The 57,671-nt window shown below is 37.4% G+C and carries 43 protein-coding genes, 1 tRNA gene and 1 pseudogene (1 of these 45 cut by a window edge); 13 read left to right on the plus strand and 32 right to left on the minus strand.

Translation table 11 applies throughout. The features are described 5' to 3' along the window. A partial coding sequence (locus DD829_RS24130; protein WP_262497962.1) for an MG2 domain-containing protein occupies positions 1–3,735 on the minus strand: 3,735 nt, incomplete at its 3' end. 18 nt (positions 3,736–3,753) lie between these two features. On the opposite strand from DD829_RS24130, the gene DD829_RS12330 reads away from it, so the two are divergent. From DD829_RS12330 to DD829_RS12345, 4 genes are read left to right on the plus strand one after another with little or no spacing between them, the layout of a single operon-like run. Beyond that, positions 3,754–4,509 (plus strand): hypothetical protein, encoded by a 756-nt coding sequence (locus DD829_RS12330; RefSeq protein WP_076394410.1) that lies wholly within the window; start codon positions 3,754–3,756, stop codon positions 4,507–4,509. 3 nt (positions 4,510–4,512) lie between these two features. Then, on the plus strand, positions 4,513–5,592 hold the full coding sequence (gene recF / locus DD829_RS12335; RefSeq protein WP_108409982.1) for a DNA replication/repair protein RecF: 1,080 nt from the start codon (positions 4,513–4,515) through the stop codon (positions 5,590–5,592). Between the two features lie 3 nt (positions 5,593–5,595). Continuing rightward, a complete protein-coding gene (locus tag DD829_RS12340) occupies positions 5,596–6,252 on the plus strand; it encodes a hypothetical protein (RefSeq protein WP_116547796.1) in 657 nt (218 codons plus the stop codon). Next, complete coding sequence (locus DD829_RS12345; RefSeq protein ID WP_108411556.1) at positions 6,253–6,546, plus strand: hypothetical protein; 294 nt, start codon at positions 6,253–6,255, stop codon at positions 6,544–6,546. 10 nt (positions 6,547–6,556) lie between these two features. Here the strand turns inward: DD829_RS12345 and DD829_RS12350 are convergent, their stop codons facing one another. The 3 genes from DD829_RS12350 to DD829_RS12360 are packed head-to-tail and all read right to left on the minus strand — an operon-like array spanning position 6,557 to position 10,334. Next, positions 6,557–8,587 (minus strand): recombinase, encoded by a 2,031-nt coding sequence (locus DD829_RS12350; RefSeq protein ID WP_108411557.1) that lies wholly within the window; start codon positions 8,585–8,587, stop codon positions 6,557–6,559. A gap of 13 nt (positions 8,588–8,600) precedes the next feature. Further along, the gene (gene mtgA / locus DD829_RS12355; protein ID WP_076394405.1) at positions 8,601–9,245 is read right to left on the minus strand and encodes a monofunctional biosynthetic peptidoglycan transglycosylase; all 645 of its coding nucleotides are present in this window, start codon (positions 9,243–9,245) and stop codon (positions 8,601–8,603) included. A gap of 42 nt (positions 9,246–9,287) precedes the next feature. Beyond that, entirely contained in the window at positions 9,288–10,334 is a 1,047-nt protein-coding gene (locus DD829_RS12360) for an ABC transporter substrate-binding protein (protein ID WP_108411558.1), read from the minus strand. 59 nt (positions 10,335–10,393) lie between these two features. Here DD829_RS12360 and DD829_RS12365 point away from each other — a divergent pair. Next, a tRNA-Arg gene (locus DD829_RS12365) sits at positions 10,394–10,467 on the plus strand. Between the two features lie 138 nt (positions 10,468–10,605). Here the strand turns inward: DD829_RS12365 and DD829_RS12370 are convergent. After that, the gene (locus tag DD829_RS12370) at positions 10,606–11,175 is read right to left on the minus strand and encodes a hypothetical protein (protein ID WP_123906854.1); all 570 of its coding nucleotides are present in this window, start codon (positions 11,173–11,175) and stop codon (positions 10,606–10,608) included. 131 nt (positions 11,176–11,306) lie between these two features. On the opposite strand from DD829_RS12370, the gene DD829_RS12375 reads away from it, so the two are divergent. The 4 genes from DD829_RS12375 (at position 11,307) to DD829_RS12390 (ending at position 14,010) form a co-directional block, all read left to right on the plus strand. After that, positions 11,307–11,570 (plus strand): helix-turn-helix transcriptional regulator, encoded by a 264-nt coding sequence (locus DD829_RS12375; RefSeq protein ID WP_116547798.1) that lies wholly within the window; start codon positions 11,307–11,309, stop codon positions 11,568–11,570. A 50-nt stretch (positions 11,571–11,620) separates the two neighbouring features. Continuing rightward, entirely contained in the window at positions 11,621–12,457 is an 837-nt protein-coding gene (locus tag DD829_RS12380; protein ID WP_116547799.1) for a hypothetical protein, read from the plus strand. 10 nt (positions 12,458–12,467) lie between these two features. Next, complete coding sequence (locus DD829_RS12385) at positions 12,468–12,782, plus strand: hypothetical protein (RefSeq protein WP_116547800.1); 315 nt, start codon at positions 12,468–12,470, stop codon at positions 12,780–12,782. 166 nt (positions 12,783–12,948) lie between these two features. After that, positions 12,949–14,010, plus strand: a complete 1,062-nt coding sequence (locus DD829_RS12390) for a reverse transcriptase family protein (protein WP_116547801.1) — start codon at positions 12,949–12,951, stop codon at positions 14,008–14,010. A 50-nt stretch (positions 14,011–14,060) separates the two neighbouring features. On the opposite strand, the gene DD829_RS12395 is transcribed toward DD829_RS12390, so the two are convergent. Both DD829_RS12395 and DD829_RS12400 read right to left on the minus strand, forming a co-directional pair. After that, a complete protein-coding gene (locus DD829_RS12395) occupies positions 14,061–14,450 on the minus strand; it encodes a DUF2911 domain-containing protein (protein ID WP_228408182.1) in 390 nt (129 codons plus the stop codon). Beyond that, the gene (locus DD829_RS12400) at positions 14,398–14,673 is read right to left on the minus strand and encodes a DUF6150 family protein (RefSeq protein WP_108409241.1); all 276 of its coding nucleotides are present in this window, start codon (positions 14,671–14,673) and stop codon (positions 14,398–14,400) included. The genes DD829_RS12395 and DD829_RS12400 overlap by 53 nt, the downstream gene beginning before the upstream one ends. A 227-nt stretch (positions 14,674–14,900) precedes the next feature. Between DD829_RS12400 and DD829_RS12405 the strand changes: the two genes are divergently transcribed. Both DD829_RS12405 and DD829_RS12410 read left to right on the plus strand, forming a co-directional pair. Continuing rightward, positions 14,901–16,055 carry a porin gene (locus tag DD829_RS12405; RefSeq protein WP_108409240.1) on the plus strand — a complete coding sequence of 385 codons (1,155 nt, stop codon included), beginning with the start codon at positions 14,901–14,903 and terminating at the stop codon, positions 16,053–16,055. Between the two features lie 22 nt (positions 16,056–16,077). Further along, complete coding sequence (locus DD829_RS12410) at positions 16,078–17,508, plus strand: anion permease (RefSeq protein WP_108409239.1); 1,431 nt, start codon at positions 16,078–16,080, stop codon at positions 17,506–17,508. Between the two features lie 100 nt (positions 17,509–17,608). On the opposite strand, the gene DD829_RS12415 is transcribed toward DD829_RS12410, so the two are convergent. After that, positions 17,609–17,944 carry a helix-turn-helix domain-containing protein gene (locus DD829_RS12415; protein ID WP_228408183.1) on the minus strand — a complete coding sequence of 112 codons (336 nt, stop codon included), beginning with the start codon at positions 17,942–17,944 and terminating at the stop codon, positions 17,609–17,611. Between the two features lie 75 nt (positions 17,945–18,019). On the opposite strand from DD829_RS12415, the gene DD829_RS12420 reads away from it, so the two are divergent. Beyond that, a complete protein-coding gene (locus DD829_RS12420) occupies positions 18,020–18,487 on the plus strand; it encodes a helix-turn-helix domain-containing protein (protein WP_228408184.1) in 468 nt (155 codons plus the stop codon). A gap of 16 nt (positions 18,488–18,503) precedes the next feature. Here the strand turns inward: DD829_RS12420 and DD829_RS12425 are convergent, their stop codons facing one another. The 11 genes from DD829_RS12425 to DD829_RS12475 form a co-directional block, all read right to left on the minus strand. After that, the gene (locus DD829_RS12425; protein ID WP_228408185.1) at positions 18,504–19,547 is read right to left on the minus strand and encodes a UDP-glucose--hexose-1-phosphate uridylyltransferase; all 1,044 of its coding nucleotides are present in this window, start codon (positions 19,545–19,547) and stop codon (positions 18,504–18,506) included. Beyond that, positions 19,516–20,700: a galactokinase gene (gene galK, locus DD829_RS12430; protein WP_108409236.1), complete on the minus strand. Its 1,185-nt coding sequence runs from the start codon at positions 20,698–20,700 to the stop codon at positions 19,516–19,518. Before galK ends, DD829_RS12425 begins: the two co-directional genes overlap by 32 nt. Before the next feature lie 113 nt (positions 20,701–20,813). Then, entirely contained in the window at positions 20,814–21,767 is a 954-nt protein-coding gene (locus tag DD829_RS12435; protein ID WP_108409235.1) for a transketolase family protein, read from the minus strand. Between the two features lie 598 nt (positions 21,768–22,365). Next, the gene (locus DD829_RS12440; RefSeq protein ID WP_108409234.1) at positions 22,366–23,211 is read right to left on the minus strand and encodes a transketolase; all 846 of its coding nucleotides are present in this window, start codon (positions 23,209–23,211) and stop codon (positions 22,366–22,368) included. A 4-nt stretch (positions 23,212–23,215) separates the two neighbouring features. Then, positions 23,216–23,869 (minus strand): fructose-6-phosphate aldolase, encoded by a 654-nt coding sequence (gene fsa, locus DD829_RS12445; RefSeq protein ID WP_108409233.1) that lies wholly within the window; start codon positions 23,867–23,869, stop codon positions 23,216–23,218. A gap of 298 nt (positions 23,870–24,167) precedes the next feature. Further along, a complete protein-coding gene (locus DD829_RS12450) occupies positions 24,168–26,198 on the minus strand; it encodes an alpha-glucuronidase (RefSeq protein WP_108409232.1) in 2,031 nt (676 codons plus the stop codon). Positions 26,199–26,385: 187 nt separating this feature from the next. Beyond that, a complete protein-coding gene (locus tag DD829_RS12455) occupies positions 26,386–27,360 on the minus strand; it encodes a glycoside hydrolase family 43 protein (protein ID WP_108409231.1) in 975 nt (324 codons plus the stop codon). Positions 27,361–27,542: 182 nt separating this feature from the next. Then, on the minus strand, positions 27,543–28,664 hold the full coding sequence (locus DD829_RS12460) for an endo-1,4-beta-xylanase (RefSeq protein WP_108409230.1): 1,122 nt from the start codon (positions 28,662–28,664) through the stop codon (positions 27,543–27,545). A gap of 286 nt (positions 28,665–28,950) precedes the next feature. Beyond that, positions 28,951–30,405, minus strand: a complete 1,455-nt coding sequence (locus DD829_RS12465) for an MFS transporter (protein ID WP_108409229.1) — start codon at positions 30,403–30,405, stop codon at positions 28,951–28,953. Between the two features lie 123 nt (positions 30,406–30,528). Then, positions 30,529–32,439 (minus strand): sialate O-acetylesterase, encoded by a 1,911-nt coding sequence (locus DD829_RS12470; RefSeq protein ID WP_108409228.1) that lies wholly within the window; start codon positions 32,437–32,439, stop codon positions 30,529–30,531. A 188-nt stretch (positions 32,440–32,627) separates the two neighbouring features. Further along, positions 32,628–35,018 carry a glycoside hydrolase family 127 protein gene (locus tag DD829_RS12475; protein ID WP_228408186.1) on the minus strand — a complete coding sequence of 797 codons (2,391 nt, stop codon included), beginning with the start codon at positions 35,016–35,018 and terminating at the stop codon, positions 32,628–32,630. A 520-nt stretch (positions 35,019–35,538) separates the two neighbouring features. Between DD829_RS12475 and DD829_RS12480 the strand changes: the two genes are divergently transcribed. After that, positions 35,539–36,225, plus strand: coding sequence for an NUDIX hydrolase (locus DD829_RS12480; RefSeq protein WP_076396142.1), 687 nt, complete (start codon positions 35,539–35,541; stop codon positions 36,223–36,225). A 27-nt stretch (positions 36,226–36,252) separates the two neighbouring features. Here DD829_RS12480 and DD829_RS12485 read toward each other — a convergent pair. The 13 genes and pseudogenes from DD829_RS12485 to DD829_RS12545 all read right to left on the minus strand — a co-directional run. Then, a pseudogene (locus tag DD829_RS12485) lies at positions 36,253–36,582 on the minus strand (DUF4260 domain-containing protein); the annotation flags it as partial. A 58-nt stretch (positions 36,583–36,640) separates the two neighbouring features. After that, on the minus strand, positions 36,641–37,222 hold the full coding sequence (locus tag DD829_RS12490) for a Crp/Fnr family transcriptional regulator (RefSeq protein WP_108411270.1): 582 nt from the start codon (positions 37,220–37,222) through the stop codon (positions 36,641–36,643). 86 nt (positions 37,223–37,308) lie between these two features. After that, complete coding sequence (locus DD829_RS12495) at positions 37,309–39,036, minus strand: sodium:solute symporter family transporter (RefSeq protein WP_108411271.1); 1,728 nt, start codon at positions 39,034–39,036, stop codon at positions 37,309–37,311. Positions 39,037–39,039: 3 nt separating this feature from the next. Continuing rightward, positions 39,040–40,200: an aldose epimerase family protein gene (locus DD829_RS12500; RefSeq protein ID WP_108409615.1), complete on the minus strand. Its 1,161-nt coding sequence runs from the start codon at positions 40,198–40,200 to the stop codon at positions 39,040–39,042. A 20-nt stretch (positions 40,201–40,220) separates the two neighbouring features. Continuing rightward, positions 40,221–41,717 carry an L-arabinose isomerase gene (gene araA / locus DD829_RS12505; protein ID WP_108409614.1) on the minus strand — a complete coding sequence of 499 codons (1,497 nt, stop codon included), beginning with the start codon at positions 41,715–41,717 and terminating at the stop codon, positions 40,221–40,223. Positions 41,718–41,914: 197 nt separating this feature from the next. Then, positions 41,915–42,613, minus strand: coding sequence for an L-ribulose-5-phosphate 4-epimerase (locus DD829_RS12510; protein WP_108409613.1), 699 nt, complete (start codon positions 42,611–42,613; stop codon positions 41,915–41,917). A 362-nt stretch (positions 42,614–42,975) separates the two neighbouring features. Continuing rightward, positions 42,976–44,673: a ribulokinase gene (locus tag DD829_RS12515; protein WP_108409612.1), complete on the minus strand. Its 1,698-nt coding sequence runs from the start codon at positions 44,671–44,673 to the stop codon at positions 42,976–42,978. A 219-nt stretch (positions 44,674–44,892) separates the two neighbouring features. Continuing rightward, entirely contained in the window at positions 44,893–46,875 is a 1,983-nt protein-coding gene (locus DD829_RS12520) for an alpha-L-arabinofuranosidase C-terminal domain-containing protein (RefSeq protein WP_108408853.1), read from the minus strand. Between the two features lie 64 nt (positions 46,876–46,939). After that, positions 46,940–49,567 carry a beta-glucosidase gene (locus DD829_RS12525; protein ID WP_108408852.1) on the minus strand — a complete coding sequence of 876 codons (2,628 nt, stop codon included), beginning with the start codon at positions 49,565–49,567 and terminating at the stop codon, positions 46,940–46,942. Between the two features lie 198 nt (positions 49,568–49,765). Then, positions 49,766–52,495, minus strand: a complete 2,730-nt coding sequence (locus DD829_RS12530) for a T9SS type A sorting domain-containing protein (RefSeq protein ID WP_116547803.1) — start codon at positions 52,493–52,495, stop codon at positions 49,766–49,768. A 262-nt stretch (positions 52,496–52,757) separates the two neighbouring features. Next, the gene (locus DD829_RS12535) at positions 52,758–55,280 is read right to left on the minus strand and encodes a glycosyl hydrolase 115 family protein (protein WP_108408706.1); all 2,523 of its coding nucleotides are present in this window, start codon (positions 55,278–55,280) and stop codon (positions 52,758–52,760) included. Between the two features lie 242 nt (positions 55,281–55,522). Then, complete coding sequence (locus DD829_RS12540; protein WP_108408707.1) at positions 55,523–57,463, minus strand: glycoside hydrolase family 97 protein; 1,941 nt, start codon at positions 57,461–57,463, stop codon at positions 55,523–55,525. A gap of 2 nt (positions 57,464–57,465) precedes the next feature. Continuing rightward, positions 57,466–57,671, minus strand: partial view of a glycoside hydrolase family 43 protein gene (locus tag DD829_RS12545; RefSeq protein ID WP_108408708.1) — the 3' portion only. It continues 1,162 nt past the right edge of the window; only the last 206 of its 1,368 coding nucleotides appear in the window; its start codon lies beyond the right edge, outside the window — the gene reads right to left on this strand; its stop codon occupies positions 57,466–57,468.

A 57,671-nucleotide genomic window follows, 5' to 3' on the forward strand; every position in this document is an offset into this window, starting at 1 on the left:
TTTCCATTTTGTCAGTGCTTCCGGAGAAGTAAATTCGAAGCTTACATTGCCTTCGGAATCGGTTCTTAGATCCGGGTAGAAAAACGCGGTTTCATTTAGGTTTTGGCGAACGGGAATATTTTCCAAAGGTTTATCATCTTTATCCAGTATACCATCTCCATCGGTTCCATCATAATATTCTTTCTTTTCCTGCTCTGTTAATTGTCTTCCTGAATTAAGAATATCAATTGCCGCATCATCCATTCTTACACTTGATAATTTCATTCGAGCTTTTGCTGACGGCGGTGTATATGCCGCTGCTTTTACGCCTTCTACATTAACCATTCCTGTTCTGGTTTCTAAAAGGTTACTTTTGTTATACATCCACAATATACTTCCGTCAAACCAGTTAAAAACAGGAACCTCAACCTGTTCTCCTGAAAAATAATCTAATCTTTTCTGGTAATTTTTTTGTCGCAGATAATCTCTCAGTTCGTATGATACTGTACTTATAAACGGAGCATATAAAGTGTACCAGTCATATTGATTAACAGCAAATTTATCCAAAGACATATCGTACATATTCGCTAAAACTTCTGCATTAATTTTCTCTTTCTCAGTTCCTGAAATTTTTACAGACCATTTTTCTTTTGAATTCGGCTGAATTTTATCTCTGAAAGTAAGGGTTTCAATCGTTAAGGATTGATCAGTATCATCTATATCCAGATTTACAGATTCTGTTTGGACATCATTAAAGGCAACTACCTGAAACTGTACATTCAAAATTCGTATATCTCTATCTTTTGGAATATCTGCAGTATATTCCAGCATTCCGTTTTTAAAAGGCAAAACTTCAGAAACCGTTTTTCCGGAACCATTCTGTACAAAAATATTCAGAAGAGCGTTCGGAACCGAAGAATAAACCGTAAATACTGCTTTTTCTCCTCTTTTCAGTTCTTTTTTGGACTGTACAACCGTCAGGAAAGTTTTTTGATCGGTTTTAAGTGTTTTTTTGTCCCAAATACTGAAATTCTGCAGCGTTTTTATCGTGTCTTTTCCTTCAATATTATACAGTTCCAACTGATAATCTCCGGCTTCCAGTTTTCCTAAGTCCAGATTGGTTATTGGTTGTTGGTTGTTAGTTGCTGGCTGTTGTATTTTCTCAAGAATTACGGTTGATTTCCAGTTTTTAGGTTCATCATTTTTATCGTAAAAATCATGCGGAAATCTGCTGATGAATTCTTCTTTTGAGAATTTTGGTAAATCCTGAACTTCCGATTTGAAATTCTGTCTGAAAATTCTGTCCGGAGACACCAGTTTTGATAATTTTACCTGATACGATTTTTTAAGAAACTGTTCGTTATAATTTTTTGTTTCAACATTCAGTTTTACATTTTCATCAGAAAAAACATTCTTTATTTCTTCAGCCTGAATATAGTGAGAAACGGAAGCTACTTTCAACTGGGTATCTGCAGTCTGTGTCTCGCCGTTGATATCTGTAACAGAGGCATTAATTTCATAATTATCAATCTGAATTCCTTCTACATTTTCATCTTTTTTAGGATCAATTTTAATGATAAATTCTCCTTTTTCATTGGTTTTTGCTTCTCCTAAAACTGAGTTTTCATTATCATCATCATTTTGCGGATACCATGAAAAATATCTCCCGCGGATATTTCGTTTTTTAATTTCATAATTAACGGTTGTATTGCTTAAAGCAACTCCGGAAAACATCATGGCTTTCCCTTTCAGTTCTATGGTTTGTCCGTATTTGTACTCATCTTTTACAGGATCGAACGTCACTTCAAATTTCGGTCTTTTATATTCCTCCACTCTGAAATTTTTATACCCGTCATTTCCATCTGTTCTCAGATAAAAAGTTCCGTTCAGTTTCCCTTTCGGAAGCACAAAACTTCCGTGATAAGAACCGAATTCATTGGTGGTAAATGTCTGCGAAGAAACTTCCTGTCCGTTGGTGTCGGTTAATGTAATTTTCTGTTTTAATCCGGCAACTACAGATTCTATATCTTTATCACGCTGTGTATTAATGACTTTAAAATAAACCGTCTGTCCCGGTCTGTAAATTGCCCGGTCTGTGAAAATCTGTACCTTGCTTTGTTTTGTTTCTATGTTCAGATCACTATTGTAACCCCTTTCTCCATAGACTTCCATGATCTGCACATCATTGGTTTTTGGCTGTCGGATCAGGAATGTTCTGTAATAATCATTGTTTTTTGTCGCAGGAAATTTGAAAATACCGTTATTATCTGTTTTACCGTTTATTTTGGTTAAATTATTATTGGAAACAAATTCATAAAACGTAAGATTTTCGTTAATTACGGGTTGTCCGTTTTCACTGTTCACTAATTTCAATTGATTGGATAACTGATCTCTGTCTGTTTTTGACTGATAAATAATTCTGTTATCCGAAACCAGAAAATAAAAGTCTTTTTCCGCTTCGGTTTCGTTGTCGCTGATTCCGGCAACGTTGTATTCGGCAAGATAAATTCCCGGCGGAAGAGATTGTATTTCTAAGGAAGTTTTATGGTTTTTTATATCTTTCGGATCATCCAGTTTATAAGCTTCTTTCCTAACCAGATTTTTTTTAATCTTATTAAATTCAGTAGAATACGAGTTTTTGGCGTACTGCAAAAAAGTAGTGATATCCTCTTTTACTTCGTAAATCGTAATAGAAAAGGCGGAAACATTTTTATATTCTGCCACAAAATGAATCGGCTTATTGCTTTGGGTCTGCTGTTCATATTTAATATTCAGAAACGGATTCAGGATCTGATTTTCTTTATTTTTAATATTATCAATAAAAGGAGATTTGGGATACTGCTTTTTTGCCTGATCCGCAACTGCAAGAGCTTCTTTTTCCTTTTTTTGGGAAAGCAACTGTTCTATGATATCTTCCATGATCAGAACTTTATAATCGCCTTCCGTTTCGGTTTTCAAAAGGTTTTGAAGCTGAGTCAGACGATCTTTACACAGTGTGAAATTACAGTTATCCTGCAATTTTTTATGCATGAAATACAATTTGGAATTTCCCGAATTCTGTGCTATCAGATCATCATAGATCGCATTAATCTTTATCTGATTTTCAGTAAGTTCATTTTTGGTAAAGAGACCATTATCAGAAAGAAATTCGATCTTTTTGGTTGAATACCAATCCCATAAAGTCGGGAAATAAGAAATATAATCGTTGTAAGAAAAAGCCTTCTCATATTTGATCAGGGAAATTTTTCTCATATTATCTTTTTGCAGATCAAGTTCCTGATATTTTTTATTCAGATAATTTTTAAAATCAAGCTTGCTCCATGTCTCGATCTGCGAGAGATCCTGAGAATTGATATTGGTACGCTGTTCGATCTCCCAGGAATGTTGGTTGTAATAATCGAGGAAAAAACCATTCAGCAGAACTTCAAATAATATCCTGTCATCGTCTTTCAGTTGTTTTTCTACATCACTCAGTTTTTTGAAAAGCCTGCTTACGGAATCGTTCTTTTCATCGTCCTGTGTTTGGTTTACGATACTGAATTCTGCCTTTAAAGACTGGATAAGCTGTAAAGTATTGTTATCTTTCATCGCCTGTTTCTGTATTTCTGAAATGATGGGAAGATTAGATTTATACGCTCCTTTCTGGGAATTTGCTGATATTTTTTTCCATTGCTCTTCATAATATTTCTGGGCGGAAATCCCCGAAAAATTCAGCAGGAGAAGCAAAAGCATAAAAATCTTGGAAAATCTTTTCATATATGTTATTTTTGATAAATGAATTTCTTAAAAGTACTGAAAAAATCCGTTATAGACAGTCAGTTTTACGTATCCTTAACGGGAACTCTTTTTGCAGTATTTTTCATGTTGGAGCAAAACACGTTCCGCTATCCGACGGTTTTCCTCCTTTTTATAACGTATTTCAGCGGTTATCTGTACACCAAATACCAGAAAACAAAGCATTTTTTTAAAATTCTGATTCTGAATGCTGTTGCAGGAGTTATCTGCTCGTTGTTAATTATTCATAACCACAACGAAATACGGTTGATGAAATGGTTTGTAATCGTTGTTTTAGGTTTATTATACAACAGTTTTTTTCTTGATGTTTATATCCGGAAAATTCCTTTGCTGAAGGTATTTTATGTAGGATTGGTTTGGGGACTGATGAATTGCTGGCTTACGTTGCCGGAATTCAGTATTCCGATCTTCCTGATCAGTTTTTTCTTCATTACGGCTTTGGTTTTACCTTTCGACATTCGGGATATGAATGTTGATACCGTGAAAACATTTCCGACGATGATCGGCATTCAGAACACAAAATATCTGGCTTATCTGCTTATTTTTATCAGCAATATTCTGTCTGTTTTTTATCTTGATTTCAATTATGCTCTTGCTTTTTTTCTTTCAAGCATCATTACGTATATTTTCATCTATTTCTCTGAAAATGAAAGAGATGATCTGTATTTTTCCTTCGGGGTAGAAACTTGTTCGGCACTTCCCTTTTTATTTTTAGGAATAATGAAGTATTTTTGACGAATGATTATCAAGAAGCTTTCCCTGTACAATTTTAAGAACCACACCGAGAAAAAATTCGAATTTTCTCCACAAATCAATTGTTTTGTAGGGAATAACGGCGTGGGAAAAACCAATATTCTGGATGCGCTTCATTATCTTTCCGTAGGCAAAAGTTTTTTGGGAAATACGGATCTCAACAATATTAAAAATGATGAAGATTTCTTCACGATAGATGCTGAAATTCAGAATGATGACAGTGAGGACAATATCAAAGTGCTTCAGCCTAAAGAAGCGAAAAAAGTCATTAAAAAAAATGATAAGAGCTACGACAGAATGGCGGATCACATCGGCTATTTACCCAGTGTGATGATTTCTCCGTATGATTCAAATTTAATTTCAGATTCGGGAGAAAGCAGGAGAAAATTTCTGGATTCGATGATCTCACAAACGGATTCTGAGTATCTTTTTGATTTAATTCAGTACCAGAAAACCATTCAGCAGAGAAATGCTTTGCTAAAATATTTTGCCAAAAACAGAGTCTGGGATAAAGATTCACTGGAAATCTATGATGATCCGATCATTAAATTCGGAACAAAAATCTTTACTAAAAGAAAAACATTCGTTGAAAAATTAAATCCGATTGTTCAGAATTTCTACAGGATTATTTCCGGAGGAAAAGAAACGGTTTCTGTGCTTTATGAGTCTCATCTGCTTGAAAATTCCTTTGAAAATCTGCTGAAAGAAAGTCTGGAAAGAGACAGAATGCTGACTTATACTTCGAAAGGAATTCATAAAGATGATCTGCTTTTTGAAATGGATGCTGTTTTAATTAAGAAAATAGGTTCTCAGGGACAGCAGAAATCCTTTTTAATTTCTTTGAAACTGGCGCAAATGAGCCTGATAAAAGAGTTAACAAAAAAAACGCCTATTCTTTTGCTGGATGATATTTTTGATAAACTGGACGACAGCCGTGTTTCTCAATTGATAGAATTGGTGAATCAGGAAAATTTCGGACAGATTTTTATTACGGATACACATCGTGAACGCACGGAAAGTGTGGTGAAGAAGATTAATGAGGAAAGTATCATTTTTGAGATTTAGACCATGAAAAATATACTGTTTTTATTTTTTGCTTTTTGTTCTTGTTTTCATTCAGGTCAAAAGAAGAAAAATGCGAAAGACGTGCCTGATGATTATGCTTTTTCAGAAGGTGAAATCAATAAAAATTACCAGCCGGTTTCATTCGGTCAGAGAATAAAAAACTATCCTTTTAATAAAGCAAGTAAAATCAAAATCGTTTCTTATAACTTAAATTTTAAAAAGAGTTCAGGATATATACCTCCTCCACCGCCGCCAAAAACAAAAGAAGATTCTGTACAATTGAACGAATTTTATCATCTTCCCAAGTCCATAGATTTCAGAGAGATTATAGAAAATCAATCTGAAAAAGAAATTGAAGAATCTAAAACTCTGAATTTAGAAGAAATATCAAAACTCAGTCATATTATTTTTAATACCTGTAATAAACATGTTATCACCATGTTTTCTCAGTCAGGATGCTTTTTCCCAAGAAATGCCATTGTTTTTTATGATGAAAACGACAGAATATTCGAAATAATTGAAATTTGCTTTGAGTGCGGAAATGTAGAAAGCTATCCTTCAAAATTTTTCAACTGGAAAAAAGCCTGTGAATTGATATATCCTGAATTAGAAAAATTTTTCCAAAGCAAAGGTTTGCAAACACAATACAAAGAAAAATAAATGAAGAAGAAAAAACGTGAATTCCAGTCCTCGGAACTTGTAAAATCTTTTGCCAAAATTCATGGTTTTGAGCATAAACTTTTAGCTTTTGAGATTAAAGATTTTCTTTCGGATTATCTTGATGAAAGCCTTTTCAACGAAATCCAGAGTGTAAATATTGAAAACAAATGCGTTTTTATAAAAATTAACTCGCCGCTTTTGAAGCATGATTTCCAGATGCGGAAAAGCTTTTTCCTGAGAAAATTTCAGGATAAATTCGGTGTGGAGAAGTTTGATGATCTTCAGATATTGTAAAAATTAGATTTTACTCTTCTTCAGGTTTTGTAGATTTCGTATTGCTCATGAGTTCGTCTGCTTTTTTATCAAGACCGGATCGTATCGGAAAGAAAAACTTCAGCGGATGTTTTAAAAAATACCTGAAAATTCCTTTGTAAAGTTCTCCAACCTGTCCGAAATTCAGTTTTCTGGATCTGAAAGCCAAAAACATAGACAAACTGAAGCTTACCAGAAAGTTGAAAAAACCAATCAGGAAAACCGTTACCAGAGAAATGAAGAAGGTATAAGAATCGATTGTAAAATCTTTCCCGTACAATCCCAAAGCTAAATTTCCTGCGGCAAAAGTGATGTGTCGAATATCAAGATCCAGTCCTAAGAATAATCCTACCGGAGCTGTTGCCCCAAGAAATACCCCGAACCAGAAGTTGGATACAATTCCGGGCCAGTTTTTAGCGTAGTATTTGGATAGTCCTTTGGCAAAATTTTTACCGAATAAACGACTGATGGAAATACTTTTCGCAATTCTTTCCGGAATCTGATAGAACACCGAATTGTTTCCGATATTCCCTGAAATAATTCCTGAAATGAAAAGATAGAATCCCGCAATACAGGCGTGAAGAATAGCTTTAGATTTAAAAGGATCCAGATCTTTCAGTAATTTATCCGATCTTTCTATGGCTAAATTTTGCGAGAAAAATACATCCAGTCCGTAAATAATCAGCAAAGCAATCGGGAAGGAAAGCAAAACATTTCCTACAAAAGCAATAAACTGGCTTCTGAATAATTTGGAAACCAAATGGGCAAATTCTGTACTGCTGCTTTTAATATTTCCTTCTTCTGCCAAAACTTTCGTCATTGTTGCCGCCGTCATTGCAGGCTGTTTCGTTGCTAAGGTGAAACCCATGAGATAGATCATCACGAATCCCATAGCATAGTTCATGGAATACAAAAATGCATGGGAAAAATCGCTTCCGGGAATGTATCCGTACAGCATTTTCAGTACACACAAAGCACCAACAATAATTCCTCCTCCACTCGCTTTGTAGAACATCGTCATGTACTCTTTCCGGCTCGAAGTGATGTAGTGGGTTCCTGTTTCGGCAGTGTGATTCGTGATCAGGTGCGAAATCAGCCTTGTACTGTCGTTGATGAGTTCAGAAATGTTATTCCTGTGAGATTTATAGCTTAAAATATTAAAAACCAACTGTTTGGAATTCAACAAAACATCCTTCTCTTCATCAATAACCAAAAGCTGAATAATTTCAAAAATTCGCTGTACCTGTTGGCGGATTTTAAGAAGCGACTGATTGATTTTCCCCGAAATTCCGTATTTGGAGGAGTTTTTAAAGGCAATATTTACAAATTCCAGACATTGCTCGATGTAAATTTTAATCTGCTTATAACGGCTGTTTTTGGAACTGAGCTGAAGCTGATTGTCTTTTTCGAAATCTGCCGCCAGTTCTTCCAGCTCATTTTGCAATGCCAGAAAAGGATTATCGAAATTTTTGTACTGAGGAGCCATTCTTACGACTTCAACTTCCATGGCAGAACCGGTAACTCGCCATGAAAGGATGTTCATAGAGAACAGCATTTCTTTCTTCACTTCCGGACTGATGATAAAATCTGAAATCCCTAAAAGTCTGAAAAGCTCATCAATTTCATTTTCAGGGAGATTATGAAAGAAACCCAAATCATCTTTTGGGGTAAGACTTACGTTATCAACCATATACCAAATCGTATTTTCATTAACGACCGGCGGAAGAATTTTATTCAGAATTCTTTTTTTAAGCTCGGGAAAGAAAGCATTCTCCGAAAGAATATTGGCTTCCGTAAGCGATAAATTAAAGGCTTTTCCTTGAAATATATGATGAAGATAGTATTTAAAATTTTCAAGAAGCTCAGGATTGTTTCTGAAAAAATCAAGCACATGTGTAAAATCAGATTTTTTTACACTGCTCAGAATTTCGGCAAGCGGATCTAGCGAAACCGTTTCATTCTTAAAAGAAAAATATTTTTTAAGAACGGAGTCAAAATTTGTGCTGGAATTAAAAAGTTTCATTGGTGCAAAGATACTATTTCAAACGCACATTCCTCATCTGTCTCATGATCCAGTTGTGTTTCTTTCTCAGATACGGCGACGGATTCTTGGGATCGTATTTTTTAGGGTTGGGTAAAACGGCTGCAATCCAGGCTGCTTCTGAAGTGGTGAGATCTTTGGAAGATTTCCCGAAATAGTATTCCGAAGCGGCTTCTATCCCGAAAACGCCCTGTCCCATTTCAATGGAATTCAGATATCTTTCAAGAATGATGTCTTTATTCCAGACTTTTTCGATGATAAAAGTATACACTGCTTCCAGTCCTTTTCTGATCCAGCTTCTGCCCTGCCAAAGAAAAATATTTTTTGCAGTCTGCTGAGAAATTGTGCTTCCTCCTCTTAGTTTCTTACCTTTTTCATTGTTTTTCATGGCTTTTTCGATGGCTGTATAATCGAAACCGTCATGATCGAAAAATTTCTGATCTTCAGAGGCAATTACAGCTTTTTTTACGTTACTTCCCATTTCATCATAGGAAATATAATCTCTCTGCAACCTTCCGTATTCGAAGAGTCCGCCAATCTGGGTAAGCGTGATGGGAGGATTGAAAAACCTGCCCCACACAATAAAAACTACGTTCAGAATAAGAAGAATAAATATAATCTGTTTAATTTTTTTCCACATAATTTTTAAAAAAGAAAGTCAAAAATAAGGAAATACTCCGAGTTATTGCAATTCTTTCATGTAAGTAAGCTGATAACCGGGTAAAAGTTCCGGATGAAAAATTTTAATATAATCTTTTAATACCAAATCTGCACGCACCACGCCGCTTTCAAAAAAATCATTTGCCTGTCCTTTTTCCTTTCCTGTAATCACATAGATTTTTCCTTTGTTGAATACCTCCAGTTTGCTGTAAAAAGGATTCATGCCCAACATTTCTTTTTTGGAGATATGATTTCCTGCATTAATCCAGTATTGTACTCTGTCTGATTTTGCAAAAACCTCTTCAAAGCTCATCGTTACGGCTTTCTGATCTGTATTATCTTTAAGAATATATTCTGCATTGGCATCGGAAATAAAATTTGCGGCAGAAGTTTTTCCTCCCGGAAGATACCAAACATCTCCATACATTTCGTTCGCCAAAACGGTTGGCTTTTCTTTTGCGGTAAGCGCCAGTTTTTTCAGATCACTGTAATTTTTTTCCACCTCATCAAATTTTGCATCTGCTTCTTTTTCTTTTCCGAAAAGTTTTCCGAAAAGCTTGATATAGGCTGTTTTTTCCAAAGGTTTCTGCTCCAGATATTCATCCAGAAAAATGACCTGAATTCCGTTGTTTTTCAGCAATTGGTACGTATTGTCAAAACTTGCGATATGATTGGTAAAAATAGCGTCGGGTTTTAGCGAAATAATTTTTTCCACGTCATATTTCTGCTCGCTTCCCAAATTCTGAATTTTTCCCTGCCTGATTAAATTCTGAATTTTTTCTGAATAAATATATTCCGGATTTGAAACACCGATAATGAGATTTTCTGCATTAAGACCGGAAATATATCCCGCCATACTTGCATTCAGCAGGATAATTCTTTTAAAAGGAAGCTGATTTTTTTTGAAATCATAGGTGAAATTTCCCGATTTGATGTGTATTCCTCCATTCTCTTCCTTGTACTGCACCAAATTTGAAACTGAAACAGCTTCCGAAGGTGAATTTTTTATCTCTCTTTTACAAGAGGTTAGCGCGAAAAACGCGATTAATAGTAAAATTCTTGATTTCATCTTTCAAAGAAAAGAAAAAAGTGCTATATTTGCAAACCTTTAAACGATAAGGAAACAACGGCCTCGTGGCGCAACTGAATAGCGCATCTGATTACGGCTCAGAAGGTTACAGGTTTGAATCCTGTCGAGGTCACAAAAACCGGCATTAGAAGTTTACTTCATGCCGGTTTTTTTTATTTCCGCTTATTTTACCTGACTCTCTAACTCTTTTCTTTAAATTAAACCATAAAGGTATAATTTTCTGATCGCGTTGGATTGAAATGAAATATTGTCATGACTGAAGTTCAGCAATTGACTCCTCCTCATGCGGAAGTTTTTCCCTGATATTTTCACGTTCCAGAATCAGCCATGCTACATCCAGCATTTTGGTGACGTGCAAATACGGATCTACGATATTGCGCTCCGGTGTATTATTGAAGGTTCCGAGCGAGAAATACACGACTTCCGAAAGAAACTCTTCGAATTCCTCAAGACGGTATTTTTTAAAAGCCTTTCTGAAAACTTTTGCCGGATCGCGGTATTCTTTTTCCGACAGTGATCCCTGTAACATCGGGTTTTTATGTTCCGAAAGTTCATGAACCAGCCATTTTCCGTGCTTGTTTCTAAGGGAATATGCTGCGCGAATAAACGACCGGAGCGACTGATGAAAATAAAAGATAACGGAAGCATCTTCAGGAATCCGTGTTTTACGCTGTGCGGCGTATTGCATGATGAGATTTACATGTTTTTTGGCGGTTACCAAATCATGAAACTGGAAAAATACTTCCATCAGCGAAAGTGCGGAATGTTTCTTCCGACCGCACCAAAAGCGGGATTCAAAGTCTATGCTGTTCTTTTTCATACGAAGAAGGTTTTGTGTTTTTATTGCTTTTTGGGGTTGCTTATGTAACTTATTTTACAAATGTAATAATATTTCATCATTGCGCACAGAAAACCGCACTGTTTTTTTTCTCTTTCTTTTAATTTGTTAACATGGACGATGAAAAAGACGTAATCATTTCTATTTGCAAATACATTTACACTAATTGGATTTCAAAAGCGGAATCTCAAAGAGATTTTGCGTCAAAATGTGGTGTAGAAGAAAGTACCATAAGAAGAATTAAAAATATTGCGTTAGGAACATCCAAGACTGATTATAATATGTCCTTAAAAACTTTAATCAGAATTTGCCGAAAAAAGGAGATTACCTTAGAAGAATTTTTTAGAAATATAAATTATTTTAATAACAAAGATTAATTTAAGACTAAAAATACCATAGAGATTTAGATTAAAACTAATACAATTAAATGGAGAAAAAGGTTGGATTGCAATTTGTAATGCAATTAAAAAAAATATTTGAAGAAAAAAATTGGTCTAATTATGAAAGTAATGATTACGTATTTGAAAGTCTTTGCAACTTGTCTGAATTGTTAATCGAATCAGAAGAGGAATATGAATTATTTTTAGATTTAATCAAAAGATATAGTTGGCTATCACTTAATGATTATGGTGTCAAGGTTAAAAAACTTTTAGAACTTATTTTAACTAAGCCTGATATACCTATAAATAAATTTTATACTTTCCCAATAATTAAACCAGAAGATCAAAAAAAGAATAAAAGTGGAAATACAGTTTCTTATATGTTTAAAGGCATTAAACCTTTTATAAAAGAAGCCAAACATATAAAGTTTGAAGAATTAACATTATTTGAAGAACTTATTGATCTAAATTTAAAACGAGATGACTATTTAGTATTAGTTGATGATTATATAGGATCTGGACAAACATTATTTGCATGTATTGACGAAATTATTAGAATTAATCCAGAATTAGGAGAAAAAATCATAATTTCTACAATAGCTATTCAATATGATACAATACCTAAAATCAATTCTCCATTATTCTATATTGATCAGGTGCAAAGAGGAATATCTGATTGTTATACTAGTCCTGACAGAGAGAAACATATTAAAACTATGATAAATTTGGAAACAAAGTTGATTTCTGGAAGAAATTTTTCACTAGGATATGAACAATCTGAAGGACTTATTACAATGTTTAGAACTCCTGATAATACATTTCCAATATTTTGGCATGAATATAAGAAAAGTACTAAATTATATCCACCCTTTCCACGAGAGTAACTTATGACTTATGAAAAATAAACACATTTATCTTTTGCTAGAAATCATTAAAAACAATGGCAATGTAAAAAGATTAACTCATGAAGGACTGAGATTTTCTGAAATTGCAGACTTGACATCTAAAGTGATAGCAGATAATTATGCAGAATACATAGAGGACAATATTGTACTAACCGAAATTGGTACACAATTTCTCTCAACACTAACTGAAGATTTTAAAGAAAGAGATAAAAATAATTGGATTATCAAAGAAAATAAATCTAAAATAAAAAAAATAGATAAAGATTTTATATATTTGCCTAATTTAAAAGAATTATCTTTTTAAAAATATTGGGATGAGATGTCTTCTACCCCTTATTGGGAACTTATTTTCAAGCTCAATGAGCTTATAACGTAACAAAATCCAGTAGGTATTTGTTCCGTTAAAGCTCATTTTTCCGCTATGGGAGTATTGGTAATTTCTAATACTCCCAGCTAAAGGAAATCTAAATATGGAAAAAACTAATAGCTATAAAAAAAAATTTACTGAGTTAGCCATTTCAAGTGGTTATTCTGAAGAATATATTGAAAAATGTCTTAAGTATTCAGAACCTTTACTTAATAAAAATCTTCCTGTGATTTATAGTATAAATCACTTGTCCGCATTAGTTGGATATAGCCAAAGCTATCTTACAAGGTCAATGATTTCAACAAGTTTTTTTTATCGACATTTTAAGATAAAAAAAAGAAATGGAAACTTAAGATCTATATCCGAGCCACTACCAAGCTTAAAAGAGATACAAAATTTTATTTTAAAAGAGATATTATATACTCAAAAAGTGAGTAAATATTGTAAAAGTTATATCCCAAAAAAGAATATAATAGAGTATTTGAAATATCATGTTAATGAAAAAGAAATATTGACACTTGACTTACAGGATTTTTTTCCTTCAATCAAATTTGAATTGATTAAAAATTTCTTTTTACAATTAGGATATTCTGACGAAGTAAGCTACTATCTATCAACTCTAACGACATATTGTGATAAACAAGAAAAATTTGATGACAGTCAAAGATATCTTCCACAAGGAGCATCAACAAGTCCTTATTTATCTAACCTTATTTTAAAAGATTTTGATAATAATATAGGTAAATTCTGCAAAAATAGAATTAAATATACTCGCTATGCTGATGATTTAGCATTTTCAGGTGACAATATTCCTTCAGAAGATATTATCGATTTTGTAAACAAAGAACTAGAAAAATTAAGTTTAAAACTAAATCCTAAGAAAATAAATTTTATGAAACAAAATACACCACAGATAATTTCTGGTGTAGTTGTCAATAATAAAATGCAATTACCTAAGCAACAAAGAAACGAAATTAGACAAAAAATGTATTTTATAAATAGATTTGGAATAGAATCTCATTTAGAAAGAATTCAAGAAAAAAGAGAAAATTACATTCCTCATTTATTAGGTAGAATACAATATGCTCTCAATCTTAATCCTGATGATTTAGAATTAAAAAAATATAAAAAAGATTTGCAAGAGATTTATAACAAAGTTAAATAATTTAACAAAATAATCCCGAAAACTCGGGATTTTAAAATTCAAATTCAAACTTACTTAATCTCAACAGGAACCGAGATTTGATCCCAATCCATTGAGAATCCGTTCTTGTTTATTTTGTAAACCAGAGTTTCCTGTTTTGCAGGCAGTGCTTTTGTTTTTACGTCTACACGTAAAGCATCTTTTGCCTGTTCGTATTTGTAGGCGCCCCACTGTTTTGCCTCCTTGTTGAAGATGGCAGTCCATGTTCCGCTTTCTTTGGGAATTAAGAAAAAGCTATATTCTCCGGCAGGAAGTTTTTTACCCTGAACGGTAATATCTTTATCCAGCGTATTTTTCACGAAATACAGGAAAATATAATAAAAGGCTGAAGATTTCTTCCTACTTTTATTAAGCAAATCTTCCCTTATATCGGCTTTCCTTCTGCCATCCTGCTTCACCATAAGAGTCTACAAAGCATATTTTCACATCAGCCATTCCCTGAGAAACAGCGTATATCCAACAAGTAGCCTCCTGTTTATTACGAGTGATAAACCAATGTGCATCACCATTAGCCAAACCCCAGGAAGAAACTCTATGAACCAATAAATCTGCATCTCCCCTGCTTACAATCGCAACTCTTATATGCGCTTCTCCCATAGATGTCGCCTGATATATTCTTGCCATTTTTAAATGATTTTTATGCTTTTATCAAACAGATAAAATTATGATTAAAAATAAATCACAAATATACTATATGAGTAAACAAAATGAAAAAATAATTTCAGCAAATTTTTTATCGGTTACAGCTAAAAAGACCAATTTAAACTCATCTAACATAAATCTCACAGTCTTTCACCCATTAAATTTTAAATAAATTTCGTATATTTATATAGCCACTAAAACTAAAAACTATGACTTCTTTTCAACTGAAAAAAGGTTTGTTATTATGTATTGTTTTTTTTACAGTCAATATAAAAGCCCAAACTTCTGACTCTGCAGACTCAAAAAAAAATCAGGACGATGTAAAATATCCTGTATTACAGGTTAAAGGTCTGTTTCAGGCTAGATATCTTGTGGGTACAACCAAAAATGTAGATGTTAACGGTCTTCATCATGAGGATGGCAGCGGAACAGACAACTCTTTTATAGTAAAATACATGAGGGTACAGATGCGCGCTCAGATCAGTAAAAGAACAGAGGTTGTTGCACTTGCCAACCTTGCCGATTTCAAAAATGATCCAAAATCCAGAGTGTTGGAAAATGCATATTTAAAATATACTTTCAATCCAAAATTAGCATTTACCGTCGGGCAATTTCGTCCTTTGTTCGGAATCGAAGAAACCTACCCTATCGACATTATAAAATCTCTGGACTGGTCTAATCAATATACAGAATTCGGAAAACTGGGCTGGACAAGTTTTCAGATCGGTCTCGCAGCAACAGGACAATTGAAACTGGGAAAAATACCTTTCCAGTATGCGGTTTCTCTGGTTAATGGAAACGGTAAAAACCAAATTAGTGATAATGACAATGGCAAGCAGTACTCTACCCGGCTGGTTTTTGGTCTGGCAGAAAAATATAATCTGAATCTCGGTCTTAATGGAGGTATCGGCGAAGTTTTCAGTAAAAAAATCTATGCTGCCGGAATAGATGTAAGTTCACTTATCCGGTTTAATCCAAAATGGAGTCTGGATATGCAGCTTGAAGCCAAACAGGCTACCAATCATTTACTTTATTTCGCGGTCGCACCGGAACTCAGACCTTCAAATCCGGACGAATATCTGACACGAGGTGTTTATTTCCTGCCGAATATCCGTTACGAAATCAATCACAGAAATTTAAGCGCTTTTGAGCTTTCCTGCCGCTACGAATATCTGGACAGCAATTTCCGGTTAAACTCCAACCCAAGACAAACCACAACACCCATGCTCGGACTTGAGTTCCTGAAGAATTACGGCGCAAGAATACAGCTGGGAATGCAGTTCGACCGTTACAAACACCAGATAGACAATACCACACAGCACAATAACAATCTGTTTATCGTTCAGGTACAGAGCCGATTTTAAACCATCAAAAAAACATAATCTTATGAAAGAAATTAACGTTAAAGCAGTAATCATAACTTTTGTCATTGCATTAATTATTTGGTTTATTCCTGCCCCGCAAGGCGTTAAGGAAAATGCATGGCATCTGTTTGCAATTTTTGCAGCCACAATTTTAGGAATCATTCTTAAAGCCGCACCTATGGGCACAATGTGTATGATGGCTGTTGCATTTACCGCGCTTACGCAAGTAGCAGCACCCGGAGATGCAGGAAAATCCATCACTAAAGCTCTTTCCGGATTTGGAGATAAGGTTATCTGGCTGATCGGGATTTCTTTTTTTATCGCAAGAGGATTTATTAAAACAGGTTTAGGGAATAGAATTGCATTTCTTTTTATCCGTATCTTCGGGAAAAGCTCTCTTGGTCTGGCTTATGGATTAGGATTGGCAGATATGTGCCTTGCTCCGGCAATACCCAGCAATACGGCAAGAGGAGGCGGGATCATCTATCCGATCATGAAATCAATGGCGATAAGCTTTGATTCTGTTCCGGAAAAACCGGAAACCCACCGCAAACTGGGATCATTCCTCACCCTGAACAGCTATTATATGAATCTGATTGCTTCTTCAATGTTTCTTACAGGAACGGCAAGCAACCCTATGTGTCAGAAATTTGCGGCAGGATTCGGAATAGACATTACGTGGATGTCCTGGGCGGCAGCAGGTTTTGTTCCGGGACTGGTCGCATTTTTTGTAGTGCCTTTGGTTCTTTATAAATTATATCCGCCTGAATTAAAAAAAACCGGCGACGCACCCAAAATGGCAGCCGAAAAATTAAAAGAAATGGGACCTATCACCAAAAATGAATGGCTGATGCTTCTTGCTTTTTTCATTTTGCTGGGACTCTGGATTTTTGGAGGTGCATTATCCATTGATGCAACTACAACAGCATTCATTGGTCTTACATTATTATTGTTAACCTCAGTTTTAACGTGGGAGGACGTAAAATCCGAAAAGGGAGCCTGGGATACTATTGTCTGGTTTGCAGTTCTGGTGATGATGGCAAGTTCCCTTAACGAACTTGGATTTATCGGCTGGTTTAGTGATCTTATCAAAATAAAAATCGGAGGAATGACATGGACGGTTGCTTTCCCTGTTATTATTCTCGTATACTTTTTCAGCCACTATATTTTTGCAAGTGCAACAGCCCACGTTGCTGCTATGTATGCTGCATTACTGGGAGTAGGTGTAGCTGTAGGAATTCCGCCAATGCTTTTGGCTATGATGCTTGGCTTTATGGGGTCTATTTATGGGGTTCTTACCCATTATGGACACGGTCCGGCTCCTGTGTTTTTCGGAAGCGGCTATGTAGATCTGAAAGTATGGTGGCTGCGAGGTCTGGAAATCGGGATTGTTCTTTTAGTTATTTATATGATTGTGGGAGGATTATGGATGAAGATATTGGGATACTATTAATCTGAAATTTAAACTATTAACATACAAAAATTACAAGATTTTTAATTTTACTTTAGGCTTTAGGTCCCGCATTTCCAACGGTAAAAACGGTTCATTATCTTTAATTCAAACTCATGTTTTTAAATTCCATGGGCTTCATTCCTGTCTGTTTTTTAAACAATCTCGTGAAGTAGGATGCGTTTTCGAAACCAAGCTGAAAAGCAATCTCTGCAATGCATTTTTCGTTAAGTCTTAAAAGATTTTTAGCTTCGGAAATCAGAAAAATATGAATATGCTCCATTGCTGTTTTTCCTGTTTCCTGTTTCAATAAATCGCTGAGATAACGTGGAGAAACAAAAAGCTGCTGTGCCAATTGTGCAACAGTCGGAAGTCCGTTATGCTCCAATTGACCTTCATTGATGTAATTCTTTAAAGCAGCGTTAAATTTCGAAATCATTTTTCCTTTTATCTGAGGATGATCGACGAATTGTCTTTTGTAAAACCATTGTGCATATTTCAGAATGGACGAAATATGGCTGAGAATAATCTCACGGCTGTATTCGTCCGGGAGATCATTCTGTCGGACATTGATTCTATCCTTAAATATTCTGACCGGTTTTATAAGAGACAGTTTATCGACAGAAGTATCAATGTATCAGAAACAATGGTCAAAAAATTCCAGAAAGTGGTAGATAATTATTTTGAAAAAGATCTGCACTTACAAAATGGGCTGCCAACCGTAAATTACCTTGCGGATAAACTTTCTGTTTCCACGCGTTATCTGAGTGATGTACTAAAGCAGGAAACCGGAAAGACAGCTTTGGAGCACATTCATATTTATTTGATTAAAGAAGCTAAAAATCTACTGTTAAGTTCAGAAAACAATGTTTCCGGAATAGCTTATGATCTGGGATTTGAAAGTCCTTCTTACTTTACAAGATTATTCAAAAAATTTGTTGGATTAACACCTGTTCAGTATCGGGAAAATGTTAATATCTGATCGGTATATTTTATTTTTAAGGAAGATTCTTTAATACCTCTGCACTTTGCTCCGGTGTGATATCTCGCTGAGCTTCAGCAAGCATTTCATAACCTACCATAAATTTTTTTACTTCTGCACTTCTCAGCAATGGTGGATAAAAATGCATATGAAAATGCCACTCCGGATGAGATTTTCCATCGGTTGGAGATTGATGAATCCCTGCTGAATAAGGAAATGAAGTATTAAAAAGGTTGTCGTATTTCGTGGTTAAGTCTTTTATTATTGATGCTAAGGATAATTTTTCGTTTTCGGAAAAATGAAGAAGATTTACAATTTTTCTTTTGCTTACAATCATCGTTTCGTAAGGCCATATTGCCCAGAACGGAACTAATGCAGCAAAATCTTCATTTTCTAAAATGACTCTTTCATCGGCTTCCAACTCTTTTTTTACATAATCTTCTAAAAGAGAAGCACCGTTTTTTTCAAAATATCTTTTAAGATTTTCCTGCGTCTTTAATACCGTAGAAGGAATTGAAGACTGTGCCCAGATCTGCCCATGCGGATGCGGATTGCTGCAACCCATCACCTGACCTTTATTTTCAAAAATCTGAACGTGATTGATGTAATCGAGATTTCCCAGTTCCTCATACTGTTTCTGCCACACATCAACGACTGCTTTAATGTCATTAACTTCCATATCGGGCAACGTAAGACTATGATTTTCCGAAAAGCAGATAACCCGGTTAATCCCGCGTTCAGGTTTTAGTAAAAAGAAATCTGAAGTTTCACCAGAAAATTCAACATCGTCTTTCATCAGGGAGCCAAAATCATTATCAAAAACAAAAACGCTTTTATAGTCCGGATTTTTTTCTCCATTAATCCGAACATTTCCTGAGCATAAATAACAATTCGGGTCGTGAGACGGAAGCTGTTCCCCTGACGTTTTTTCGGTCTGTCCCTGCCAAGGTCGGTTCGCTCTTTGCGGAGAAACCAGAATCCATTCATCCAAAAGCGGATTGTATCTTCTGTGAGGATGGTTTTTCTGATTAAATGATGATTTCATTTCTCTGGTATTCATTAATTCCGTCCGATATTTTTACTTTGTAAATTTTCATCTCGATATTGTACGCCTCTTTATATTGAACAGTGATATTTTCAATAACCTGATTTACATTTTCATCTTTAATAAGATTGATGCTGCAGCCGCCAAAACCGCCTCCCATAATTCTTGCGCCTAAAACGCCTTCTTCTTTCAACGTTTGTTCAACCATAAAGTCGAGTTCATCACAGCTTACTTCAAATTCAGTCGAAAGTCCGGAGTGGGTTTCGTTCAAAAGCTGTCCAAGATATGCTATATTCCCTTCTGACAAAGCTTTTGCTGCTTTTTCCACTCTTTTGATCTCTTTGAGAAGGTAAAAGCATCTTTTATAAGGAACTTCTCCCATCTCTGCTCTTGCCTCATTCAGCATTTCAAAACTGAAATCTCTGAATTTCTGTACTTCAGGAAATTTTTCACCCAATATTTTTTTACCGTTGTCAACATCTCTTCTTCTGTCATTGTAGCCGGAAGTAAGATGGGTATGTTTTACACAACTGTCGAAAAGAACCAGACTGCAACCTTCCATATTGGCTTCAAAATACTGATGTTCCAGAGAGTTACAATCCAGCATCATCACCTGATGCTCTTTTCCGAAGACTGACGAAAACTGATCCATAATGCCGCATTTTACCCCTACAAAAGTATGTTCGGATTGCTGACCGATGACCGCTATTTCTTTTTTATTTAAATTTAAATCGAAAATTTCGTTGAGAAGATAGGCAAATCCACATTCTAAAGCTGCTGAAGAAGATAAACCTGAACCCATCGGAATCGTACTGCTGAAAGCAATCTGTAATCCTCCGACTTCTTTTCCGGATTCCTGAATGACATTGAAAACACCCAACAGATAATTCACCCAGGTCTTCGAAACCGGAATCTGCTTCTCATAAACATCAAAGCTGAAAGAATCATTAAAATCTTTGGCAAAAAAAGAGATTGCAGAATCATCTGTTTTTTTTACAGCAAAACAAATATATTTATCAATGGCCGCTGGAAGAACGAAGCCGTCGCTGTAATCTACGTGTTCTCCAATGATATTGATTCTTCCCGGCGCGAGAAAAATTCTTTCAGGTTCTGACTGAAAAAATGCCCGAAATGCGTCTTTTGTGTGATTGATTAAATTATCCTGCATACCTGACTGCAATTTATGATTTTAAATTTTTTTGTCGCGAATTCACGAATAAAATTTATCTTTTTCTCTGAAAAAATCGTGAGTTGTGCCAAAAATTTAAATCAAGCAATTGTTTATTTTCTCTTCATTACTTTTTTCACCGCTTCTACAATATCATTGGCTGTTAATCCGTATTTTTCCATCAGCTGATCCGGTGTTCCGCTTTCCCCGAAGCTGTCGTTTACGGCAACATATTCCTGAGGAGCAAGATATTCTGTAATCAAGAGCTGAGCGACACTGTCTCCCAACCCGCCTAATCTGTTGTGTTCTTCCGCAGTTACTACACAACCCGTTTTTTTAACGGAAGTGAGAATGGATTCAGAATCTAAAGGCTTAATGGTGTGAATGTTAATAATTTCAGCATCGATTCCCTGTTCTTCAAGAATTTCTCCTGCTTTGATGGCTTCCCAAACCAAATGTCCTGTTGCAATGATGGTTACATCTTTTCCTTCATTCACCATCCATGCTTTTCCAATTTCAAATTTTTGATTTTCATCTGTAAAAATAGGAATTACGGGACGTCCGAAACGCAGATAAACAGGACCTTCGTAATCTGCAATAGCAATGGTCGCCGCTTTCGTCTGATTGTAATCGCAGGTATTGATCACCGTCATTCCCGGAAGCATTTTCATTAATCCGATATCTTCCAGAATCTGATGGGTCGCACCATCTTCACCTAACGTTAACCCTGCGTGAGATGCACAAATCTTCACATTTTTCCCTGAGTAAGCCACCGACTGACGAATCTGATCGTACACTCTTCCTGTAGAAAAGTTGGCGAACGTTCCCGTGAAAGGTATTTTTCCTTCCGTTGCAAGACCTGCTGCCATACCAATCATGTTGGCTTCCGCGATTCCGATCTGGAAAAAACGCTCTGGCGCTTTTTCGATGAATTTTTCAAATTTTAAAGAACCGATAAGGTCTGCGCAAAGCCCGACAACATTGGGATTTTTATCTGCCAGTTCTGCCATTCCTGCTCCGAAGCCGCTTCGGGTGTCTTTTTTTTCTGTGTAGGTATATTTTTTCATTTGTATATTAATTGTGGATATTTTTTTAATGCAAAAAGCGCAAAGATTTTTTCATCTTATTAAGGATATTTCTGTTCGCAAAGGCGCTTTGCTCAGCTAAAAGTGGATTTCTCAAGTAAATTTTATCCGATGTTTTTACAAAATATTTTTTTTGTGAACACTAAAAGCTTTACAGGTCACCTCTACGAGGTTTTGTGATGCCGAATTATTTTGATCTATTATCAGTTCGCTCCTACGGAGCATTTTTTATTCTAAAGCGTATTTAAATGGAGCCACAGCGTGGCGAACTGTTAATAGAAAAATTAATTCTAGAGAATCCAGCTCCGTAGGAGCGACCTGTAATTTAACATCACAATAAATTCTATTGTTATTTCCGAAAACTTTTTCTCTTTAATGCTTTGTTCGTTGATTGATTTGGAACGGCGAATCTATCTCCACTTTATTATTTTTATTTTGAATCGATGAATCTCGTTCCTCGATTTCTCGCAGCCCAGCTTGAGTGGAGCTCTTTTTGCAAATTTCCGCGGTGGAAAAGCCTTGGAAATTTGCAAAAAAGCGGGAGCGGAAGACGGAAAAAGCTGCCCAAATAATTTTTAATTTAATAATCGCCTAAAGTTTCTTCGAGTTGATCTAAAGCTTTTTCTAATTGTTCATCATTCGGTGCTTTTCCGTGCCAAGCGTGAGTTCCCATCATATAATCGACGCCGTAACCCATTTCTGTTTTCAGGAGAATACAAATCGGCTGTCCTTTTCCTGTCAAAGATTTGGCTTCGTCCAGAACTTTTAGAATTTCTTCCATATCGTTTCCGTTTTCCACTTCAAGAACTTTCCAGTCAAAGGCTTCGAATTTGGTTTTAAGATTTCCCAGAGAAAGTACTTTGGATGTTGGGCCGTCAATCTGCTGTCCGTTATAATCTACGGTGGCGATGAGATTATCAACTTTATTGTGAGAGGCATACATAATCGCTTCCCAGTTCTGCCCTTCCTGTAATTCACCGTCACCGTGAAGACTGAAAACCAAATTCGTATCATTATCTAGTTTCTTTCCAACCGCATGACCGACTGCCACAGACAATCCCTGTCCAAGTGAGCCTGAAGCAATGCGAACTCCGGGAAGGTGTTCGTGCGTAGTAGGGTGTCCCTGCAATCTGGAATTCAGCTTTCTGAAAGTTGCCAGTTCAGATTTATCGAAATATCCCGCATGTGCCAGAACACTGTAAAAAACAGGAGAAATATGACCGTTGGAAAGATAAAATACATCTTCACCTTTTCCCGTCATATCAAATCCTTCTTTTCTTTTCATTGCATCAAAGTAAAGCGCTACAAGAAAATCTGTACATCCCAGTGAACCTCCCGGATGTCCCGACTGGCAGGCGTGAACCATTCTTACGATATCTCTGCGAACCTGCGAAGCAATATTTTTTAATTTTTGAATATCGTGCATATTTTTACTGCATTTTGTGTGAATCTTTAATAAACTGTTCCAGACCGGAATCCGTTAAAGGATGCTTTAGCAATGACAAAATCGGAGGCAAAGGACAAGTTACCACATCAGCACCAATTTTCGCACAGTTAATGATATGCATCGCGTGGCGAACAGATGCTGCCAAAATTTCAGTTTCGAAACCATAATTATCAAAAATGGTTCTGATTTCCTGAATTAAATGAAGACCATCGGTGGAAACATCATCCAGTCTTCCTAAAAATGGAGAAACATAAGTAGCTCCTGCTTTTGCCGCTAAAAGTGCCTGTCCTGCTGAGAAAATTAAGGTACAATTAGTTCTGATTCCTTTTTGGGAAAAATATTTGATCGCCTTGATTCCGTCTTTAATAATAGGAACTTTTACTACAATATTAGGGTGAATTCCCGCCAACTCCTCGCCTTCTTTGATTATTTCTTCATAGGTTGTGGAAAGCACTTCTGCCGAAATATCGCCGTCTACAATTTCACAAATCTCTTTGTAGTGCTGCAAAACAGCTTCTTTCCCGCTGATTCCTTCTTTCGCCATAAGAGACGGATTGGTAGTAACGCCATCAAGAATTCCCAAATCCTGCGCTTCTCTGATCTGCTCTAAATTGGCAGTATCGATAAAAAATTTCATATGTAGATTTTTATTTATTATTGATTTTTTTTGGTTAACTGTTTGATTTTTAAATCTTATTACTGCTCCATCATCAACAGTCAGTTTATCATTCTGTAGGAATCTAAATCTTTATTTTTCTGTTGAGATTCTTACGGAATGACAAACCAAACATTAAACATCTGATTATTAACAAATAAGACATTCATTAAAGTTGAAACCATCAATTAATTGTTAAATTCATACTTAATTCATAAAACAAACAACTTCCTGTCTCAAAAAAATTTAGAAGTCATTTGTTTAAAATTAAATAGATTGATCAATTGTGATGTCCCATATTGAGTTTGATCTTCTTTAGATCTTCAAGCTGGTGAACAGGTTGTTCAATATCAGACGGAATAGGTCTTTTGGAATAGGTCTGAAAATAAAGCAAACAGGCATCTTTCCACCAAACTGCATCTTTTGCCTGAATTTTCAGCTTATCCTGAACCTCTGAAAACCTTTGACTATCAATATAGGGCTGTATTTGATCCCAGATTTTCTGATAGTTTCTTACATTCTGAACTCCCGAATCATATTTATAGCACAGCTCATCCCAAAGTGTTTTTCCATCTTTCATTCTGTAATCCCACGGAACATGATGAAACCAGAGAATCAGGTTTTCAGGAGTTGTCTTGATGTTACCATAGATTTCGTTAAGCGGCGGAAAATATTGCGAAACGGCATTGCTTCCCGTTTTTGTTCTGTCGAAACCGAGTCCTTCTGCATTAGCCTGATGATAATAAACCGGCGACCAGTCGGGTCTTCCCCCTTTGTAATCGCCCCACGGTTCCGGACCGTAATGATGTCCTCCGGCGAAGATATGATGAAGACCAAGCGGCATCATATAATCTACTGCAGTTTCACGTGAAGTCAGCATTATTTTTTTGACAGGATCTACAAAGTTTTGCTGATCTGTAAAAGTCATTTTAATCCATTCATCTGCAATCTGTTCCGAAGTTAAATTGTGATTCCACGCCAAACGTCCGAACGCATACCAATTGGCTTGGGCAAAATGATGTCCTGTCCAGTTTGTATCTTCTCCTATATTGGCAACTGCAGCAATGGCAGTAAGTTTTGCAGGTCTTAATGTTCCGTCTGTAATTTTAGCAATTGTGGAACCTTTTCCATCTGAAAAAGTATCGCTATCTAAAGTTTCTTTGAATAACGGTGTCAGAAAAACCAGATGATTTGCCTGTCCTAAATATTCCTGCGTAATCTGAAATTCAACCATTTCAGAAGTTTTTCTCAATGCTCCGAAAAGCGGGTTAAATGCTTCTCTCGGCTGAAAATCAATCGGTCCGTTTTTAATCTGAATAATCACATTATCTCTGAATTTCCCATCTAAAGGAACGAATTCCAGATGTGCCTGTTTTGCGCGATCTTCTTTGCTCGGACTGTACACAAATGCTCTCCACATGACGATTCCGCCGTAGGGCTTCAGAACATCCGCCATCATATTCGCTCCGTCTGCATGTGTTCTTCCGTAATCCTGCGGTCCGGGCTGCCCTTCGGAATTGGCTTTTACCAAAAATCCTCCGAAATCAGGGATCAACCTGTAAATTTCTGCGGCTTTATCTTTCCACCATTTCTGTACCTCCTGATTCAACGGATCGGAGTTCTGCAATCCTCCCAAAACTTTTGGTGAAGAAAAATTGACTGACAGATAAATCTTAATTCCGTAGGGTCTGAAAATATCGGCTAACACTTTGACTTTCTTCAGATAATCTTCTCGAAGCATATTTGGTGAAGCATTCACATTGTTAAGAACCGTTGCATTGATCCCGATGGACGCATTGGCTCTTGCATATTCTTCGTATCGCGGGGAAATCTTACTTGGTAAATCTTCCCATTTCCAAAGTGAATGACCGGCATAACCACGCTCAATCGTTCCGTCCAAGTTGTCCCAATGATTGAGAATTCTTATGTCGTAGGAAGGTTTTTCTTCTAATTTCAAATTAGAGAAATTAGTGTTTTGCTGCTGCAAATTTAAAAGATGATAGCTTCCGTACAGTAATCCTAAATCTGTTTTTGCAAGAATGCTGATTTTTTTTGGAGTAGAAACTATTCTGTAACCGTCTTTAAAATTTTCCGGAAATTTGTCGATCTTTAAATCAACAGCTTGTCCGCTCCAATGTTGATTGAGCTCCTTTTTAGCGATTTCAATGGTAGGACTTTTACTGTTTGAATTCACAATATTTCTGGACTTTGGATTTACCGGATATCTTAGCCATAACTGGCTTCCGTCTTCAGCCCAAGCCATGAGCGGAATCATGAGAAACAGTAATATATAGTTTCGGAAATGTTGCATTATTTTAAATTTTTGCTTTAAATTCCATAGGTTTTTTACCTACGCCAATTGATATTGAACCCTTCGGGTTCGGCTTATCTTCGTTAATCTTCCATAGGTTTCACCTACGGCTACTTTTGTTGAACTTTTCGAGTTCTTTTAAGAAACAAACTTTGTCAAAGTTCGAACTTTGATAAAGTTGTAGAAGTTACTGATGGTCTTCCAAACCTTCAATCGTTTTTATTTTTCCATTTACATCGTATTCCAATTCAACGACTTTCATGCTTCTCAGCCATGTTCTTCCGCCACTCGGAACAGAATCATGGAAGAACAGATACCATTTTCCTTTAAATTCTACAATGCTGTGATGGGTCGTCCAGCCAACAACGGGCGTTAAAATTTCACCCTGAAAAGTGAACGGACCGTAAGGATTATCACCCACGGCATAGCAAATCAAATGAGTATCTCCCGTTGAATAAGAGAAGTAATATTTACCGCTGTATTTATGCATCCATGACGCTTCGAAAAAACGATGTTTATCACCATGAAGCAATGGGTTTCCGTTTTCGTCCAAAATAACGACATCTTTTGGCTCTTCGCCGAATTCAAGCATATCATCGCTGAGCATTACTACTTTTGATGAAATGGCTGGTTCATTATCGCTAGGAAGAATAGCAGATTCCAAGGCTTTATTGTTTCTGTAGCGTTGTAATTGTCCGCCCCAAATACCTCCAAAATACATATAATGTTTTCCTTCGTCTTCAAAAAGACAGGGATCTATGCTGTAACTTCCCATCATCGGATGTTTCTCCGGAATGAATGGTCCGTAAGGTTTATCGCTCACCGCAACGCCGATTCTGAAAATATCGTTTTTATCCTTTAAAGGAAAGTACATATAGTATTTGTCATTTTTAAAAGCCACATCGCAATCCCACAACTGTCTTCCCGACCATGGAATATCTTGTACGGAAAGAACAACACCGTGGTCTGTAACTTCTCCGTTTTCTACGTCATCAAGAGAAAAAACATGGTAATCATTCATATCGAAATGGTCGCCATTGTCATTTTCTTCGATGCCGCTTTCGCGGTCGTGAGAGGGATAAATGTATAATTTTCCTTCAAAAACGTGTACGGAAGGATCTGCCATATAATCTTTCGGGAAAAGGTATTTTGCTTTGTTCATTTTATAGTTTAGATTTTTAGATGATAGATTTTATTTTTTAACCACAAAAGGCACAAAAGATTTTATTTCTTTTATTAAGTTTTCCAAAAGCTAAAAAAAGAATATGTCATAAACATTTCACTCTTTTATTCTTTGAATAATTTTATTTCAATTTTTCTTATGTTCCTTTTGTGGTTTAATAATTATTTTTCTTTGGTTAACTGAATGATTTTTTGCACAACAGGTTTTGCCTGATAATTTCTGTCGAATGGCAGCGGATAATCGGTTCTTCCTTTTACCGGAAAATCGTTTTTCCAGGATTGATTGTCGGTAACGCCCCAAAGTGTTACTCTCCGGATTTTATCCTGATGTTTGATGAATAGCCTGAAAAAATCCAGATAGCGGTTTTCCCATTCTTTGGTAACATTTTCAGGTAATCCTTTGGTGTATGGATTCATTTTGGCTTCATATTCCACTTTGTCGGCAACGTTGGCAGAAGTTCCCCATGGAGAAGGCAGTGCGCTGATTTCCATTTCGGTAATATTGACTTTTACTCCTGTTGCTGCATAATCAGTGATTGCTTTTTCATATTCTTCCAGTTTTGGAGTGTCAAGTCCTACGTGAGTCTGCATTCCTACACCGTCGATTCTGATACCTCTGGATTTCAAATCTTTGACAATTTTGGTAACGGTTTTTACTTTTTCCGGAAACCATTCGTTGTAATCGTTGTAGTACAATTCGGCATTTGGATCTGCTTCCTGTGCATACTGAAAAGCGAGCGGAATGAATTCTTCGCCCAGAATTTCGTAAAATTTGCTTTTGCGGTACGTTCCGTCTTCCATAATTGCTTCGTTCACAACATCCCAACCTTTTACACGACCTTTATATCTTCCGACCAAAGTTGAAATATGGCTTTTCATTCTCTGTTTCAGAATTTCGGGCGAAACGTCTTTTCCGTTATTGTCTACGAAAAACCATTTTGGTAACTGGGAATGCCAAATCAACGTGTGACCGATGATGAACATTTTATTTTTATCACCAAATTCTACAAATTTATCTGCATCGTCAAAGAAAAACTGCCCTTCCTGCGGCTGGATAAACATCGATTTCATACAGTTTTCTGCAACGATGGAACTGAATTGTTTTTTGATAATTTCATCCGACTTTACATCGGTACCGTTAATTTGAGGAAGGCTCATTGCTGTTCCGATGTAGAATTTATTTTTGAAAGCATCTTTCAGGGAATCTTTTGATGATGCCGAATTTGTGGTTTTGCAGGAAACGGTCAGGGTTAAAATTCCCAGTAATGCGGCTATTTTTTTCATTTTTAATTTTATTATTTATTCCGAAACTTAACAGGTCGCCTCTACGAGGCTCAATGGCTTGAATATATTGGCTATTAACAGTTCGCTCCTACGAAGTTTTTGCTATTTTATTTTTCTCTATTAAAATTCTTAAACTAAAGAATGTCCAATATTGTCTTTAATTGTAAAATTTGTTTTATGCTGAATCGCGCAGCCCGGCTTGAACGGAGCTCTTTTTGTGAAGCAAAGCGGAACAAAAAAGCGGGAGTGGAAGACGGATTAAGCTGCCCAAATCATTAAACCCATATTAATCTTCTTTTTTCCTTCTCTCTTTCAAATCCTGCTCGATTTGGGTTTCCATTTTTTTGTTGATTTCGTAGAACATTAATAATCCACACGCTGCAAAGAACGGAATCGCAGGAAAAATACTGACCAACATCTGAGCTCCATTCGCTACGGATTCCGGCTGGATGACGTTTTCCGTACCTTCCGAAGAAATGTAGCCGTAATGTCCGATAATAGAGGAAACCAGTGAACTTCCGATGCTCAAACCAACTTTTAACCCCACCATCATGGCAGAAAAAATAATGGCTGTGGCGCGTCTGTTGTTTTTCCATTCGGAATAGTCGGCAACATCGGCAATCATTGCCCAAAGCAAAGGTGTGCTGATCCCGTAGAAAAAGCCGTGAAGAATCTGCGAAAGGAACATCAATCCTACCGACTTTGGCGGATAAAACATAAAAGCCACGATAAACAAAGTGGAAATGAACAGAGAAGCAATGAAAGCGTCCCTTTTCCCATATTTATCTGCAAATTTCTTTGAAAAGGTAATTCCGATGATCATCATAATGATTCCACCTGCGTTGAAGAGCCCGAAACCTGCTGAACGAGGATCTTCTCCAAAGAAATTCATCCCGATGGAGCTGAAGAATGCCGTAATTGGTGATATGAAATTTTTCAAGGAAGTTTCATCCACGTAATTGTTGAAATAATAGACATAGGAACCTCCTTTCATTGCCAAAGTAATGAAAATCAGTGCCGTAACCACCAACATGATAATCCATGGTTTGTTTTTCTTTAAATCTTTTAAATCTGCTCCCAAAGTGGACTCCTGTTCCGGTTTTGGAATAACTCTTTCTTTGGTTGTGAAAAATGTAATGAGCAACATTATGGTTCCTATAATCGCCAACCACGTCATTACGATCTCAATTCCTACTGCTTTATCGCCGTTTCCTGCTGATAAAATAATCGGCAACATAAAAACCTGCACAAAAAACTGTGCAAACATTACTGCTACGAAACGATAAGACGAAATACTGTTTCTCTCGCCCATATCGCCTGTAATCACGCCACTTAAAGCAGCATAAGGCAAATTATTAGCAGCATATAACAACAGTAGAATCGTATATGTTGCCGCTGCATACATCATTTTTCCCTGATAAGAAAAATTCGGTGTACTGAATGCAAAAAGTGCGGCTGCACCCAATGGAACCGCTGAAAATAAAATCCACGGACGGAATTTCCCCCATTTGGTTCGTGTTCTGTCTGCCAAAGCACCGACCATCGGATTGAATCCGAAACCTGCAATCAATCCGACAATCAAAGTGATAATGGAGGCGTCTTCGGGTTTTAATCCGTAGATATCGGTGTAAAAATAGGCTAAATACGTTACTAAAGTCTGGAAAACCAGATTTGCCGCTAGATCTCCCAAACTGTAGCCGATTTTTTCAACGACAGATATTTTTTGAGATGAATTGTTCATGTTATAATTGATAAATGATGATTGATAAATGATGTTTTCTGAACGCAAAATCCGCAAAGATTTTTTTGACTGCTAATCTTTTTTAAGGTTCTCTCAGCAAAGATTAAAAATCAAATTAAATGTTTATTCTGTGGTGAAAGGCGATGCAGGAAGTCCGGTTTTGTTTTTGAGGTTTCCATCGGGATTATCTGCCCAATCGTAACGGACTGCAACTGGATCCGTCACGGAATCATTCCAGACTACAATTGTTTTGCCTTGGATTTTTGCTTTTGCCCAAGACCAGTTTCCGCCGGCGTTTTTGATAGCAAACCCTTTCAGCTCAACAACGGGAGCAAAATCATCGGTTCCGTTTTTAAAAGAAAGTACAATTTTATTTCCGTCGATTTTCATTGACTGATAAACCGGTCCGTCTGCAACGATGTTTTTTCCGTAAGCCAATTTCATTGCCTGCAAAGCAAGCCTGTCTCCTACTGTTTTTTTATTCAGCGGATGAATGTCATTCCATTCTCCTATATCGATGATCACGGCAAGTCCTGCATTTGGAACCTGTAATGAAACTTTACGCTGTTGGTCTCTTAGCTCCGCCCAGTTGCTTTCGATAGGCTGCGCTTTTGACTCCATAAAATTAGCCAATTGAACGGTGATGAAAGGCATTTCTTTATTATTGAATTTGTTTCTCCAGTCTGTAATCATCGTGGTTAATAAATCGCCGTATTCTTTCGGTTTTCCGGTGTTACTTTCGCCTTGGTACCAGATTGCTCCTGTGATATTATAATTGATTAAAGGATTTATCATGGCATTGTACAATCCTGTAGGTTTCCAGCGGATAAACGTTGTTCCGGGTGCCATTTTTGCCATTTTTGCTCCGATTTTATATTTCCATTCTGATTTTAAATCTATTTTTTGTCCGTCGATTTCAAGGTAATAGGGTTTATCTGCGATGAACTGCCCTTTTCCGCTTCCATTGGAAATTCTTACCGCAATTACATTTTTGCCTTCCTTCAGAATTCCTGCCGGAACATCGTACCAACGCGGAGGATATTCATAAGTTACATTTCCGACTTTTATTCCGTTAATGTACGTTACATCGGCGTCTTTTATTCTTCCAAGGTTTAAAAAAGCGGTTTTTCCTGCCTGATTTTTAGTTAAAATAATTTCTTTTCTGAACCAGACCGAACCTTCAAAAGAGCCTTCCGTATCTTCCCAAGAGCCCGGAATTTTCATGGTTTTCCAGTCAGAATCATTTAAATCAAATTTTTCCCAATGTTGGTTTAAACCTATGTCGCTCTGATCTAATTCTGTATACCAGGCTTTGCTTAATGCCTGTTCCGAAGATTCTGTTGATTTTATCAACTCATCATTCTGCCATTTTTTAGCCTCATCCAAATAATCAGGATATTTTTTCAGAGAATTTTCATCCATCCAAGCCTGAATTGGAGAACCTCCCAAACTGGCATGAATGATTCCTACCGGAACTTTATTTTTTTCGCTTACATCTTTAGCAAAAAAATAAGCAACCCCAGAAAAATTCAGAATGGTTTGAGGATTTGTTGCTTCCCATTTTCCTCCTTCCAATTCAGTCTGAGGTGATTTGAAGTTATATTTTTGCGGAACCGTAAAAAAACGAATGTTCTGATTGTTTGCATTTTTGATTTCGTCTGAATACAATGGTGTAAGTCTGCGCATCGGCAGTTCCATATTCGACTGTCCTGAAGCGAGCCAAACGTCGCCGATCAGAATATCTTTTAAGGTAATTTCGTTGATGGTCATGGTGTACGGACCGCCTGCTTTTTGTTCCGGAAGTAGAATTTTCCAGTTTCCGTTTTGGTCTGCAGTCGTTTTGTAGTTTTTACTAAGAAATTTAACGTCTACTTTTTCATTGGGATCCGCTTTTCCCCAGATGTTTAATTTCTGGTTGCGCTGTAAAATCATTCCGTCTGAAACCAGTGCGGGTAATTTGATTTTGGCTTCAAAAAGCAGAGTGCAGCATATGCAGAGAAGAAAGGTTAGAATTTTGATATTTTTATAATTCATTTTTATAAATTTTTAAACGCTAAATGCAGATCTTTTGTTTTTTAGAATTGAATTCCTTCGGAGCTGATTTCAACTTTCGAATCTTTCACAGCCCATCTTAGCAGACTCTTCGACAAGCTCAGAATGACAAAGCGCGAACGGAGAGCGGATGACGCTGCCAAAAAAATTATAGTATTCATTTTTATGTGCTAAAAAGGCTTATCTTTTAATAATCTCACTTCAACGATTTTTGGAGTGAAGGATTTCCCGTCCGAAATAAATTTGACGGTAAGTGTTTCTTTATTTTTTTCAGAATCCGGAACTGCGATCAATAGTGATTGTGGTGAACTTCCGTTTTTCCCTCCGAAGTCTTTTGAAAACACTTTAATTCCGTTGATTTCTGCATTCAGGGTACGATTGCTATTGGCATCGAAATAGAGAAGATAAAGGTATTCTGCATTTCTGTCCTTGTTTTTCATCTGATAGCTAAACCAGCCTTTGGCATCTCGGAAATGCCGGTCTTCCATATAGCCTTCGTAGGCATCTTTGCTATCAAAAAAATGGTCCGATTCCGGCTGTTGTTCGCCTAACTGGATTTTATCTGCTGTGATAATATCCAATTTTCGGATGATCTCTTCTTCCTTGGCTTTTTTCTGCTGAATCATTTCGATTTTATCCTGCGTTGCCTGTGGAAAATAGATAATGTAACGTTCTTCCTGAATCTGGTAAAACGGAACAAGCTCCAATCCGTTGCTGAATTTATTCTGAGGATAAAGTCCGCTAATTTTAAATTTTAAATCTTTTTCATTAACAGGTTGAAGATGATTCAAAACCGTTGTTGAAGATCCTAAAATTGTCGGAATGTCGTTCAAAGGAATCTGCGGTCCGTGCGCAATATGTCCACCGCGGCTGTCGTCGGCAAAGAGCCCTGTCTGATTTTCTTTACCATATTTTGCTACCAGAACAATGGGTCCGTATCTGAATGCATGATAATCGGAATTGTCCGGAAGCTGTTCTGCAGAAAGATGCATCGGCATTTTCATCTCAATCACATCACCTTTTTTCCATTTTCTGCTGATGTTGATATAACCTTCGGAATCTACAGAAGTACTGATCTTTTTAGAATTCACTGAAACTGTTATCTGTGAAACATCCGTCCATTCGGGAACTCTAATTTTTAGGTTAACTTCGGATTTTGGAGCAAGATCAAAGATCAATTTTGTGGAAGGTTCCTGCGGGAAATTATTTTCCTGTCTTATGACCAATTTTTTTTCTGACCATTTTAAAACAGACGGAATAAAAAGATTCACGTACAAATCGTTATCAGAATGCGCATAAATCATTTCACCATATTTGGCGTGATTTTCCATTCCTGAACCAACGCAGCACCAGAAGCTGGTTTCCGGCTGGGAATATACTCTGTAATGACCGGGACGCATGGGTGTAAAATAAACAAACCCGCCTTTTTCCTGATGTTGGGTGGAAAGTATATGATTGTATAAAGCTCTTTCGTAATAATCAAGATAAGAGGATTTTGGATTAGTGGCGAAAAGTTCTCTGGTCAGTTTCAGCATGTTGTAGGTATTGCAGGTTTCGGGTCCTTCAATACTTTTAATCATCCCGCTGAAATCTCCGGTAGGATTGAAATGTTCGCTTACACTGTTTCCGCCGATAATGGCTGAACGTTTTTGGGTTACATTATTCCAGAAAAAAACTGCGGCGCTGTTCCACTCTTTGTTATGTTCCAGATCTGCAATTCTCTTGAAACCGATTACTTTCGGGATTTGCGTATTGGCGTGAATTCCCGTCAGTTTATCTTCGTGAATCAACAATGGATTTAAAATTGCCTGATGTGAGAATCGGTGTGCTAACTTAAGATATTTTTCATTTTTGGTAATGTCATAAACATCGGCAAAAACTTCGTTCAGTCCGCCGTGTTCGCTTTTCAGCATCTCCTGAATCTGCTCATCGGTAAGTCCGGAAACTTCGTCTGCCATCCAGTCGGTAAGCTTAATGAGCATTTTTTTCGCTTTTTCGCTGTCTGCGTACCAATACGCATCACGCAAACCGGAATATATTTTGTGAATATTATATAAAGGAACCCAACGGTCATTCAGTCCGAAAGCGGATGCACGAATATTGCCGTCCGAGATTTCTTTCCATATCTTTTTGCCATCCGGAACGCCGGAAATATAACCGTTTCCTGAAAGATTCTGGCAACGTTCCAACTCGTCGATCATATAATCCAGTCGTTGTTTTACTTTCACATCGCCTGTAGAAGCGTACATCAAAGCCAAAGCAGAAATGTAATGGCCGCCGATATGACCATCCAATCCTGTATTTTCCCAGTTCGGATAATTCGGTTTTTTAGGATTAAGTCCTGCCTCTTTTAAATAGGGAGCCAACAAACGGTCGGGATCTATCGACATTATGTAATTTTTATCCGTCTGCATTGCCCTGCTGAAAATACTTTCAGACAAAGCGACTTTGTTCAGCGGAAAATAGCTGACTGTTTTGCTCATCTGCCCAAAAGCAAATGTGCTTAAACCTAAAAATACTATCAGCGATTTTTTATTCATTAATAAATGTCTATTCAACATTTCTAAAAATAAAAGAAAGAATCAATATGACAAAGAATTTTGCAGAATGAGCCGCCGAAATCAAAAAAAAGTCTATTTTAAAGTCTTAGAAAAAAACTAAAAACAACAGGAGCTTATCATAAAAATTAAGATTATGAAAAATAGCGATAATCAGAACCATACAGCGAAATTACGTGTATAAAAAATGAATACGGAATATACAGTATAAACGCTGATATTTTATATTAATAGCTTATCGTATTTTTAAGACTAAGCCCTGATATGAGTTTTAGGGTAAATTTAAAATGAAAGTAAAATTAATTTTAACATATTTTTAACATTAAGTTCATCTGTTTTTAATGTTTTAGATGAATAAAATGTAAGTTTCGAAGGTGTAAATGGCTCCCAAAATGATAAGGAAGATGATGAAATCCTGAGAAATTCAAAATAAAAAGTAAAATAAAGTGTATAAAATACATTTATATTGATTAAGCCGTAAAATCAAAGGCTAAAAGCATTAACTTTGTATAAAATATAATCGATGACACAAGACTATTCTCATTTTCCACGACATTTGGTAGCTGTAGACTGTATTATTTTCGGGTTCGACGGCGAAAATCTTAAAATTCTTCTGGTACAAAGGAATTTTGAGCCTAAAATGGGAGAATGGTCCTTGATGGGCGGATTTATAGGAAACGAAGAAACCTCCGATGAAGCAGCGCACCGTGTCCTGAATACCCTCACAGGATTGGAAAACATCTATCTGGAACAATTGAATTCTTATACGCGGATCGACCGTGAACCTACGGCAAGAATTATGTCAATTTCCTATTATGCACTGATTAATATTGAAAAAAATATCCAGATCAATGAAAAATACAGCGCAAAATGGTTTGATCTTCAGGATTTTCCAAGTCTTATCTTTGATCATAACGAAATGGTAGAAGATGCCGTTCTGAGATTGCGCAGAAGAGCTTCTACAAGACCTATCGGTTTCGAGCTTCTGCCGGAAAAATTTACGATGAAAGATTTGCAAAATTTATACGAGGCGATTTTTAATGAACAGTTTGACAAGCGGAATTTCATCAGCAAAATTAATGCGCTGGATATTCTTGTGAAAACGGAGGGTAAAGATATGACTTCTTCTAAAAAAGGGTCTTTTCTGTATCGTTTTGATGAAGCAAAATATGAGAAAAAGCTTGCGGAAGGGTTTATGTTTAAGATTTAAACGGTTTTTTTTTCCTATTGAACCCAGATGGGTATGTTTGAAATTGTCTTCAAATTTTAATCCGTATCCGAAAATCCTGTCCATCGCAGAGTGTGCGAATAAAATAATTCCGGCAAATTCTACGATAGAAATTTTAAGCCAAAATCCGAGAATAAAAACAAGGATTGCGAGCATTTTATGATGAAAAAAATTGTAGATCCGGGCTCCGGCTTTTGGATTGATTAAGTAGCCGACCATGGAAACATCCGGAAGCAAAAGGCAAAGCGGAAAAAGCCACCACTGAAATTCTAACCGGGTAAACAGGAAAACGGCTAAACCAAATTGTCCTAATTCTTCGAGCTGCAAGAGATTTTTCATTGTCTGAGATTTATCTTACAAATGTCTGACAACAGAAAATAGGTTCTCTTGACAAAAATCAAGAATTTTCTGCCTGTCGTTTCCTGATTCTGCTGAAAGTTTCGGGCGTCATTCCCAAAACCGAAGCGATATATTGCAACGGAACCTGATGAAATAATTCTCTATTCTGCTCAAAATACCGGTTATATCTTTCTTCTGCGGTCATAGAAAGATGGGAAAATATCCGGTCTTCCATCATTGCAAAGCATTTAATAATAAATCTTTTCTCAATTTCAGTCCATTTGGGAAATTCCCTGCAAAGTTTTAAATAATCTGTTTTGGAGATGGTAAGCAATTCGGCTTCGGTAAAAGCCTGTATTGTCCATCGGTTGTGTTGATTAAAGAAAAATCCCATCACATCGGTAATGAAAAAATCTTTCGTAGAAAGCCATTGCGTAATCTCTTTTCCATCTTCGGACAAAGCAAAAACACGCAAAACTCCGGATTTCACCAAGCTTAATCTGTTACAAATTTCGCCCGAATTTGTAAATATTTCATTTTTTTCTAATTGTTCTTTTTTAAAATAAGATTGAATAACAGAGAGTTCCTGAGAATTCAGCGGTCCAAAATGGGTTTGTATCAATTCATTAAAATCTTTCATTAAAATCTTTCTAAATGCTGAATTAAAGTTAAACAAAAACAGGACTCCAAAACGGAATCCTGCCTTTATTTTATTGTATTCAAATTCTACCAGAATCTCACGTAAAGTGCAGTGAGCAGGAGTAACGTTACAACGATTAAAACCAATGTTCTGTTGTCTACCCGGAACATTGTTGCATCGATTGCGAATGCTTTTGGATTCACTTTCGGTCCTGCAAAACTGATTAAGACCATTGCTGTAATGGTGATCACGAAAGACCATCCCATATTAATTAAAAACGGGATTTCTGTAATGGTGTGTACAACTCCGTTTTCCAGTTTTTCATAGGTGAAAGCGGTATATAACCAGGTTTCTTTTCCAAAAATATCGACGGCAAAACTGTTGAAGAAAATTGCCAGAACGAATCCTAAAATTACACCGACCAAAGCTGCTGTTCCGGTGGTTCTTTTCCAGAACATTCCCAAAAGGAACATGGCAAAAACTCCGGGACTTATAAATCCTGTATATTTCTGAATGAAGGTAAATCCTCCTTCGCCGCCGATTCCCAAAACATCGGTCCAGGTAAATGCCAAAGCCACAAACATAGCAATGATGATCGCCCATCTTCCGGTTCTCACCATCTGGATTTCCGTTGCATCAGCTTTTAAATATTTCTTGTAAATGTCTAATGTAAAGATCGTTGAGATACTGTTCACTTTTCCTGCCAAAGAAGCAACGATTGCCGCGGTTAAAGCCGCTACAGCAAGACCTTTCAGACCAACCGGCAGAAATCCTAAGATTGCAGAATAAGCGCCATCTTTTACGCCATTAAAGCCAGTTAAATGCCCTTTTGAATACAAAACGTACGCTGCGATTCCCGGAAGCATTACGATAATCGGCATGAATAATTTTAAGAATCCTGCGAATAAAATTCCGGTTCTTGCGGTTTTCAGATCAGCTCCCAATGCTCTTTGGGTGATGTATTGATTACAGCCCCAATAATTCAGGTTTACAATCCATTGTCCTGCGAAATACATCGCCAATCCCGGTAAAACAACATATTTCTGAACATCGAGATTTTCAGGCATTTCCAAAGTAGTGGTAGTCTTCACCGGCTTTTCCAGCATCAGTTTAAAGTGTTGCGGTGCTTCGTTCATCAAAGTTTGAAAACCTGTTAAAGCATTCCCGACTGCCGCTCCGTTAATTCTCTGATCAACAATCTGAAGCGCCATATAAACGGTGGCAAAACCTCCGATAATTAAAACCGCTACCTGAATAACGTCTGTGTAACCGATTACTTTCATACCGCCAAGACCGATTAAAAGAGCCATTAAAAGCAATCCTATCATGATGATGTGAAGATTGTCGCCTCCCAGCAATGTATCAATTGCCAAAGCACCTAAATAAAGGATGGAAGTTAAATTGACAATGACATATAAAAAGAGCCAGAACACAGCCATAATCAGGGAAACCGATTTGTTGTAACGGGTTTCCAGAAATTGTGGCATCGTGTAAATCTTGTTTTTAAGATAAATCGGAATGAACCATACTGCAATAATAATCAATGCAATTGCCGCAATCCATTCATAAGCAGCCACGGCAATTCCTACAAAAAAACCTTCACCGGACATTCCTATGAACTGTTCTGCAGAAATGTTTGAAGCAATTAAACTGGCTCCAATCGCCCACCAAGTCAGTGAACCTTCCGCCAGAAAATAATCTTTACTGCCCGAAGCCGCCGATTTTTTCTTTTTGTAAATCCATATTCCGTAGCCTGCAACCACCACAAAATAGATAAGAAATATGATGATATCAAGAGTTGCCAAATTTCCCATATTTTATTTTTTAACTGAGAATTTATAAATTGTTTTCGACTGGTATTTCTGTCCTGGCTTCAGTTCTGTAGATGGAAAAGACGGTTGATTGGGAGAATCCGGAAAATGTTGGGTTTCTAAACAGAACCCCGTTCTGAATTCATTTTTTCCGCCAGTTTTGGTATCGAATTTTCCATCCAGAAAGTTTCCGGAATAAAACTGTACTCCTGGTTCATCAGTCAAAACTTCCATTACTCTGCCTGATTCGGGATGGTACACTTTCGCAATACTTCTCAATCCGTTTCCGTTCAGAATCCAGTTGTGATCGTAGCCTTTTCCTTTTTTCAGTTGATCGTCATCAGCACTGATGTCTTTTCCAATTGCTTTTGAAACAGTGAAATCGAATGCACTTCCTTTCACCGCTTTTTGCTCACCGGTCGGAATCAAAGTTTCATTCACCGGCAAAAACTTATCGGCATTGATCTGCATTTCGTGGTCAAGAATTGTTTTTGAGAAATTTCCGGAAAGGTTGAAATATGAATGCTGAGTCAAATTCACAACAGTCGGTTTATCTGTTTCCGCTTCGTAAGAAATTTCAAGGGCATTTTCGTCGGTTAAAGTGTAAAAAACTGTTGTCGTCAGTTTTCCCGGATAGCCTTCTTCCCCATCTGCGCTGGTATAAGTCAGTTTCAACGTTGGGAATTTGGAATCTTTTACAGGTTCAATATTCCAGAATTTGGTATGAAATCCGTCTTTTCCGCCATGAAGACTGTTGGATCCGTCATTTTTATCGATGTCATAGGATGTGCCTTCCAGCGTAAATTTTGCATTAGCAATCCGGTTTCCGTAACGTCCGATTAATGCTCCGAAATAATAAGAATTTCCGTTGAAATAATCTTCAGGCCGGGTAAATCCTAAAACGACATCTTCGTATTTTCCGTTTTTATCGGGAGCTGTAAGTGAAGTGATGATTCCGCCGAAGTTGATGATTTCCACTTTCATCCCGTTTTTATTGGCTAAAGTATATTTTTTAACGGAATCGCCTTTTGACGTTACTCCGTAATCTGAAATCTGTATGTTTTCCATTGTTTCCTGTTGAGCTTTTGATTGATTTTCTTTTTTATTGCAGCCGAAAATACATAAAACAGCAAAAAGAATTATCAGGTTGATACTTGTTTTTCTCATTTTTTAGAAGTTTTGCAAGTTTAACGATAATATATTTCATTCCAGCGAAGCGTGTTCTTAAAATCTCGGATTTTTGTATTTTCATCAATTACTAATGATTCGATACCTGCGATCTCCGCAAAATCTTCCAACTGCTCTGCGCTGATGTTTTCGCTGTAACAGGTATGATGGGCTCCACCTGCTAAAATCCATGCTTCAGCAGCCGTGTATAAGTCCGGAAGTGGTTTCCAAAGCACTCTCGCTACAGGAAGTTTCGGAAGTTCCTCGGTGATTTCCAACGCTTTTGTTTTGTTGATCAGCAGTCTGAAATGATTTCCGAAATCCATTAAAGCTGCATTTAAAGAATCAATATTTCCTCTTGAATTGAAAACCAGACGAACAGGATCTGCTTTTCCGCCAATTCCGAGTGGATTAATTTCACAAGAAGGCTTGTTAACTGCCAAAACAGGATCCACTTCAAGCATATGCGAACCCAGAACCGATGGATTTGATGGATTCAAATGGTAGGTATAATCTTCCATAAAAGCATTTCCGCCTTCTAAACCCTGTCCCATTGTTTTCATCGCACGAACCAAAGCAGCGGTTTTCCAGTCGCCTTCTCCTGCAAATCCATAACCTTTTTCCATTAATCTCTGAACGGCAATTCCCGGAAGCTGCTCCAATCCGTGAAGGTCTTCGAACGTATCCGAGAATCCTTTGAAATTTCCGTCTTTGAGGAATTTTTCCAAACCTAGCTCAATTCTTGCGGCAACTTCGAGGGATTTTCTGTTTGCTCCTCCGGAAAGAAGAGATTCTGCCATTTTGTATGAGGCTTCATATTCTTCAATTAAAGTTTTAATTTCACCATCTCCAATAGAATTGACAACGCTCACCAAATCTCCAATTCCCCAAGTGTTTACCGAAAAACCAAACTTGGTTTCCGCTTCCACTTTATCACCGTCTGTCACGGCGACGTATCTCATATTGTCTCCGAAACGGGCAAATTTTGCACCCTGCCAATCGTCCCAGCCAGCAGCAACTCTACTCCATTCCCCAATCTGTTTCTGAACTCTTTCCTCTGCCCAATGTCCAACCACTACTTTCCTGTTTTTACGAAGACGGCTTACCATAAATCCAAATTCACGGTCGCCATGCGCTGCCTGATTAAGGTTCATGAAATCCATATCCATCGTAGACCACGGAATATCCTGATTGAACTGGGTATGAAGGTGCAACATTGGTTTTTGTAATGCAGTAAGACCACGAATCCACATTTTTGCAGGGGAAAATGTATGCATCCATGTTACGATACCGATACAGTCTTTTGCAAAATTGGCAGCCGTTAATGTTTCGAAAATTTCTTCCGTGGTTTTTACGGTTGGCTTTAAAACCACTTTTACAGGAATTTGTGACGAAGCATTGAAAGCTTCCACAATCTTCGCCGAATGTTCCGCTACCTGTGCTAATGTTTCAGAGCCGTATAGATGCTGGCTTCCGGTGATGAACCAGATTTCTTTGATATTGAGAGGTGTTAACATATTTGATGATTGATAAATGATGATTTATAATTGATATTTGATTTTATTCATTTCATAGGTTTTACCTACGGCTATTAATATTGAATCCTCCGGATTCTGTAGGATTTGTGCGTTTTTTTCCATAGGTTTCACCCAAGGCTACTGATATTGAACGATGACAATTGCCAAAAGCTAAAAGCCATTCGCCAAAAGCAAAACTATTGTCCGTAATAAGCGTTTTTGCCATGTTTGCGTTCGTAATGTTTTTTGATAAGTGAATCTTTTAAACGAGTTACGTTCGGATTAATTTGTTTGGTGAGATACGCCATTTCAGCGATGGTTTCCAAAACTTTGCTATTGTAAACAGCTTTTTCAGCATTTTTTCCCCAAGTGAACGGTCCGTGATTTCCGATGAGCACCATTTCTACTTCTTCATAAGACAGTTTTTTTTCCTTGAAACAATCCAGAATCTGGATTCCGGTATTATATTCATAATTGCCTTCGATTAAATCATCATGCATCGGGGGTGCACAAGGAATGTCTGTTGTAAGATGGTCTGCGTGCGTTGTCCCGAAAATCGGGATGTCTAACTGCGCCTGTGCCCAAGCTACTGAATAAACAGAATGTGTATGTGAAATGCCACCGACATTTTCCCAGTTTTTATAAAGATAAGCATGGGTTTTGGTGTCTGAAGACGGTCTTAAATTCCCTTCCACCACATTGGCGTCATAATCTAAAATCACCATATCTTCCGGTTTCAATAATTCGTAAGGAACACCGCTGGGTTTGATGGCAAAAATTCCTTTGTCACGATCAACGGCGCTTACGTTTCCGAATGTGTAGACCACCAATTTTAAGGCATCGAGCTGCATATTGGCTTCGTAACATTCTCGTTTTAATTCTTTATAGATGCTCATTTTTATTTACATATTTTTTTCAAATTCATAGGTTTGACCTACGGCTAATCCTATTGAACCCTTCGGGTTCTCTCCTATGTATCCATCGCAGCCCGGCTTGAGCGGAAATCCTTTTTTTGCACTGGGAAAAGCCTTGGCGAAAAAGATTGGGAGCCCTTCGACAAGCTCAGGATAAACTACAGACGGATAAAGCTGCCATGATTGTTTTAGTTAATGGTTTTTGGTTGATGGTTGATCGTTCTTTAATTAATGTAAATATTTAACAGGTCGCCTTTACGAGGCTCTTTTTGTGATGATAATATTTACATTATTTACGATTAACAGGACGCTCCTAACGGAGCTTTTTTAAACCTAATTAATTACTATAAACTGTCAACCGTCAGCTTTTTCTTAGATTTGATATTATTTTCGGTGAAATCTGCTAAAATCTGATAGTGCTGTAGCAATTCTTCGTATTGTTCTACATGTTCTTTCTGCGGGAAGTATTCAGCTTCGAAATCAGAGCCCATTTTTTGGCTTGCTTCCTGGACGTTGGGATAAATTCCTGCGGCAACAGCGGCATAAATAGCTGCCCCTAAAGCCGGAGCCTGATCTGATGCTGCCACAACAATCGGCATATTCAGGACATTTGCCAGAGTCTGCATGATGAATGGTGATTTTCTGGCAACGCCGCCAATTCCTATGACTTTATGGATTTTAATGCCTTCATCTTCGAAGCGGTCGACAATTTTTTTGGAACCAAAGCAAATGGCATTCACCAACGCTTTGAAAATATGCGGTGCTTTTGTTCCCAAAGAAAGGTTGCTGATCGCCATTTTCAGTTCCTGACTGGCATCCGGTGTTCTTCGTCCGTTGATCCAGTCCAACGCAATGGGAACGGTTTCCGAAAGAGGAATTTTTTCTGCTTCCAGAGTGAGATAGCGAATCATGTTTTTTTCTATTTCTTCTTTCAGCAAGTGTTTTTGGTTTTCGCCAATTGCGTCGGAACTCATTATAATATTGATTGTCGGTTCTGTGAGAATATCTTTATACCACGCCAAAACATCTCCGAATGCAGATTGCCCAGCTTCCAATCCCATTAATCCCGGAATGACGGAACCATCGACCTGTCCGCAGATTCCTTTTACCGTTCTGTCTCCGATAATTTCTTTTGGAGCCACCATAATATCGCAGGTGGATGTTCCCATAATCCTGATGAGCGTATTCTCTTCTACTTTTGCGCCTATTGCTCCGGAATGTGCATCGAAAGTTCCGACAGCAATGACTGTATTGACCGTTAATCCTAATTTTGCTGCCCATTCTTCGTTCAGATTTCCGGCAACTTCGTTGGAAGTATAGGTTTTATCATATAATCTATCGCGAAGTTCTGCCAATGACGAATCTAATTGACCAAGAAATTCTTTGGAAGGAAGTCCTTTCCACGACTCGTGCCACATTGCTTTATGTCCGGCTGCACAACGGCTTCTTCTGAATGTTGCTAAATCCTGATGATCGGAAAGCAGAAACGTAAGGTAATCACAATGTTCCATCCAACTGTGCGCTGCGTTTTTTACGGCTTCATCTTCTCTGTTGATATGAAGAATTTTTGCCCAAAACCATTCGGAGGAATAAATTCCGCCTTCAAATTTTGTATAATCTTCGCCACCCCAATTTTTCGCCAGATCATTGATTTCTTCAGCTTCACGGATGGAAGTATGGTCTTTCCATAATACCATCATTGCATTGGGATTTTCTGAAAATTCGGGCAAAAGGGATAAGGCAATTCCATCTTTATTTACCGGAAGGGGTGAAGAACCCGTAGTATCAATACAAATGCTGACAATATTTTCGGGTGCAACTCCACTTTCTTTCACGACATCGGAAACGGTTTTTTCCAGTCCTTCGATGTGATCCAGCGGATGCTGACGAAATTGATTGTTTTCCGGCCTGCAGAACCTGCCTTTTTTCCATCTTTGATAGTAGCTTACGGAAGCTACCAATTCTGCCCCGCTTTCAGTATCAATCAAAACGGCGCGAACAGAGTCTGTTCCATAGTCTAAGCCGATAACGTACTTTTTCATTAACGAAAGTGATTTATTTGATTTATAGTTTTAGCTCTTTTTTAAAATAACGGATGTATTGGATTACATTATGCAAGGATTTCCCTTTAAGCTTTCATTTACCCTAACAAATTCTCCGGTTTTCTGTTGAAGAGATAAAACAAATATAAGATTCTATTTTAAATAAATGTAATATTTACACTTAATTTTAAATTTTCTTTTATTGATGGGGATTTGGAGCTATTTAAGCTTTAAAATAACGAGAGAATTTGCCGGAATTTCTACTGAAAATTTTCCCTTTTTAATGGTCTGCGTTTCTTCTTTGGGTGTGATGGTCTCCGTTTGGAAATTATTTTCATCGGAAAGTCCTGATGAAGTCAGTAAGATTTTGGTGAGCTTACTGGGATTTTTAATGTTTTTGGGATTGATTTCAACTGACATTTTTTCATCATCCGTACTAACAATTTTAATGATTGTTTCATTTTTTTCAAGGTCATGTACGGCGGATGCATAAAGATGGTTTTCGCCCTTCAGCGGCTTTCCGTTTTCGGAAATTTTAATTAAATCTGTTCCTTTATTGTTTGAAAATAATTTCTGAACATAATAATTGGGAGTTGCATAAGATGTGAGATTATTAAACCAGATTAAATCGGGCGTCCATTGCCAACCGTCTGCGTGAGCGAAAAGCGGTGCGTAAGAAGTCATGGTTACAACATCTGCATTGCGTTCCAATCCGGTCATAAAAGCGGCTTCCGAAAGTGCGGTCAACCAGTTGTTTTTATTGTCCGGCTTTACAACACCCACCGATTGTGCGGCGTATTCCCCGGCAAAAACCTTAGGTCCTGAACGGTCGTATTCATCATATCTTCCGGCGTTTTTCATAAACCATTCCGGAGAATTATAATAATGCTCATCCACAACCTGCGTATTCAGTTTTTTAAGTTCTTTCCAGCCGTAATCGAAAAATTCGCCATCGGGAGACGGTCCGCTTCCCGAAATAATTTTAATATCAGGATATTTGGTGTGAATTGCTTTTTCAAAAACTTTGTACCGTTCTATATAATCTGCTCCCCATTGTTCGTTTCCTACACCGATGAATTTCATGTTAAAAGGTTTCGAATGTCCCATTTCAGTACGGATTTTACCCCATTTCGTATTGGAATCTCCGTTTGCAAATTCAATTAAATCAAGAGCATCCTGAACATAAGGATCTAAATCTTCCATTTTTACAAGTTCTGCCGTGTTGAACTGGCATGCCATTCCGCAGCTTAAAACAGGAAGCGGTTCTGCACCTAAATCTTCAGCCAACTGAAAATATTCAAAAAAGCCAAGACCGAAAGACTGCCAGTAATCCGGAGTTAAACGATGAGCAAATCCGTTGTTCCACTTATTAATCAAATTTTCACGGTCTTCCACTTTTCCGATTGTTTTTTTCCATTGATAACGTTCTGCCAACGTTCGACCTTCAACAATACATCCGCCGGGAAAACGTAAAAACCCGGGTTGTAAATCATATAATTTCTGAACCAAATCCTTCCGTAAACCGCCTTTTCTTCCTTTCCATGTGTTTTGCGGAAATAAAGAAATCATATCCATATTCACAATGCCCTTCCCTGTAAAAGTGATTTGAAGTTTAGCCTTTTCAATGGTTTTGGAAGGTATAAAAACGGTGCTGTATTTTTGCCATCCTGCTCCCTTGATTATGGATGAGACAGAAGAAATCACCATTCCGTTTTCATCAATCAGTTTTGTATTGACCGCAGAAATATTTCCTGAAACGTTTTCTAAATTGAAACTAAAATCATACTTTTCACCCTGATGAATCCCAATTCCCCGGAAACCTTCGTTTTCAAGTGAATAGTTTTTATCATTCCAAACCGTTATTCTTGCGTAGTTTTTATTGGTTTTAGACTTATCAGTAATAATCGTCAGAAAGCCGGAATCTAAATTGGGAGACAATGTTTTTGTATTGGGTTGTTTCCAGCCTGTCAAAGGTTCGTCGAACTCGAAGCTTCGGTTTTTGATGAGTTCAGCATACAATCCTCCGTCTGCAGCAAAGTTGATGTCTTCGAAGAAAATTCCGTACATCGTAGGCTGGATTTTGATGTTGGTTGAGGTTCCGTCCAAATCGAGAACGTGCTTTTTAACCTTCCCATTTTGTGCTGAAAGGAAAGCTATGCTTAGAGAAAATGCGGTGACGAATATTTTGGTTTTCGTTTTCATTTTTTGAGTTGAAAAGTTGAATTTTGATTGATAAACCTTATAGGTTTTGTAGGCTGAAGGCTGATTAATTAACTTTCAACCGAATACTTTTTAACCCTGATTCATCAGAAGTTCCGCCGTAGAAAATGGTGTAATCTCCTGCTTTTGCAACCAAGTCATCCGCTTTTTCATCATAAAATTTAAAGGAATCTTTAGAAATAGTTAACCGGATATTTTTTGTTTCCTTAGATTTAATCAGGGTTCTTTCAAATGACCGTAAAGTCTTTACTGGCGCCAAAGCATCATTATTTCTTTTCACATACACCTGAATCACTTCCTCACCATCTCTTTCCGAATTATTGGTAACAGGAACTGTAATCGTTACATTTTCATTGGATTGGACAGAATTTTTATCCAAATAAGCATTTCCATAAACAAACTTCGAATAACTCAGCCCATGTCCGAACGCGTACAAAGGTTTTTCCGTCATATACCGATAGGTTCTTCCCTGCATATCATAGTTTTCAAAACCCTTATGTTTAGCTGTTTTAGAAAGATTATTATCGAGCTGTTCCAGATTTTTGTAGAATGTAACCGGCAATCTTCCCGCCGGATTGTAATCTCCCGCCAGAACATCTGCAATCGCCGTTCCGCTCGATTGTCCACCATACCATGCATTCAGTAAAGCATCATAATTTTTTTCGTCCTGCGCTAAACCTAATGAACTTCCTGTACAAAGCACAAAAACGACTGGTTTTCCTGTCTTGCGCAATTCAGCTAATAAATCACGCTGAACTTTCGGTAAATCAATGGACGTTTTATCGCCTCCTTTGAAGCCTTCTGCATTCACCATCATTTCTTCACCTTCCAGACTTGGCGAAAGTCCACCCGCAAAAATAATGACCTCTGCATCTTTCACTTTTTCCCGAACGGCAGCAAAATTGACCGGATCTTTTCTGTATACATCGAAAGTGATGCTTACATATTTTCCTCTTTGAGTATGCCTTAATTCAATGTTATATTCTTTTCCTTTTTCCATTTTCACAGGAAATTCTGAAGGATGTCTTGCATCGGGACCTTTTCTTGTGGCGATTTCTTTTCCGTCAACAAAAAGTGTGTAAACATCGGATGTTGAAGCTGAAAAAATAACATCGCCTGTATATGTACTTTTGAAAACGCCGGAAATAATCGCCGATGTATTTTCCCTTCCCACATTGGGAGCAAGCTGGGTTCCGCCAAAACTGTTGTAATTGATTCCGCTTTTATTGACTGAAATATTAGCAGGAGTTCCTTTGAATTCATTATTGTTGAAAAACGCTACTTTCATTCCTTTTTCGCCGTTTTTCCGGCTTAAAAAATTCTGATAAAGCGAAGTTCTGGAAGAAGGATCTGTTACCTCGCTTCCCTTTTCATAAATAATTTCAGCGTTTGGAAATTTGTTTTTAATTCCATCTAAAATCGTTACAATGGATGAAGGTGTTCCGTTATAATTTCCCAACTGCATCAGTCCGTCATCTGCATTTGGACCAACGACTGCGATTTTTTTGATGTTTTTATTCAAAGGCAAAACATTCTTCTCATTTTTCATTAATACAATTGATTTCTGAGCCATTTTTAGAGCCTGCTTTTTATGCTCTTCAGAATCCACAACGGAATATGGAATGGAGTTCCAGTGAACAGAAGCTTTAGGATCAAGCATTCCGAGCTCAAACCAGCCTTTCAGAATTCTGCGCATAGAAACATCCAGGTCTTTTTCTGTGATTAAACCACTTGCTAAAGATTTGTTTAAATTATTGTAGGTGTCGCCACATTCTAAATCTGTGGAGTGTTTCAGGGCATCTGCAGCGGTGCTTTTCTCGTCGGGATGTGTTCCATGGTATTGCTTCTGATAGAAATCTGCCAAAGCCCAGCAATCGGAAACGACCATTCCGTCGTAGTTCCATTTTCCGCGGAGAATTTCTGTCAATAAAGTATTGTTCGCACAGCAAGGCTGACCATCGAACGCATTGTACGCACACATCACTTCCCTTACATTTCCCTCTAAAACCAAGGCTTTGAAAGCCGGAAGATAAGTTTCATACAAATCTCGTCTGGAAACTTCTGCGTTGTACGAATGCCTGTTCCATTCGGGACCGCTGTGTACAGCGAAGTGTTTTGCGCAGGCATGGGTTTTAAAATATTTCGGATCATTTCCCTGAAGACCTTTTACGGCTGCAACGCCCAGTATAGAAGTCAGATACGGATCTTCGCCATAGGTTTCCTGACCTCTTCCCCATCTCGGATCACGGAAAATATTAATATTCGGAGTCCAGAACGTCAAACCTTCATAACGTCCGGTTTTTTGAGACTCATCAAAAGATCTGTTGTATTTTGCTCTCGCTTCGTCGGAAATCATTTCAAAAGTTTTGAGATGTTCCGGAACATCCCACGCTGCTGCCATTCCGATTGCCTGAGGAAAAACCGTTGCGGTTCCTGCTCTTGCAACACCATGAAGCGCCTCATTCCACCAACCATAACCGGGAATTTCCAGCCTGGGAACGGCTTTGGAATTATCCATCATCATACCGATTTTTTCATCAACCGTTAATAATCCGAGCAGATTTTCGATTCTTTGTTCTACCGGAAGATCCGGGTTTTGGAAAGGATATTTAAAATTCTGTGCGTACGAGAAAGCAGAGATGACGATTGATATATTGAACAGGAGTTTTTTCATTTAATCAAAACAAAATATTTTATGATTAGAAATCTTTAATTATTACATCATCCAATTAAGAATTTTGTAATGAAAACAAATATAAGATTCTCCGTTAAATAAATGTAAAAAAAACACTTATTATTTTTTTATCGGAGAAAACAAAGCCATCAAAATATTATACTGATGATGGCTTTGATGAATTAACTGATATACAGATTATTGTTTAATAAATTTCTGTGACCCTCTTTTCTGGTTTCCGGATGAAATTTCAATAAAATAGGTTCCTGCAGAAAGGTCGTTGATTCCGATACGATTTTTTCCGGCATTCATTTTCAATCCCGATTTTACTAAGCCTCCTCTTGCATCATAAATTTTAGCCGTTGCATCCTGAGTTTTTAATTCAACAAAAATTTCCGTTTTTGCAGGATTAGGATAAAGCTTTATTGCATCTTTCTGCACACTGTTTTCCTGTGTAGCCAATACTGAGAAATTTAGAGGAAGCATATTTGCGGAATACAGATTTTCTTCGGTAAGATATGCTCTGAAAGGATTAATCATCGGCTCGTTTCCTGCAACAACTTTGTAAAAGCCTGTTACTCCGCCTTCTGTTTTCAAGACATAACTATTAGCCGGAACTTTTATGGTATGATATACTCCGTTCATCTGATTTACGGTAATGGCTTTTGGTGTAGAAACGTTACCTGTTCCTGTAAAAGTATAGTTTCCTGTCGCATTCACAAGTACCGGAGTATTGGCAGGAATTGTTCCGCCAGAAATCTGGGTTCCCGAAACCGCTGTTGCGCCCGGCGACATAAGATATACCGATACTCCTGAAGGAATATTGGCTTCAAAAGGTAACAGTAAAGTTTCGTACCCGTTAAAAGTTCTGCTGTAAGAAGCTGATGTCGTGCTGAAATTAAACGGAACCTGAAAATCTTTGCCCAAATCTGAAAGGACAAGGCTGGAACAAGCTGTTCCGGAAATTACATTGTTTGAGGTAGAATTTACATTAGAATTCAAATAAAAAATGTTATTTGAATTTACGCTTAGAGGCTGCCAGTTATTTGAAGGGGTAATTCCTGCAGTTGTCCTGAAATCCAGTGAGGTAAAGTAGCCATTTTCGAGTGCATCCATAAGGTTACTGTCACTGTCTGAATAGGTTCCGCCAAATTTTGAAGCAATTTCGTTGCCTACATTAAAATAAACATCTCCTAAATTTAAGGTAAGAACGGAACTGTAGTTAGAATTTCTAAGTCCTAAAATTCCTTTACAACCGTCGGTAAGCACCTGTCTCGAAATATCAAGGGTAATATCAAAATTTCCTCCTGTCGGAAAATTGATCCTTCCGTAGTTGAAAGATTTTGCAATATCCTGACTGTTGATATAATACAGAGTCGTATTATCTGAATAGCTTTGTCCGGCTGTAGTGTAGCTGTTAACGTGTAAAATTAGTTTGTTGTATCTGTCGTTCAACTGAAGATAACCGTTTGAAGCAGTCATATTATTACTGATCAAAGGACTTGGATTGGAAAATGTTACCGTTGTATTACTGATGTTAAAAGCAGTTCCGAAAGCGGAATTGGTGGTTGTTTGTGTCTCAATTTTATTGTAATGGATATTTCCGCCTGTCATCAGAGAAACCGGTCTGTCGCCACTTTTATTGAATACGAAAGTCATCACGCTGGATGGAGCGATATCCGCTCCGGGACGGAAAGTGGGCGTACTGAATGAAATCGGCGTGGTCACCATATTGGAAGAAGCATTTGTAAGGACTTTTGTTCCCGATGTTGTATAAAAAGGCAGATCGACCTTCAGGTTATAAGTATTGGCAGAAGAATTAATGACCATCAAAACAATCTGGTTACCATCTGCGGAAATATAGGAAGATCCCTGTAAAGCTCCGGTTTTATCTTCCCATTTGGCATCAATTCTTGTTTTTCCTGTTACGTATTTTGCATAATGGGAAAGGATATAACCTCTTTTAGACATCACTCCTGTTGGTGTTCCGTAGGTTCCGTCGCCCATTAATCCGTAATATCTTTTTGAAGCATAATGAATCCACGCATTGATATTTCCGAGCATGGAATTATTGATGCTTGAAGCAAAGTTAAAAGCATCAAGGTTCCAGCTAAAATCACGCGGCGTCTGGCTGCCGGAGTTCCAATTAATCAGATATTCTGTCTGCCAGATTTCTTTATTGTAATTCTGGAACTGTTTGTAAGCCGACTGCATTAATCCGTACTGATGCCCTCCATAAACTTCAAAATTTGCCATAGTAGCAGTATTAAGCATGGCATTGGCAAAATTATCGGTAAAACCTACACTTTCCGGTGCAATCACTTTGCAGTTGATGAGGTGTCCGTAATCTTTTACAAAAGCTGAAATCTGAGCGGGAGTCCATATACATCCCTGATATTGAGCCATTTCGTCCGGTTCATTCTGAATGGAAATATAATCCAGATCCACTCCATTTGTTTGTAAATAGGTAACGAAACTGTTGAGATACAATGCATAATCCTGATAATTTTCGGGCTTTAAATATCCGATCTGCTGGACTCCGTTGGCGTCTGTATACACGGCATTCACATGGTTATTGGTTTTCCAGGCTGCAGGCATCGTCCACGGACTTGCGAAAATGGTAAGCCCCATTGATTTTGCCAACTGTGCCGTTGGTAATACAGCACTCCAGTTGTTGCTGTCCTCCGGAATATACAGCCTCATGATATTATAGCCTCCTTCGCTTCCTGATCCCCAAAGCGTCTGAATTTCGGAAGTCGTCATGTGATTGTAAGCGAACTGCGGACTGCAGACAAATCCTCCGAATCCTTTTATTTTCTGATACGAGGTATTTTTATCGATTTTAACGGTGGTAAGCTGTCCGTAAAAAAAACTGCTAAAAAGCAGAAAAATAGATTGAATTGCTAAAAAGTTTAAACGTTTTTTCATAATGTTCTAGTTTTAATTTTAATCATTTTTCAGTAAAGTATGGAATATACAATCCCCTTCAAGACGGTTTATTATTGAAAAACCATCAAGAAAATTCCCTGAACTGTATCAGGCAGCGAGTTTTAAATAAAGTTTTGTTACAAAGCTTCTGCTGTTTTTCTTGTCCTGTATTTGATGAAAACAATATTTAAAGAAAGAGAATGATAAATTAGATTAATATTTCATAAGCAAAGCATTGATTGTTATTACTATTTGCTGATTTTCAGTGAAGAATTTCACTTTCGGGTGCACCCAGATAAGAAGGCTGTAAACCTCCCGTATCGATCAGTATTTTTTCAAGAACGATTCCCGGCTCAAGAACTCTGAATCGCAGCGTATGTTTTCCGGGTTGTAAAATCTGGTGTTTTGTTGCAGATTTAATAATATGTTCGGATTGCCACCTTCCCAATTCGCCTCTGTAATGACCATTGAAATTGACAATCTGCGGCGTTTGATTATCAAAAGAAATTTCATAACGCAGTCCTTTGTTGTGATTAAAATTCAAAGTCGGCGCCAATAACAACTGGACTTCGAATTCACCTTTGGATTCAAAATTCATATCATATTCCAGATAAATATTTTCATCCGCTTTTGGATAGTCATTCTGTGGAAAGGTAGTCACGCCGGATTTAGTTTTCCCAAAATCCGGAATCACTTCCCAATGAATTCGGTCTGAATGGCTGGTCCTCGCAAAATTTTCCGCTTCTATTGAAATATAGCCGTTTTTCTCCTGAAATGTCTTTTCTTTGGAAGCATTATCATCATATACATAGGTTACTTCAGGCATTATATTTTCTTTTCCGTCTGCCCAAGTTTTGTATCCTATTCTCATCTGATCCATCATGTGTTTCCATTTCCCGCCGGCAATTTCATTGTTGTATTTATGATCCAGATATGCATTTCTCTCAAAGCATTCTTTTACCTTGTCCGCAAAATAATTTGCTTTTAAATCATATCTGGCAGCCAATTCTCTGTTTTTGGCAACGGCATAATACATTTCATACAAATTACTGCATGCATCAATGGGATAAAGAACTAACTGATAATAGGCATCCTGATATTCTGCAGGGATCTGTTCTTTCAGGCGCAATGCATCAACAGCCAACGCTCTGTAATCATTTAAAACAGTTTCGAATTCGTAGTAATTTTCCAGGCTGTATGTTTTGCTGTCCAGTGTTTCGGGTGTAACGCGACGGTTGTATTTCGCATACAGATTAATCATTCTCGCAATTTCTTTGGCGTGCTTTTCACCAAACTGCTGTGCTGACCATCTTTCGGTATATTCTAAAAGATTTTTTGAATTGAACTGCTTCGGATTCCATGCCATTTCAAGGAAAAAACTGATGGGAAATTCCATCGGTTTCAAATCTCCGACATTTACCACCCAAACTTTATCCACTTTATGTTCGTAGGAAAGATTCATCTGTTCCCAAACTCTTTGAATCGGATTGATATTGATCCATTTTGAATTTCTCGGTCCACCCACATAATCAAAGTGGTAGTACATTCCATAACCGCCTTTGTGCAAAGGTTTTGAAAGATCCGGAAGTTTTCTCACATTTCCCCAGTTATCATCACAGAATAATAGAATTACATCATCTGGAACCCGCATTCCTTTGTCATAATACTCCTGAACTTCTTTATACAAAGCCCAAACCTGAGGCGTTTTTTCTGCTTTTTTACCGGTCACCTCAGCAATGATTCTTCGCTGGTCTTTTACAATTTTTTCAAGTAAGGAAATATTGGTTCCCTCTCCCATCGCTTCATCACCATCGCCGCGCATTCCGACTGTTACTAATTTTTCCCAGTTTTTACTTCTTTCAAGCCCCAATTTCCAGAATTTCTGCAAAACTTTTTCATTTTTGGAATAATCCCAGGTATTTGGCAGATTATTTTTCTTAACATATCTATGCCAATCGGTCTGAGCCTGAGCCATTGGTTCATGATGCGAAGTTCCCATAACAATTCCCATTTCATCGGCTAAAGGTCCGTTCAAAGGATCATCGTCATAGAAAGCTTTTCCCCACATTGCTGGCCAGATGTAATTTCCTTTCAGTCTTAAAATCAGCTCAAAAACTTTTTCGTAAAATTTAGAATTGATTCCTCCAAAAGTTGCTCTCGCCCATCCTCCCAATGAAGGTTCTTCATCATTCAGAAAAATACCACGGTATTCTACTGCGGGCTCTCCGTCTGTATACATTCCTTTTTTGAAGTATACATTTTCTTTTTTCTCAACCGGAACATCTGCCCAGTAATACCATGGCGAAACCCCGATTTGCTGAGACATTTCGTAGATGCCGTAAATGGTTCCTCTTTTGTCGCTTCCGGCAATGACGATTGCTTCAGAAACGCCGGGAAATGGATGGCTTACATTCTGAATGATGTATTTTTCATTTTTCCCTGTTAAAGATTTTCCATCAATTTTTTTCTGTTTAATGAGATCATCAATTACAGATTTTGTTCCGACTGTCCCGATGATGATTAAAGGAGAATTCATTTCCGAAACCTGATTCAATATATTGGGTTCACTTCCTGTTACTTTCTGAAAATCGGACTGCAGATTTTTAACTGCTTTCAAAATTCCTGTATCTATTCCGGAACTGACAAGAATCGAAAGGCTGACTGATTTTTCTTTCAATACGATTGTTTCCGCATTTTTTTCTGCGCTGATGAAGGGTTCTGTTGCATTGAGCTGTAAACAGCATCCGAATACCATGACGAGAAAAAATATTTTTATCTGATTCATAATCTTTTATTTTCTATTTAAATAAAATTTGAACGGCTTATCAAATTGAACCCTTTCAGGGTTCGGATTTTATTCATATTTCTTTCCATAGGATTGTACCTATGGCTATTGATATTGAATCCTTCGGATTCTTTGAGTGCAGCGAATCTCTCGCAGCCCGACTTGAACGGAGCTCTTTTTGCCGCAGCAAAGCGGAGGCAAAAAAGCGGGAGTGGAAGGCGGAAAAAGCTGCCCAAAACCAATTAATTTCTCAAAACAAATCCTCCGTTTGGCTGAATTTCCACATTAAAATTACCTTTTGCACTCACTTTCACTTCTTTTTCTGATGAATTTCCGTGAGCATCGTCGTTGATGAATTTCACCGTTTTTCCAGCAAACACAGGAAGACTGATTTTCAATTTTTTTACCGTTTTTTCTGCATTAATTCCGGCAACATACCATTGATTCTGATGTCTTCTTGCGATTACGGAATATTTTCCGGGATAACCGTCTACAAAAACCGTTTCATCCCAAAGTGTCGGGATCTTCTTCATAAAATCAAGCTGAAATTTCGGGGCATCGGTAAGGTTATTCGGTGTTATCCCAAACATCTGAACCGGATTCTGAAACAGAACTGCTGTTGCCAACTGAAAGCCATCTGTTGTGTATCTTTTATTTTTGTCTTTGTTGGATTTCGTTAAATATTTATTGAGAAAAGTCCCGCCAAACTCCATACTTCCGACGGTATTTCTGATGAAGGGATGCAGCGAGGCGAAAAAAGCTTCCTGTTTGCGGATATCTTCGGAAAAATAGAGCATTTCGGATGCTAAAACAGCTTCGCTTCCAGCATAATTCGGGTACATTACTTCCCAGCCTCTTGGTAATGTTGCTCCGTGAAAAATAATCTTTAACCCAAAATCATTGGCATCGGAAAGGATGTCTTCATACAGACGCATTGTTTCCTGTTTATCGCCACCGAAAAAATCGACTTTTAATCCTTTTACGCCTATATCTTTCAGCCATTTCATTTCTTTTTTGCGTTCTATGGAGGAACTCATTTTGTTTCTCGGTCCCATCGGCGCATCATTGGAAGCACCATTGGAATTGTACCAAAGCAATACGCCTACATTTTTGGATCTGGCATATTGAATGAGATCTTTCATTCTTTCTTTTCCTATATTTTTGTCCCAAAGCGCATCGATCAGAATGTATTCATACCCCATTTCTGATGCTAAATCGATAAAAAGGCTTTGATCTTTATAATTCATGCTGTTGTCCTGCCACAAAATCCAGCTCCAGGTTGATCTTCCGAAAGTATATTTCTGTGAGGGTTCATACATTGACTCCACAACATCAAAAGGAATCGTTGTTTCCACAATCGGTTTTAAAGAATCGCCAATGGTGATGGTTCTCCAAGGTGTTTTTCCGGGAAGTGAAATGGCGGCTCCTACGCTTCCGAATCCATTGTTTTCAGCCTTATTCGGGTAAGCTATCCTATAAAGATTTTTTTCTGGGGTTGTATCCAAATGAGAAGCGCAGTAGAGACTGTTTACACCAGTTTCAGACAATAAAATCCATCCATCGCTTCCGACATGAAACAATCCCGGAAAAACGTAACCATAATCAGATTTTATTCCTAATTCTGCATCAGCTTTATAACCACTTTCGTAGCTTGGTGCCGTTCTGGCAAAACCTGTCATCGGTTTCATCATCGGAGAAAGGAAAGTTGTGGTTTGAGACGGAAATCTGTAACCTGTAATTTCTGATTGAACAACCGCGCTCAGACGGTCTTTCATCGGCTGAATTTCATATCTGAAAGCCAGATTGTTATTGCTCAACTGAAATTCAATCCCAATATTAAAGTTATCTGCATTGGTAAAATTGACTATTAAAGTATTTGCCGTATAACTGACTTGTGATTTCTTGATTTTTCCGTTGGTATAATTTTTAGAAATTTTATCTTTTTTGTTGTCAACTAATTTCAAATTTTCAGAAAAATCAGATTCATTGGTAATTAGACCTAAAGGTGATTTTTCCAACATTATTTTTCCCTGAAAACTAAGATTATAAAGAGCTTTTCCGTTTTCAGCAAAGACATTTAATTTTAATTTTCCGTCGGGACTTGAGATTTCTGCGACCTGTGCAAAACCTGAAATTCCGGTGAGGAACAACAACAATATGGAGAGATAGGATATTTTAATCATAATTAGTTATTTTCAAGAAAAGTCCAGTAATCGAAAAACATAATATCTTTAGATGCTTTTCCATTAAATACAAAATACACATCGTGAACACCTGTAATTTTTTCCTTCAGTTCAGTTTTCACGGTTTCCCAACGGTCGTCTCCGCCGGTTAAAGGAACTTTTACTGTGGCAACCAATGGTCCGTTAATACCGTCCAGATGAACATCCA

This window comes from Chryseobacterium sp. HMWF035 (assembly GCF_003094695.1).
Taxonomy (GTDB): Bacteria; Bacteroidota; Bacteroidia; order Flavobacteriales; family Weeksellaceae; genus Chryseobacterium; species Chryseobacterium gambrini.

What these genes read in the sequence shown, in the direction of transcription:
- DD829_RS12330 (WP_076394410.1), top strand. Translation starts at nt 3,754, where the DNA reads ATGAATTTCTTAAAAGTACTGAAAAAATCCGTTATAGACAGTCAGTTT.
- recF (WP_108409982.1), top strand. Translation starts at nt 4,513, where the DNA reads ATGATTATCAAGAAGCTTTCCCTGTACAATTTTAAGAACCACACCGAG.
- DD829_RS12340 (WP_116547796.1), top strand. Translation starts at nt 5,596, where the DNA reads ATGAAAAATATACTGTTTTTATTTTTTGCTTTTTGTTCTTGTTTTCAT.
- DD829_RS12345 (WP_108411556.1), top strand. Translation starts at nt 6,253, where the DNA reads ATGAAGAAGAAAAAACGTGAATTCCAGTCCTCGGAACTTGTAAAATCT.
- DD829_RS12350 (WP_108411557.1), bottom strand. Translation starts at nt 8,587, where the DNA reads ATGAAACTTTTTAATTCCAGCACAAATTTTGACTCCGTTCTTAAAAAA.
- mtgA (WP_076394405.1), bottom strand. Translation starts at nt 9,245, where the DNA reads ATGTGGAAAAAAATTAAACAGATTATATTTATTCTTCTTATTCTGAAC.
- DD829_RS12360 (WP_108411558.1), bottom strand. Translation starts at nt 10,334, where the DNA reads ATGAAATCAAGAATTTTACTATTAATCGCGTTTTTCGCGCTAACCTCT.
- DD829_RS12370 (WP_123906854.1), bottom strand. Translation starts at nt 11,175, where the DNA reads ATGAAAAAGAACAGCATAGACTTTGAATCCCGCTTTTGGTGCGGTCGG.
- DD829_RS12375 (WP_116547798.1), top strand. Translation starts at nt 11,307, where the DNA reads ATGGACGATGAAAAAGACGTAATCATTTCTATTTGCAAATACATTTAC.
- DD829_RS12380 (WP_116547799.1), top strand. Translation starts at nt 11,621, where the DNA reads ATGGAGAAAAAGGTTGGATTGCAATTTGTAATGCAATTAAAAAAAATA.
- DD829_RS12385 (WP_116547800.1), top strand. Translation starts at nt 12,468, where the DNA reads ATGAAAAATAAACACATTTATCTTTTGCTAGAAATCATTAAAAACAAT.
- DD829_RS12390 (WP_116547801.1), top strand. Translation starts at nt 12,949, where the DNA reads ATGGAAAAAACTAATAGCTATAAAAAAAAATTTACTGAGTTAGCCATT.
- DD829_RS12395 (WP_228408182.1), bottom strand. Translation starts at nt 14,450, where the DNA reads ATGGTGAAGCAGGATGGCAGAAGGAAAGCCGATATAAGGGAAGATTTG.
- DD829_RS12400 (WP_108409241.1), bottom strand. Translation starts at nt 14,673, where the DNA reads ATGGCAAGAATATATCAGGCGACATCTATGGGAGAAGCGCATATAAGA.
- DD829_RS12405 (WP_108409240.1), top strand. Translation starts at nt 14,901, where the DNA reads ATGACTTCTTTTCAACTGAAAAAAGGTTTGTTATTATGTATTGTTTTT.
- DD829_RS12410 (WP_108409239.1), top strand. Translation starts at nt 16,078, where the DNA reads ATGAAAGAAATTAACGTTAAAGCAGTAATCATAACTTTTGTCATTGCA.
- DD829_RS12415 (WP_228408183.1), bottom strand. Translation starts at nt 17,944, where the DNA reads ATGATTTCGAAATTTAACGCTGCTTTAAAGAATTACATCAATGAAGGT.
- DD829_RS12420 (WP_228408184.1), top strand. Translation starts at nt 18,020, where the DNA reads ATGGCTGAGAATAATCTCACGGCTGTATTCGTCCGGGAGATCATTCTG.
- DD829_RS12425 (WP_228408185.1), bottom strand. Translation starts at nt 19,547, where the DNA reads ATGAATACCAGAGAAATGAAATCATCATTTAATCAGAAAAACCATCCT.
- galK (WP_108409236.1), bottom strand. Translation starts at nt 20,700, where the DNA reads ATGCAGGATAATTTAATCAATCACACAAAAGACGCATTTCGGGCATTT.
- DD829_RS12435 (WP_108409235.1), bottom strand. Translation starts at nt 21,767, where the DNA reads ATGAAAAAATATACCTACACAGAAAAAAAAGACACCCGAAGCGGCTTC.
- DD829_RS12440 (WP_108409234.1), bottom strand. Translation starts at nt 23,211, where the DNA reads ATGCACGATATTCAAAAATTAAAAAATATTGCTTCGCAGGTTCGCAGA.
- fsa (WP_108409233.1), bottom strand. Translation starts at nt 23,869, where the DNA reads ATGAAATTTTTTATCGATACTGCCAATTTAGAGCAGATCAGAGAAGCG.
- DD829_RS12450 (WP_108409232.1), bottom strand. Translation starts at nt 26,198, where the DNA reads ATGCAACATTTCCGAAACTATATATTACTGTTTCTCATGATTCCGCTC.
- DD829_RS12455 (WP_108409231.1), bottom strand. Translation starts at nt 27,360, where the DNA reads ATGAACAAAGCAAAATACCTTTTCCCGAAAGATTATATGGCAGATCCT.
- DD829_RS12460 (WP_108409230.1), bottom strand. Translation starts at nt 28,664, where the DNA reads ATGAAAAAAATAGCCGCATTACTGGGAATTTTAACCCTGACCGTTTCC.
- DD829_RS12465 (WP_108409229.1), bottom strand. Translation starts at nt 30,405, where the DNA reads ATGAACAATTCATCTCAAAAAATATCTGTCGTTGAAAAAATCGGCTAC.
- DD829_RS12470 (WP_108409228.1), bottom strand. Translation starts at nt 32,439, where the DNA reads ATGAATTATAAAAATATCAAAATTCTAACCTTTCTTCTCTGCATATGC.
- DD829_RS12475 (WP_228408186.1), bottom strand. Translation starts at nt 35,018, where the DNA reads ATGTTGAATAGACATTTATTAATGAATAAAAAATCGCTGATAGTATTT.
- DD829_RS12480 (WP_076396142.1), top strand. Translation starts at nt 35,539, where the DNA reads ATGACACAAGACTATTCTCATTTTCCACGACATTTGGTAGCTGTAGAC.
- DD829_RS12490 (WP_108411270.1), bottom strand. Translation starts at nt 37,222, where the DNA reads ATGAAAGATTTTAATGAATTGATACAAACCCATTTTGGACCGCTGAAT.
- DD829_RS12495 (WP_108411271.1), bottom strand. Translation starts at nt 39,036, where the DNA reads ATGGGAAATTTGGCAACTCTTGATATCATCATATTTCTTATCTATTTT.
- DD829_RS12500 (WP_108409615.1), bottom strand. Translation starts at nt 40,200, where the DNA reads ATGAGAAAAACAAGTATCAACCTGATAATTCTTTTTGCTGTTTTATGT.
- araA (WP_108409614.1), bottom strand. Translation starts at nt 41,717, where the DNA reads ATGTTAACACCTCTCAATATCAAAGAAATCTGGTTCATCACCGGAAGC.
- DD829_RS12510 (WP_108409613.1), bottom strand. Translation starts at nt 42,613, where the DNA reads ATGAGCATCTATAAAGAATTAAAACGAGAATGTTACGAAGCCAATATG.
- DD829_RS12515 (WP_108409612.1), bottom strand. Translation starts at nt 44,673, where the DNA reads ATGAAAAAGTACGTTATCGGCTTAGACTATGGAACAGACTCTGTTCGC.
- DD829_RS12520 (WP_108408853.1), bottom strand. Translation starts at nt 46,875, where the DNA reads ATGAAAACGAAAACCAAAATATTCGTCACCGCATTTTCTCTAAGCATA.
- DD829_RS12525 (WP_108408852.1), bottom strand. Translation starts at nt 49,567, where the DNA reads ATGAAAAAACTCCTGTTCAATATATCAATCGTCATCTCTGCTTTCTCG.
- DD829_RS12530 (WP_116547803.1), bottom strand. Translation starts at nt 52,495, where the DNA reads ATGAAAAAACGTTTAAACTTTTTAGCAATTCAATCTATTTTTCTGCTT.
- DD829_RS12535 (WP_108408706.1), bottom strand. Translation starts at nt 55,280, where the DNA reads ATGAATCAGATAAAAATATTTTTTCTCGTCATGGTATTCGGATGCTGT.
- DD829_RS12540 (WP_108408707.1), bottom strand. Translation starts at nt 57,463, where the DNA reads ATGATTAAAATATCCTATCTCTCCATATTGTTGTTGTTCCTCACCGGA.